Consider the following 57,671-nt stretch of genomic DNA (forward strand, 5'->3'; position numbering starts at 1 on the left):
GCGCCTGCACCGACACGTCGAGCGCCGACACCGGCTCGTCGCAGACGATCAGCTTGGGCTGCAGTGCCAGTGCGCGCGCGATGCCCAGCCGCTGGCGCTGCCCGCCCGAGAACTCGTGCGGATATTTCTTCGCCGCCTCGGGCCGCAGGCCCACGCGCGAGAACAGCCAGCGCACGCGCTCCTCGCGCGCGGCCGCGTCGGCCCCGCCGAAGTTGCGCAGCGGCTCGGCCACGATTTCACCCGCGGTCAGGCGCGGATTGAGCGAGGCGTAGGGGTCCTGGAAGATGATCTGCAGGTCGCGCCGCCGCTGGCGCATCTGCGAGGGCGACAGTCCCACCAGCTCCTCGCCGTCGAGCTGCACCGAGCCGGCGCTCGGCTCCACCAGCCGCAGCACCGACTTCGCGGTGGTCGTCTTGCCGCAGCCCGATTCGCCGACCAGCGCGAGCGTCTCGCCGCGGACCACCGAGAACGACACGCCATCGACCGCCTGGATCGGCGGCCGCGCCGGCCGCAGCCAGCGCTTGGGCGAAACATAGTGCTTGCGCAGCTCGTGCACGCGCAGCAGCGGCGTGGCATTGGTTGTCGTCGTCGTTGTCGTGCTCATGCCGCCACCTCCTGTTCGACCGAAGCCGTGGCCCAGCCTTCCTGCACCGCGAAGCAGGCCACCACGTGGCCGCCGTCGGCGTCGTTCGCATCGCCCTGGCGCGTGAGCCGCGGCGTCTCGTGCCGGCAGCGTTCGCGCGCCGAGGCGCAGCGCGCCGCGAAGGCGCAGCCGCGGCCCAGTTCGTGCGCGGCCGGCACCAGCCCCGGGATCTCGGTGAGCCGCGTGCTCGCGGTGTTCATCGCGGGCATCGAGGCCATCAGCGCGCGCGTGTAGGGATGCAGCGGCCGGTCGAACAGCTCGACCACCTCGGCCTCTTCCACTTTCTTGCCCGCGTACATCACGACCACGCGGTCGCAGCTCTCGGCCACCACGCCGAGGTCGTGCGTGATCATCACCACGCCCATGCCCAGCTCCTTCTGCAGCCGCTTGATGAGGTCGAGGATCTGCGCCTGGATCGTCACGTCGAGCGCGGTCGTGGGCTCGTCGGCGATCAGCACCTCGGGGTTGCAGGCCAGGGCCAGCGCGATCATCACGCGCTGGCGCATGCCGCCCGAGAGCTGGTGCGGGTACTCGTTCACGCGCCGCTCGGGCTCGGGGATCTGCACCAGCCGCAGCATCTCGACCGCGCGCTGCAGCGCCTCGGCGCGGCTGGCCTTCTGGTGCAGCTGCACCGTCTCGGCGATCTGCCGGCCCACGGTCAGCACCGGGTTCAGCGAGGTCATCGGCTCCTGGAAGATCATCGAGATGCGGTTGCCGCGGATCTGGCGCATCTCGCGCTCGCTCAGCTGCATCAGGTCGGTGCCGCGCAGCCGCACCGCGCCCGCGTGATGGGCCGGCGGCGTGGGCACCAGCCGCAGGATCGACAGCGCGGTCACGCTCTTGCCGCAGCCCGATTCGCCGACCACGCCGAGCGTGCGGCCGGCGCGCACGGTGTACGACACGCCGTCGACCGAGCGCACCACGCCGGCCAGCGTGTGGAAGTGGGTGCGCAGCGCGTCGACCTCGAGCAGCGGCTCGCCGGTCGCGAGCGCGACGCGGGACAGGGGAGTGGTCATGGGGCGTCGTCCCTCAGAGTTGGCGCGCCAGGCGCGGATCGAGCGCGTCGCGCAGCCCGTCGCCCACGAGGTTGATCGCGAGCACCGTGGCCGCGAGCAGCAGGCCCGGGTACAGGATGATGTGGAAGGCCACGGCGACGAAGTTGCGCCCCTCGGCCATCATGTTGCCCCAGCTCGGCGTCTGCGCGGGCACGCCCACGCCGAGGAAGGACAGCGCCGCCTCGGTCAGCACCGCGGCCGCCGCGACGAAGGTCGACTGCACGATCAGCGGCGCCACCATGTTGGGCAGCACGTGGCGCCACAGGATGGTCGGCAGCCGCGTGCCCACCGCATGCGCGGCCTCCACGAACAGCTGTTCGCGCAAGGTGAGCGCCAGCGAGCGCACCAGCCGCACCACGCGCGGTATCTCGGGAATGGTGATGGCCACGATCACGGTCGTGAGGCTGGCGCGCGTGACCGCCATCAGCGCGATCGCCAGCAGGATGCCGGGGATCGCCATCAGCCCGTCCATCACGCGCATCACGAAGCCGTCGATGCGGCGCACGAAGCCCGCCAGCAGCCCCAGCACGATGCCGAAGACGGTGGCCAGCACGGCGACCGAGGCGCCGACGATCATCGACACCTGGCCGCCCCACACCGCGCGGCTGAACACGTCGCGGCCCAGCGCGTCGGTGCCGAACCAGTGCTCGGCCGAGGGCGGCTGCATGCGCGCCAGCGGGTCGATGTCCTGCGGGTCGTGGGTGGCGATCCAGGGCGCGGCGATCGACAGCGCCGCCACCGCCAGCAGCAGCAGCAGGCCGACGATCAGCGTGGGGTGCTTGCGCAGCCAGCGGAAGCGCGGCGGGACGAAGGGCACGATGTCGGCCTCTGGCGGAGATGCTCCCCCGCCCGTTCGGGCTGAGCCCCCACCCGTTCGGGCTGAGCTTGTCGAAGCCTCGCGCCGCGCTTCGACAAGCTCAGCGTGAACGGTTGAGGGGGCCGCATGACCAATTGGGGGTACGTCGTGAACGGATGAAGGTTCATTCCGAGCCGGTTCTTCTCCGGAAGCGCTGGTCGATGCCAGATGCAATGCAGTGGACATGTTCAGTACTGGATGCGCGGATCGAAGAAGCGGTAGCTCAGGTCGATCAGCAGGTTGATCAGCACGTACACGCCGGCCGACAGCAGCAGCACGCTCTGGATCACGGGATAGTCGTGGCGCTGCACCGAATCGATGACCAGCCGGCCCACGCCGGGGATCGCGAACACCGTCTCGGTGACCACCACGCCGCCGATCAGCAGCGCGATGCCCACGCCCACCGTGGTGGCGATCGGAATGGCAGCGTTGCGCAGCGCATGGCCCAGCACCGGCAGCACGCCCAGGCCCTTGGCGCGCGCGGTGCGGATGTAGTCCTCGTGCAGCACCTCGAGCACGGTGGCGCGCGTCATGCGCGTCACCAGCGCGATGTAGACCAGCGCCAGGTTCACGCACGGCAGCACCAGGCCGAGTAGCCAGTCGGCCGGGCTCTGGCCGAAGCGCACGTAGCCCTGCACCGGAAACCACGGCAGCTGGATCGCGAAGGCGTAGATCAGCAGGTAGCCGACCAGGAACACCGGCACCGAGAAGGCCAGCACCGCGAACAGCATCACCAGCCGGTCGATCCAGGTGCCGGCGCGGTAGGCCGCGAGCGTGCCCAGCGGCACCGCCACCACCAGCGTGATCGCCATGGTGAGCACCGCGATCGACAACGTGGGCTCGAGCCGCTGCCCGAGCAGCTGCGACACCGGCACCTGCGTGAAGATCGAGGTGCCGAGGTCGCCGGTGGCGAGCCGGCCGAGCCACAGCGCGAACTGCTGCCACAGCGGCAGGTTGAGGCCGAGCGCGGCGCGCAGCTTCTCGATGTCCTCGCCGGTGGCGAGGTCGCCCGCGATCAGCGCGGCCGGATCGCCGGGCGAGAGGTGGATCAGCAGGAACACCACCACGGCGACCACCGCCATGACCGGGAGCGTCGAGAGGAACCGACGGAGGATGTAGCCCATGGCTTCGAGGTTCTCGTGGCTGGGGAGGAGGGCTTACTTGTCGAGCATCCAGACCGTCGGCATGCCGGCCCAGAGCTTGTCCACGCCCTTGAGGCTGGAGCGCGCGGCGAACGCGGCCGAGTACTGGCCCGCGTTGATGTAGGGCACGGCCTCGTAGGCGCGCGACTGGAAGGCGTCGAGCAGTTCCTTGCGCTTGGCCGGCACCGTCTCCTTGAGCCAGGCCGTGCGCAGCTCGTCGAGCTTCTTGTCGCAGGGCCAGCCCGGCAGGCTGTTGCCGCAGGCCGCGCTCAGGTAGGCGTTGGCGATCGGCGAGTTGGCGTCGAACTCGCCGGCCACCGTCACGTACATGTTCCAGCCGCCGGCCTCGGGCGCATCGCGCTTGGCGCGGCGCGCGCCGATCGAGGCCCAGTCCATGGTCTGCGCGTCGACGTTCAGGCCGATGCTGCGCATGGTCTGCGCGGCCATCAGCGCCTCGGCGTTGAGGTAGGGCACGTCGCTGGGCACCAGCAGCACCACCTTCTCGCCCTTGTAGCCGGCGTCGGCCAGCATCTTCTTGGCCTTGGCCACGTCGGCCTTGCGGAAGGGCTCGGCGCCGGCCGCGGTCTCGTTCGGGCTGCCGCAGATGAAGTAGGTGGCGCAGTAGCTCATGCGCATGTCGAGCGGATAGCCCATGGCCGCGACGAAGCGCTCCTGGCTCACCGCCTGCAGCAGCGCCTGGCGCACCTTCGGGTCGTTGAAGGGCGCGTGCAGCTGGTTCATCACCAGGAAGGCCTGGTAGGCACCGCCCGAGCCGATCTTGACGTTGCTGTCGGTGCGCAGCGGCGCGATGTAGTCGGGCGGCAGCTGCTCGACCAGGTCGACCTCGCCGCGCTTGAGCGCCGCGACCGCGCTGTTGGCGTCGGGCAGGTAGAGCCACTCCACGCGGTCGAAGCTGGTCTTCTTGCTGCCCGAGAGGCCGCTCGGCGGCTCGCTGCGCGCCACGTAGTTGGTGTTGCGCACGAACACCGCCTTGTTGCCCGGCACCCATTCGTCGCGCTTGAAGACGAACGGGCCCGAGCCCACGACCTCGGTCAGCGGCGCCGTGGCCGGCATCTTCGCAATGCGCTCCGGCAGGATCACCGGCGGAAAGCCCGAGGGCTTGGCCAGCCCGTCGAGCACCATGCCGAAGGGCTCGGTCAGCGTGAGCGTGAAGCTGTGGGCGTCGACCGCCTTCCATTCGGCGCCGCTGGTCACCATCGCGCGGCCCAGGCTGTCGCGCGCGGCCCAGCGCTGCAGCGAGGCGATGGCGTCGGCCGAGGTCACGGCGCTGCCGTCCGAGAACTTCAGGCCCGGGCGCAGCGTGAAGCTCCACTGCTTGCCGTCCTTCGAGGTGCTGTACTTCTCGACCATCTGCGGCTGCGGCTTGCCGTTCGCGTCCTGCGCGAACAGCGTGTCGTAGACCATGTAGCCGAAGTTGCGCGAGATGTAGGCCGTGGTGAAGGTCGGGTCGAGGATCTTCAGGTCGGCATGCGCGACCACGCGCAGCGTCTTGGGCTGCTGCTGGGCCGGCGCGTGCAGGCTCGCCGTGGCGAGGGCGAGTCCGCCGAGACAGGCGGCGAGAAGGCGGCGTGGTGAAGTCATCGCGGAACTCCGTGGGCTGAGGAAAAGGGAAGGGAACGAGGGAGAAAGAAAAAACGAAGCGTCAGGCCGTGGCGCCGATCGGCCACTTGGGCAGCCGCGCCTTGCGGTAGGGCAGGGTGCTGAGGTCGAGCGTGACCGCGCCCGGCGCACCCGCATAGATCACGTGCTTGGCGACCTTCGAGTAGGAGGCATAGAAGTGCTGCGAGGACTTCACCACCACGATCTTCTTGGCCGCCAGGTCGCAGCCCAGTTGCGTGAAGAGGTCGGTGCCCATCGCCTGGTTGCGCAGCGTGATCAGCACGATCTCGATGCCGTTGGCTTCCACCAGCGCGCTGTCGCCCATCAGCACCGGCGTGCCCGCCAGGCCGGTCATCACCAGGTCGCGCTGCAGCGCCTTCACCGTGCACTCGAGGTCGATCGGGTCGCCCGAGAGCGGGCTGATCTTGCCGCCGATGCGCATCGTGAGCTTCGCGCCCACGCCCGCGTCGAAGGCGATGCGCACCGCGATCGGGTCCCACATCGGGCCCAGCGCCGCATTGGTGATGCCGCGCTCGACCATGCGGCGCAGGATGAAGGTCGAATCGCTGGCCGCGCCGCCGCCGGGATTGTCGGCGCCATCGGCCAGCACCACCGGGCCGCCGTCGAAGGCCAGCGCCGCGTCGAGCGAGGCGTCGATGCCGGGGTAGGGGACCGTGAGCGCGTCGCGCATCGCGATCACCTCGTCGGCCAGCTGGCGCGCCAGGGCCTGCGCCTTGGCCGCGTCGCCGTCGGTGTAGACCAGCAGCTTGGTGCCCATCTCGGGCACGTCGCCCCACGAGAAGCCGTGCGTGAGCGAGACCGAGAGCACGCCGTCCTTGCCCTCGAGCGACTGCATGCGCTCGACGAAGCCGCGCGCCGGCTGGCGCGAGGTGTGGACCGTCACGATCATGTCGCAGTCGACCATCGCGGCGACCGGCTTCACCTTGCCCTCGACCTGCGCCGCGCAGATGTCGACCAGCTCCATGCCGCGCTCGAGCACGTCGGTGTGCGGGTACTCCTTGAACGAGATCATCAGGTCGGCGTTGGCCACCATCTCGGGCGTGAGGTGGTTGTGCGGATCGAGTTCGGCGCCGATCACCACCTTCGGGCCCACGATCTCGCGCACCCGCTTCAGCAGGTCGCCTTCGCAGTCGTCGTAGCCGTCGGCCACCATCGCGCCGTGCAGGCCCAGCAGCACCATGTCGACCGGCAGCACCGCGCGCAGGTCGGCCAGCAGCTCGTCGCGCAGCGTCTCGTAGGCGTGGCGCGTGGTCGTGCCGCTGGGCTGCGCGCCGGCCACCATGCCTTCGAACAGCGTCCAGCCGCGCTCCTTGCCGCGGATGCGCGCGGCCCACAGCGGGCCCGAGAACAGCGTCATCGCTTCGGGATGCTTGCCGGCGGGGAAGTAGCCGCGGTCCTTGAACGAGGCCAGGCCCGTGGGCATGGGCGCGAAGGTGTTGGTTTCGGTGGCGAGGGAGGCACTGAAGACACGCATGGGGTTTCTCTTGTTCTCGGGGTGGAGGGAAGAAGGAAGGAAAGAGGGCGTTGCCGCGTCAGGCCGCGACCTTGCTGCGCAGCCGCTGCGGCCCGAGCATCTCGGCCGTGAGCCCGAAGCCCGCGATGCGCTCGGGCAGCGGCAGCCCGCGTGCCAGCGCCGCGCAGGCTTCGCCCATCGCGGCCGAGGTCTGGATGCCGTAGCCGCCCTGCGCCGCGACCCAGAAGAAGCCCGGCGCCTCGGGATCGAAGCCGCCGACCAGGTCGCCGTCGGCCACGAAGGAACGCAGGCCGGCCCAGGTGCGCGTGGGGCGGCGGATCGAGAGCGTGGTCACCTGCTCGATGCGGTCGATCGCGATCGCGATGTCGAGCTCCTCGGGCTGGATGTCCTGCGGCTCCACCGGGTCGGCATTGGCCGGCGAACCGAGCAGCATGCCGGCATCGGGCTTGATGTACCAGTCCTCCTCGGCGCCGAACACCATGGGCCAGCGCGCGGCCGTCGCGGCCTCGCCCTCGGGCGGCGCGAAGATGAAGGCCGAGCGCCGGCGCGGCTCGATGCCGATGGGCGGCACGCCCGCGAGCCGAGCCACCGTGTCGACCCAGGCGCCCGCCGCATTGAGCAGCACCGGTGCCTCGTAGCTGCGCCCGCCGGCCTGCACGCGCCAGACCTCGCCCACGCGCTCGATGGCCGTCACGCCCGCATCGCACACCAGTTGCCCGCCCGCGCGCCGCATGCCGCGCAGGTAGCCCTGGTGGATCGCATGCACGTCCATGTCGGCCGCATCGGGTTCGTAGACCGCGCCGATCACCTGCTCGGGCCGCAGCGCCGACACCATCGCGCATGCTTCGTCGGCACCGAGCCGGCGCGGATCGCCGGGCATGCCCTGCAGCACCTGCCAGTGTTCTTCGAGCTGCGCCTCCTGGCCCGGGCCCGCGATCATCATCGCGCCGCGCGGCGTGAGCAGCGGATGCTCGGCGAAGCCAGGCGGCGGGTTCTCGAGAAAGGCGCGGCTCGCCATCGTGAGCGCGCGCACCTGCGGCGTGCCGTAGCTCTCCATGAAGAGCGCCGCCGAGCGGCCCGTGGAGTGGTAGCCGGGCTGGTTCTCGCGTTCGAGCAGGATCACGCGGGCATGCGGCGCGAGCCAGTGCGCCACCGAGGCGCCGGCGATGCCGCCGCCGATCACGAGGAAGTCGGCGGTGGCGGTGGTGTGTTCGGTCGTTGTCATCGCGGCGGAGTGTAGGAACAAATTTGCGTATCCGCAAATTATCGAAAGCCCTGAGTTCCTTTCGCATCGTCTCGTGCAGAGTGAGGACGCGGCGAGGGGCCCAGGACGTTCGTTGCACCATGGCGGTGAAATTTGCGTACTTGCAATTTGCGCATACGCAAATTCCGGGCCCGGCCGCGGCGGCCCGGCGGTGGAGCGGCAACGGACGGACTGGCAGAATCCTGCGCATCACAAGAGAGAGCCAAGCGTGAATCCACATACAGGGACCAAGCAGGCGGCGAAGCCGAAGGAGGCCGCGCCCACGCTGGACCGCACCACTTTCGGTTATCGCCTGCGCACCGCGCGCAAGCGGTTCGGCTGGACGCTGGCGCAACTGGCCGAGCGTTCGGGCGTGTCGATCACCACCATCTCGCGCGCCGAGCGCGGCCAGCTCGCGCTGGGCTACGAGAACTTCACTGCCCTGGGCCGCGCGCTCGACATGGACATGAACGCCATGTTCGCGGGCGCCGGCGTCAAGCCCGCGCAGTTCGACGGCCCCGTGGTCACGCGCGCCGGCAAGGGCGTGGTGTACCGCGGCCTATCGATCGCCTACGAGTTCCTCGGCACCACCGCCGCCGGCAAGCAGATGAGCCCCATCGTCGGCGTGGTGCACGCGCGGCGCATCCATGGCCCCGAGGACTTCGTGCGCCACTCGGGCGAGGAATTCGCCTATGTGCTCTCGGGCGAGATCGAGGTGCACTTCGACAACGGCGAGGTGGTGCGGCTGGGGCGGGGGGATTCGCTCTATTTCGACAGCCGGCTCGGGCATGCGTACATCAGCGTGAGCCGGCAGCTGGCGAAGATCGTGGGGATGACGATCGGGGAGAGCGGGCACATGAAGTCGGCGCGGGAGGCGCCGGAGGTGGAAGCCGTGGAGGCGGTGGCGAAGAAGAAGGGACGCGCCAGCAAAGCTTGACGGCGGCGCAATGCCGACCGGCGGCCCGGGTCTATCCGGGCCCGAACTCCCATCTAATTCTCGCCGCGTAGCATCCGCGCCGCCCACGATGAAGCGATGCGCCGTACGCAAACCCGGCCGGGCAGGATGGACGAATGAACACGAGAAACAAGATCGCGACGCTGCTGGTCGTCGCGGCTGCTGCCGTTGGCGCGGCCTTTGCCTATGCGTGGGAGCCGGCCATCGCGGCCTTGCCCGCGCCACCGCCGCCCGGCGGCGACCAGGCGCTGCTGGTGCGAGGCTCGCACGTGGCCAGCACGGGCGACTGCATGGTGTGCCATACGGCCGCCAACGGCAAACCCTTCGCGGGTGGCCTGCCGCTCAACACGCCCTTCGGCACGATCTACAGCACCAACATCACGCCCGACGCCGAGACCGGCATCGGCACCTGGTCGCTCGAGGCCTTCACCCGCGCCATGCGCGCAGGCGTGTCGCGCGACGGGCACCTGCTGTACCCGGCCTTTCCCTATCCGCACTTCACGCGGATGTCGGATGACGACATCGGCGCGCTCTATGCGTACGTGATGGCGCGCACGCCGGTGCATGCGCCGGCCAAGGCCAACCAGCTCACGTTCCCGCTCGGCTTTCGGCCGCTGGTCGCGGGCTGGAACCTGCTGTTCCTGCAGAAGGGCCCGCTGCCCGCGCCCGGCACGGCGCAGTCCGACGAATGGTTGCGCGGCCGCTATCTGGTGGAGGGCGCGGCGCACTGCGCGGCCTGCCACACGCCGATGAACCTGCTCGGCGCCGAGAAGGGCAACCAGCCCTTCGCGGGCAACCTCATCGACGGCTGGGAAGCGCCGCCGCTGAATGCGCTGGCCAGCGCGCCCAGGCCGTGGACGAAGGAGCAGCTCGTGTCCTACCTGCGCACCGGCCTCGCGAGCGAACACGGCGCGGCCGCGGGGCCGATGCTGCCGGTGACGCAGCACCTGGCCGACGTGCCTGAGTCGGACGTGCGCGCGATCGCGACCTACATCATGGGCCTGCAGCCCGCGGCACAGGCCGAGCCGGCCAAGGCGGCTGCGTCCGCCTCGGTCGCCGCCGCGGCCGTGCCCGCGGGCCAGCGCGTCGATGCCGGAGCCGCGCTGTTCAACGGCTCATGCGCCGGCTGCCATGGCGGCGCGGCGCCCATGCGCACCATCGGCGACCGGCCCGCGCTCGGCCTGAGCACCGCAGTCAATGCCGACAGCGCGCGCAACGCCATCAACCTGGTGCTGGGCGGCAACCCGTGGGGCGGTTCGGCATCGGCGCACTACATGCCGCCATTTGCCGATGTGCTGAGCGACGAGCAGATCGCCGAGGTGCTGCGCTACGTGCGCGCCAGCGCCACGCAGCGCCCGGCCTGGCCCGATCTGCAGAACGAGGTTGCGAAGGTCCGCAAGGAGAAGGAGGCACTGCCGAAATGATCACGCTCACCGTCAACGGCGTCGACCACGCGCTCGACATCGATCCCTCCATGCCGCTGCTGTACGCACTGCGCAACCACCTCAAGCTCAATGGCGCCAAGTACGGCTGCGGCCTCGGCCAGTGCGGCGCGTGCACCGTGATCGTCGACAAGCGCCCCGTGTTCTCGTGCCTGATGCCGGTGTCGGCGGTGGGCAAGCGCGCGGTGCGCACCATCGAGGGCCTGGGCAGCGCCGACAAGCCGGCGCCGATCCAGCAGGCCTTCATCGAGCAGCAGTCGGCCCAGTGCGGTTACTGCATCGCCGGCATGGTGATGCGCGCGCAGGCGCTGCTCGACGAGCGCCCGGGCGCCGACGAGGAAGAGATCCGCCAGCACATGCAGCCCAACCTCTGCCGCTGCGGCACCCACATGCGCATCGTGGCCGCGATCGTCGATGCGTCGAAGACGCTGGCCGGCACCGCGCGACAAGGAGCATCGCGATGAGCCGCCCCGCACGGCGGCATGACGCCGCGCTGCGCAACCCGAGCCGGCGCCACTTCTTGGCCGCGGGTTCGCTCACCGTGAGCTTCTCGCTCTGGCCCGGCGCCGCCGCGCTGGCCCAGCAGGGCAAGCAGGCTACCGAGGCGGGCGCGCCCAGCGCGCTCGATGCCGGCACCGCCAAGCTGCCGGGCGACCTCACCGGCACGCCCATGCTCGACGCCTGGATCCGCATCGACGAGCAGGGCCGCATCACCGTGTGGACCGGCAAGGCCGAGCTCGGCACCGGCATCCGCACCGCCTTCACGCAGATCGCCGCCGAGGAACTGGGCGTGGCCTTCGAGGCGGTGCACCTGGTGACGGCCGACACTGCCGTCACGCCCAACGAGGGCTACACGGCCGGCAGCCATTCCACCGCCGACAGCGGCACCGCCATCCTCAACGCGGCGGCGCAGGTGCGCGTGCTGCTCGTGGGCTCGGCCGCCGGCAAGCTCGGCGTGGCGGCCGACACCCTCAGGTTGCGCGATGGCGTCATCTCCGCCCCCGACGGCCGCACCCTGAGCTACGGCCAGGCCGTGAGCGGCCTCGACCTGCACCGGCGCGCCGAGCCGCGCTCCGAGCTGGTCGATCCGAAGCAGCACCGCGTCATCGGCCAGTCGCGCCGGCGGCTCGACATCCCGGGCAAGGTCACCGGTGGCGCGAGCTACGTGCAGGACATGCGCCTGCCGGGCATGGTGCATGCGCGCATGGTGCGGCCGCCGTCGTATGGCGCCGTGCTGACCGGCGTCGACAGCGCGGCCGTCGAGAAGATGCCGGGCGTCGTCAAGGTGGTGCGCGACGGCAGCTTCCTGGCCGTGGTGGCGCAGGACGAGTGGCAGGCCATCCAGGCCATGCGCGCGCTCACCGAGGCCGCGCGCTGGCAGGAGAGCGCCTCGCTGCCCACGCCGGCCACCATTTACGACACGTTGATGAAGCTGCCCCGGCAGGAGATCCACGTCGGTGACCGCCATGGCGAGACCGTGCCCGCGGCCAAGACCCTGCATGCGCGCTTCACCAAGCCCTACCTCGCGCATGCGTCGATCGGCCCCTCGTGCGCCGTCGCGCAGTTCGATGCGCAGGGCAAGCTCACCGTGTGGACCCATTCGCAGGGCGTGTTCCCGATGCGCGGCGCGCTGTCGGAGCTGCTCTCGATGAAGCCCGAGGACATCCGCTGCGTGCACGTCGAAGGCTCGGGCTGCTACGGCCACAACGCCGCCGACGATGCCGGCGCCGAGGCCGCGCTCATCGCGCGCGCCGTGCCGGGACGGCCGGTGCGGCTGCAATGGATGCGCGAGCACGAGTTCACCTGGGAGCCTTTCGGCCCCGCGATGGTCACCGACGTGAAGGCCTCGCTCGACGCCAGCGGCCGCGTGGTCGACTGGCAGTACGAGATCTGGAGCAACTCGCACAACCAGCGCCTGGACAACGCCGGGCGCTTCATCTCCGCGCAGTACCTCGCCAGGCCCTTCACGCCGGCCCCGCCCAAGCCCATTCCCATGCCCGAGGGCGGCGGCGACCGCAACAGCCTGCCGCTGTACAACTTCGCCAACTACAACGTCGAGCACCACTTCCTGCCCGACATGCCGGTGCGTGTGTCGGCCATGCGCGGGCTCGGCGCGTACATGAACGTCTTCACCATCGAGAGCTTCATGGACGAGCTGGCCGCCGCCGCGGGCGCCGATCCGGTGGAGTTCCGGCTGCGCCACCTCGACGACCCGCGCGGGCGCGACGTCGTGCAGCTCGCGGCGAAGAAGTTCGGCTGGGACCCCCAGCGCAAGCGCGTGCCGAACCGCGGCGTGGGCTTCTCATTCGCCCAGTACAAGAACCTGATGAGCTACCTCGCGCTGGCGGTCGAGGTGTCGATCGTGCCGGAGACCGGCGAGATCCGCATCGAGCGCGCCATCGCGGCCATCGACTGCGGCCAGGTCGTCAACCCCGACGGCGTGCGCAACCAGGTCGAGGGCGGCATCCTGCAGTCGGCCAGCTGGACCCTGTACGAGCAGGTGCAGTACGACGCCCAGCGCATCCGCAGCTACGACTGGAGCCGCTATCCGATCATGCGGTTCTCGGACGTGCCGCGGAAGGTGGAGGTGCACATCATCGATCGGCCTGGTGCGCCGTTTCTGGGGACCGGCGAAGCTTCGCAGGGGCCGGCGCCTGCGGCGTTGGGGAATGCGATTGCGGATGCTACGGGGCGGAGGTTGCGGGGGTTGCCGTTGGCGGCGGGGCGGAGGTTGAAGGAATACAGGCAGGGTTGAGGCTGGGGGAGGTTGGCGGCGGGCGCCACGTTTGTGAGGCTTTGCCCAAATAGATTGCTACTCGGGCCAGCGTGCGCAAACGATCTCTAGCCTGAAGTTTCTTTGAAAGGGCGCAGCTCCATTTGTTTGCTGTGCATCGTCAGCAGGGGGAAGGCTGCTTCGCAGCGGCAGCGGTAGTTCGCACCTACCAAGCGAGCTCACGCTTTCCGCTCCGAACCCGCCGCTCGTGCAGCGGAGGTCGGCGACAGCCTTCGAGTTATGTCTCTCTTCCTTTATGAGGCACTGGTTAAAAAAACGTGAGGGCCAACTATTCGCGGAGTGTCTTGAACATCTCGCGAACTTCATCGTCAGTAACCACCTCTGCTTGACTCGCCGCCGTTGACTTGGAATACCCGCCGCCTTCATATTCCGGCTCTCGCTCCTCGCGTTCGCTTATCGTTTCGTCGATCAAAGCGATGGTGCGCGCAAAGTCAAGGCCGTATTGCTGGGCCAACTCGGTCAAAGAAGTTCGCAAGTCGTTCAGTTCACTGGTATCGGTGCAGTCATCAATGTCATACCGAACGCCTTCACTCCGGTAGTGCGTCAGGGCTTCGCTCAGTTGCTGCTCATCCCGATGTGACCATTCCAGCGCAGAGTCCGGGAACTGAAGCAAGGCCAACCAGTCAGACGCGCTCGCCATTTCGAGGTGGCCGAGCAGCCCGTCCAGCACTGTGCGATGGATGGATTGGCCCCCCTGGCTCAGATACCAGGTGCGCTCTTTCATTGATTCCAGGGCGTTGAGCGTGTCTCGAAAGTCGATGCTCCGCTTTCCCCAACGATCGACGAGGTGCGTTCCATACTCTTCGCACAGGCGGAGAAGCCCTCGGTCCTGCAGCGCTTCGCAAATCTCGACGAGCTTCGTCAAGCGGGCTTCTTCAGCCGTGTCGATCGAAGATCCGAAGATCCCCTTCGCCGTTTTCTCCCATCGTGTCGACTCGCCATACAAGACCTGCTTCAACGCCGACTTAAAGCGCGTGGCATCGGCAGCTATCGCGGCGCGCAGCGGCTGGTCAGGTCGCTCGATCGCCAAGTCCCAGACGTTCGCAAGCTGTCTGAACCGGATCGTGTCAGCCGCAAGATTGAAGGCAATTGCCGGTGTGCGACAGATGACGCTGGCGGCGAAGTCCCGGATGGACGGGTTGATGAATTCGGCATACCCCGAGCGGTATGACAGGAAGGCGCCGTCGAGTTCTTGAAGCGCCGTGCGAAAGTCGCCGGGGCTATGCGGCCGGTTGTAGCGTTCCGAATTTCCTCGATGAATTGCCTCGAAAGCGGGTTCGAGGTCCACCACATCAACCCGCTGACCAAGGCTATAGAGCGCCAACAAAAGGTCGCGTCCAGCGTCGGAAATTTGCGTCGCGAATGCATGAGACCACAGGCCCTCAGGCGACTGAAGTAGCGCCGTGATGCGTGGCTTGTACTGCTCCGACGGCGGTGATTGCAGACGGGTCAGCGATGCCAGCCATTCGACCAAGCGCGGATTGAATTGGTCGTGCTTGATGATCTCAAGGAAAAAGTCATCCTGCAGGATCACGTCCTTGTACGCGAGGGGAAGATCGCTGAAATACAAGTGGTTGTAGAGAATTCTGGCGCGTTGCCCGAAGGAATAGTCGCCCAGTCCCAGCACGCAGCGGTGAGCCATCATCGTGCTGTGCAGAAAGCGCTCCGAAATCTGGAACGCGCGGCGCAGGATGTGCTCTCGCGTGGTTAAGACGAACCTGCTGTACGGCGTGTTACGCACCATGTCCATGAAGTTCACCAAGGCTGCATCGTGGTTGCTGCCGAGATAGGTGCGTTGGTCACCGAGGAACGTTTGGCCAAGAAAGTCGTCGTAGTAAAAAATCTGCTTGCTTTGCTGACGAAAGAGCCGCTTGCCCTCGCCCACGTCGGTTTGCATCACGATGGGCTGGTAGCCGTCTTCCAGATGGGCGTATAGCAGCATCTCGGCCAGAGTCGTCTTGCCAATGCCGGGAACCCCTGAAATGACGACGACCCGATGTTCGTCCAGTAGCTGCTGAGCGCGCGGGAACGCCTTGTTCTGAACGAACACAGGCAACTTACGCCGGATACGCTCGACTTCAAATTCGGTCTGCGAGATTTCGGCGTTGTGCAACACGCGATCCAATACCGTCGCGCTCGTGAGCCAGAGCTTGAAGTTGGCGCGTTCGATATCGGGGTGGCGGCTCAACAGGCCGTTCAGATCGCCGGCACCGATGACATCGGCTGGCCCCAGGATGAAAGGCCGGAGAAGCACGATCAGCTTGTCCTTGTCGGCCGGTGAAAGCGGCAGCGAAGTTACAAGGACATAGCGCTGTGGGCGAAGCCGCTCCACCTTGGGAAGCTCAGTGCTACGCAGATGCGACAGCAAATTGCTGATGGACGACGACGCGTAGTGCTTGCACTGCACGATTGTCGTGCCGCCCGTCAGCGGGGCGTAGCGGAGATCAATGCCTTGATCGCGCCCGCTCTTGAAAGCCTCCAGCGCGACCTTCCACTCGGCCTGCAGCAAATCCCTGGTCAGCTCTTCGAAATCCAGGGGAGACAGCGATTTGTAGTCATAGCGGCTCATTCATCACCAGCCTTTACTCGCCGACTTCGACTTCCATTTCCGCCTCCGCCTCGATCTCTTCCGTCTGGGCTTGCAGTTCGGCAATGGCGGCGCGCAGGGGTTCGTATATTGTGATCTCGCCGCCCTGAATTTCAAACGTCACCGCAAGGGCATAGCGGGCGACTGAACCTGGATCGTGGCTCCAACCTTGATGACCCACCACGGCGATGCAGAAGTGATCAGGCAACGCGTTCGAGCGAACGACGGCCCAGTCCTTTTGCACCGTGCCGCTGTTTCGCTTGTGATCGCGAATCACGCCCCACTGCGGCTTTTCATGCAAGGTCCATGGCAAGGTCGATCCGGGCAACGGCTCGTCGTCATTGGCGACGTTCTTCAGGGCGCGTACCCGGAAGTCGTTGAGACCCTCGCCGAGGTTGCTGGTCTTCCAGTCAACCCAGGTCGAGAGATAACGCCGCAAGTTTCGGCGCGTGCGGCGAGGCTGGGCCACGTAGGAAAGCGTGACATCAATCCGCACATCGAATTCATCCGCCTGTTTGCGAAGCTCCGGCGGGATCGGCACTTGATAGACGTGGCATTCGGCCGCGTGAATCTGGGTTTCGCCGCTGGTGATGAATGTCGTGCGGTGATCGGTGTTGGCCGTGGCGCGTTGTTCATCGGGGATGCCGTACCCCAAGCAGCGCAGCGCATGTGATGCCGCATCCAGCAAGGCCTGCTTCTCTGCCTGCGGTTGGTTAACGGGAGGATTGCGCAGGCGCGTCAGCACGTCTTCCGCCCAGGTCGGCCATTGCGCCGATTGCACGACAAGCGCGCGGTAAAGCAGCGCCGGTTCGTCGGGCAGCACACGCTGCACCTGGGCCGCGATGCGCGCGACTTTGGGGGCAGCATAGGAAGTGCCTGCATCGTCGCGGTCGGACGCCGGACCCCCTGCATGCAGCGTTGACCGGACCAGCTCGGGGCAAGCAGCCGGGATGCGGCCGCCACCTTGGATATCGGGCGGGTTGTTGGACGTGCGGACGGCATCGCCGCCGTAAGCAACGACTTCCGGCTTGATGACGCTCCAGATGCCTGGCCCCGTTCGAGAAAAGGCAGACGGGCCATCGGGCTGGATCGCGAAGGTGCGCCATGCGTCTGATTCCGCAACGTCGTAGGCCACGGAACCGACGGTCAGTGCTTGCAGGCTCTGACCGGGATTGGCGACCCGGACGGAATCCTCGGTGAGATAGCCGGGGTAGTCCCGGCCACCGGCAAGGTGCTCGCGGATGCCAAGCAATGGCCCGGCCCCTTCGATCGGTAGGTTCCCCGCGCTCTGCACCACCAGCACGTCACGCTCACTGCAAAGCTGGTCGATCTCCGCCGCCCATGCGGACATGTAGCGCGTACGGCAATAGCCGCGCGCGTTGATGGAGTGATTGAAGATGCGCGTCTGTCGCGCCCCCTCGTTGAAGCGCTCGACGGCTTGCCGTATGGCCTCCGGCGGGAAAAGCGTGACAGGCATCAGGTTTTGCGCATCGAGCACGCGCGCGTTCTGAATCCAGAACGGCAGTGCCGGCGTACCGGCCTTGGGGATTTCCTCGCCGTAAAGCACGGCTCCGGCCACCCTGGTGCCGTGGCCTCCGGGCGCGACTTCATCCGCTACCGCTGTGGCGGCCGTTCCAGGCAGAAAGCAGTGCGATGCGACCTGATCGACAGCCGGCTGAAGCAAGGGGTGCCCCTCCTGAATGCCGCTGTCGATCACACAGACCGCTGGCGCATCCGCATTGGGCGGAGTCGGAGCAACCTGTTGGCCTGCCTGACCGGCCTGGGCTGGGACCGCTTGCGGCAGAACGATGTCTTCGGGCTCCAAAACTTCGAAGATGTAGGGATAGTTCAGGATGAAGTCCTTGAGCCCCTTCCCCAAAATCTTGAGCCGAACCGTGAAGCTGTCGGGCAGCACGCCGGCACTGAACGGTGCGCCATCGATATTGTGGAGGATCTCGCCCTGGTAAACCGCGCGGAAACTTTCAATCTGGTTCTCGCGCTCGATCTTCAGCGCTTCCCAGGTGTCATAGGCGGCATTGCGCTTTTGCGACCAGTCGAGTTCTTTCGAAGCCCAGGAGGCGTCAGTATCGCGTTTGCCGCGCTTTGGCACCGCTGGGATTTCCTGGGTGCCGGCACAGGCGATGCCGACATCGACAATAAAGTCTTGAGCGTCGGCGATGTTGCCCCATTCGGCAAAGAGCCGTTCCGACAGGATACGGCCGAGCCGGTCGGTCTGATTGGGGTCGTCAAACAACTGATAGATGCTGGCAATCGTGGCCGAGCCATGAATGTTCACGGCAAAGCCATTGACCATGGCGAGGAACGACGCCACGTCGATGTCTGCCGACGCGACGATGACATAGCCCTCTTCCTGCTCCGCCACGATCTCGAAATCGAAGTACTCCCGCAGCACATCGAGGTCTAGCCTCGGGTCCACCTTAAGCAGGATGGGAATGCCGTTCGGTATGACCGGCAGTGCTTGGCCCAGGCGTTGTGCTTGGCGCTGCTTCCAATTGCCCGACAGTGCTTGTGCGGCACCTTGCAGCGTGGCGCTATGCGCTTGCCGGGCGTTCTTGTTGGCAAGCGTTTGGGGATTGGTCTTGCCTCCACTGGGCAGGCGCGCACGACCTTGATAGCGGAGTAGGAGTGGCAGGTGTTCGAAGTTGTGCTCGCCGAGCATGCCTTATCCCCTGTGCGCCGCGTCGTGCCGCTGCAGTTCTTCGATAGTTTGCGCCAGCATGCCATGCACCAGGGTCTGGCCGCCTGCGAGAACAGCGGCCTTTGCCGCATCCTGCGCTGCTTTGACCACCATCGCCGCAGAAGAGCCGTTCAGCTTCGAAGCCAATTGGTCCCAATGCATCGGCTTTTCAAAGCGCACGGTGGAGAGCGTCATGCGCAGCAGCTTTTCGATCTCCTCTGGGCCTGGCAGCGGGATCGAGAACACATCATCAAAGCGGCGGAACAACGCGGGGTCGAGAGCCGATTCCAGATTGGTTGTTGCGACCAGCAGGCCCGGTGCGTCGTACTCCTCCATGAGTTGGAGCAGCGAATTGACGATGCGGGATACCTCGCCGATGTCTTTTGACGCGGTGCGCGACCTCGCGATGAAGTCGCATTCGTCGAGCAGCAGCACGCAGGGCTTTTCCCGCGCAGCGCTGAAGATCGAGCGTAGGTTCTGCGCCGACTCGCCGAAGAAAGATGAAATTAGCACGTCGAACCGTACCTTCATCAGCGGCAGGCCTGTGTTCCAGGCAAGACGCTTGGCCCCCAGGGATTTGCCGCAGCCGGGCGGGCCGTAGAGCAGCACCGTCTTCCGCGGCTTGAACCCGAAGACGCGCAGGCGATCACGGGCGGCATATTCCGCCTCAATGCGCGCGAAGCGCTGCTCGACCACGTCCGGCAGCACCATGTGATGCTCAAGCTGATCGTGCGGGATGAGCGTGGCCAAGTTTTCGCCATGGCGGCGGCTGAGGGGCAGTTCTTTGAGCGTCCGATCGGCATTCGCCGCCGCTGAGGGCGTGTCGGGCCGTTTGGCTTTGGGCTGCTTCAGGATCGCTTCGAGCTGAGCGGCGAGCCGGACATGTCCGGTCTTCCGTTCAGCTTCGACGATCTTGCTCGCCAGCCGATCCAAGTCACTCTGTGAGCCATCTGCAATGGCTCGTACTACTCTTTTGAGAATATCGGCATTCATGCGACATCACCTTTACTTGCGAGCTGTCGGACGAGCGATAGCACGCCGACGGAATGGATTCCATTGCCAAAGGCTGGTTCGTGCGCTTGCAGCCTGATCGAGTGTTGCCGGAGCATCGCAGTCATGCGACAGCCTCCAGGCCCCGCTTCTGAACCAGACGCAGCAGCTTGAGTGCAGTGCCTGCGGGCTTCTTCTGCCCGATCTCCCACTTTTGAACAGTCGAGAGACTCGTGTTCAGTAGGCGCGCAAACACCGCTTGGCTGACATGCGCGCTTTCGCGGATGCGCTTGATCTCGGCAGGCTCCAACGGCTCGACCGGCGGCAACCAGAGCGGGTCGAATTCGCGCAGCGTGATTTGATCCATCACGCCGGCCTTGTACAGCCCTTTGGCCGTGTCGCGCACGGCTTCAATGATGGGTGACTTCATCTTGTGCATCGCATCCACCTCCGCCGGCACGCTATAAAAAAACTTGTAAGTTTATAGCACCTGGTGCTACAGGCTCACAAGCTAAGTTCCTTGGTATGGCGTTGCCGTCATAGGCGGCCGAGTGCCACGCTCTGCGCGTCCCGAGCACCCAGGTCTCGGTCTCCCGTAACGCGCTGCTCAGGTGGCCGGTGCCGATCGGCAGCAGTCAGTCTTGAGCTGGTATTCGCGAAGGTCTGTTCTGCGCGGCGGCCGACGCTCAGGAGGTCGCGATCGACCGTCAGCACCCAGTCTCGAGCAGCCACTCGATCCCCTCGATTCACGAGCTTGATCGTGGGCGCGTCCGCCAACCGAATTCACCCTGGCGCCTTGTTGCGCCAGCGTCGACTAGTGGACTCTTCGCTACTCCCTCATCGCCTCGCACTGCGCCTCGATCCGCGCATGAAGCAACCCCAGCGACACCGCAACAAACCGCTGAAGCGAATTACGCTGGCAGGCGTCGAAAAAAGGGGCGGGGTCGGTCTCGGATGACACGGCCTCACACCGTTCTTCATCCCACTGCAGCAGTTGAACCAGCAACAGCGCTCCTTGCACCACATCGCGCGCATCGTTCAAGAAGGCGGCTTGGTGCTGTCGGCTGGGATCGAGTCCCTGTTGCGGAACCCACTTGAAGGGTTTGAATTGAGAGACGGGGCGTGCCCCCGAATCACCGGCGTCGGCGCCTGCATTGAAGTCTTTGGCCATGTGGGCCTCCAAAGTGAATCGCAGGATGTCTTCAGGCCGCCAAACCCGGCCTCGTTCACACGAGGCGAGGGCACTGTAGGTGGTCGCGGCGAGGGCCGTCAAGTTTCGTGTCCGGCGGCGCAACATTGCTTGAGCCGACCGGCGAACCTGTCGCCCATTTGCTCCGCATTCCGCCCCGCCTCGCTATCCTTCCGCTCGCCATTCACTTCAAGAAAAGGGGACCCTCATGACTCAACCTTCCTCACCCATCTTCTCGCTTCGCTCCATCGCGCTGGCCTGCACCTTCGCCCTCGGCGCCGCGACCGCAGCCCATGCCGCCCCCGACGCCAAGCTGCTCGCCGCGGCCGAGAAGGCGCAGCCTGCCGTGATCGAGAACCTCAAGGAGATGGTGCTGATCGAGTCGGGCAGCCTCAATGTCGACGGGCTGATGAAGATGGCCGACGTGGTGGAAGGCCGGCTGAAGGCGGCCGGCTTCAAGGTCGAGCGGCGCAAGGCGACGGCCGGGGCAGGGGCCGACATCGTGATCGGCACGATGAAGGGCAACGGCAAGCGCAAGATCATGCTGCAGGGCCACATGGACACGGTCTACCAGCCCGGCATCCTGAACTCGCAGCCCTACAAGGTCGACGGCAACCGCATCTACGGGCCCGGCATCGCGGACGACAAGGGCGGGCTCGCGGTGATGATGGCCTCGCTCAAGATCCTGGCCGACGCGGGCTGGCGCGACTACGACACGCTCACGGTGCTGATGAATCCCGACGAGGAAGTGGGCTCGGTGGGTTCGGGCGAGCTGATCGCGACGACGGCCGACCTGCACGACACGGTGCTGTCGTTCGAGCCGACGGCGGCGAAGTCGGTGGTGAAGGGCGAATCGCTGCTGCTCGGCGCGGCGGGCATCGCGCAGGCCACGCTCGAGGTGAAGGGCCGCGCCTCGCACGCGGGCGCGGCGCCCGAGCTGGGCCGCAACGCGCTGTACGAACTCTCGTACCAGATGCTGCAGACCAAGGACCTCGCGAAGGACATCCCGGGCGTGACGCTCAACTGGACGGTGGCGCGCGCGGTAGGCCCGATCAACCAGATCACCGAGAAGGCGCAGGCGCTCGGCGACGTGCGCATCACCGAGCCGGGCGCGGAGAAGAAGCTCGATGCGGCGCTGCAGGCCAAGATCGCGAGCGGCAAGCTGATTGCCGACACCGAGACGACGGTGAAGGTGGAAGTGGGCCGCCCGGCCTTCGTGGCGGGCGAGAAGGGCCGCGCGCTGGCCGAGAAGGCGCAGGCGATCTACAAGGAGATCGACCGCGAACTCGCGCTCACGCCGATGACCGGCGGCGGCACCGACGCGGGCTACGCGGGGCGCTCGGGCAAGGCGACGGTGGTCGAGAGCTTCGGCCTCGCGGGCTTCGGCTACCACGCGCGCGACGAGTACATCGAGGTCGACTCGATCGTGCCGCGGCTGTACCTGGTGACGCGGCTGCTGACGGAGATCGGCAAGGGCCGCTGAAGCACGCCGCACTCGACGTGAAAAAGGCGCATGCGAAGGACTCGCATGCGCCTTTTTGTTTGGGGGCTGAAGGCTTCGATCGGGCGGCGCGCCGGGGCGCCTGCCGTCACTGCGGACGCTGGTCGCCGGGCGGGCGGTTGCGGTGCGCGGCGGCCTGGGCTTGTGCCTGGGCCTGCGCTTGAGCCTGTGCCTGCCGTTGCTGCATCTGCTGGGCCTGTTGCTGCTGGCGCTGCGCGGCCTGCTGCTGAGCCTGTTGGGCCTGCTGCTGTTGGCGCTGCATCGCCTGCTGCTGGGCTTGCTGCGCCTGTTGCTGCTGGCGTTGCATGGCTTGCTGCTGCGCCTGTTGAGCCTGCTGCTGTTGCCGCTGCATGGCCTGCTGCTGGGCTTGTTGCTGGGCCTGTTGCGCTTGCTGCTGCTGGCGACGGATCTGCTCCTGTTGCTGCTGGGCCTGCTGTTGTTGGCGTTGCGCGGCCTGTTGTTGCTGCTGCTGTTGTTGCTGCATCTGCTGGCGCCGCGCCTGGTCTTGCTGCTGGGCTTGCTGCGCCTGCTGGGCGGCCTGTTGCTGTTGCTGCTGCCGTGCCTGGTTCTGCGCGGCCTGCTGCTGTTGCATCTGCTGGCGCCGCGTCTGCTCCTGCTGGGCTTGCTGCTGTTGGCGGGCCTGGTTCTGCTGGGCTTGCTGTTGTTGCTCCTGCTGGCGACGGACCTGTTCCTGCTGCGCCTGCTGTTGTTGCTGCTGCCTGCGGCCCAGGTCTTGCTGAGCCTGCTGTTGCTGGCGTCGCGCCTGCTCCTGCGCCTGTTGTTGTTGCTGCTGTTGTTGGCGGCGCGCCTGTTCCTGTTGCGCCTGCTGCTGGCCGGCCTGGTTCTGGGCCAGTTGCTGCTGGCGACGCGCCTGCTCCTGCTGCGCTTGCTGCTGCTGCGCCTGCTGGCGCGCGGCCTGGGCCTGCTGGGCTTGCTGCTCGCGCGTCTGCTGTTGCGTCATCAACTGCTGGCGCCGCGCCTGGTCCTGCTGTGCCTGCTGTTGCGCCTGTTGTTGATGCGCCTGTTGCTGCATCTGCTGTTGGCGCGCCAGAGCCTGCTGCTGGGCTTGTTGCTGCGCCTGCTGCTGGCGCGCCAGAGCCTGCTGCTGGGCTTGTTGCTGCGCCTGCTGCTGGCTCTGCAGCTGCTGCGCGTGTTGCTGCTGCTGTTGCTGCATCTGCAGCTGACGCGCCTGTTGCTGCTGGGCGAGCAACGCGGCGGCCTGCTGTTGCTGGGCCTGCTGCTGCTGCATCGCGAAGTTGGGAGACTGTCCCGGATGCGCGGCCTGCCAGGCGGCCATGCCCGCATCGCCGCGCGGGCGGTCACGGTCGCGGCCACCGCCGTTGTTGTTGTAGACGTTGTTGACGACGGTGGTCGAGCGCGAGACGTAGGTGTTGTTGTTGTAGACCACGGCCGGGCGATAGGCCGGCGGCGGCGGCGCGGCGCGCTGATAGTCGCGGTCGCGCGGACGGCCCCAGTTCACGTTCCAGGAGTTCCAGCCCCAGCCATGACGCTCGAGCGCCGAGGCCACGACCACGCCCGCACCGAAGGCCAGCACGCCGGCCGTGGCGACCTGGGCACCGCTGTAGCCGCGGTCGACGTACACGGGCTGCGGCGGGGGCGTGTAGGCATAGCCGGGGTAGGCGGCCACGGGCTCGCCGTAGATCTGCTGCGGGTTGTAGCTGGGCACGTAGACCACGTCGGGCTGCGCCTGCTGGATGGTGATGAGCTGCTGCGGCGGCTCGACGATGAGCGGGCCCGCATAGGCACCCTGCGGATCGGGCGCGGGCGTGTAGTTGGCCGGCGCCGCGGCGGTGGCGACCTTGAGCTTGTCGTTGTTCTTGAGCCGGCCGGCCTTGGAGGCGCGCTGGCGCATGACCTGGATGGCGTTCATCACGTCGGCCGGGTCGTTGTAGTAGGCCTTGCCCAGTGCCTCGGTCCAGGGCAGGTTGCCGGCCATCTGGTCCATCACGTTGCGGAAGGCGGTCAGCGACTTGACGCTCGGGTCCCAGGGCTGTTGGTTGACGGCATCGGCCAGTGCGCCGGCCTTGAGCGTGGGGTTCTGCTTGAGCCATTCCTGCGCGGAGGTGATCTGCTCGGGATAGGTGGCGCCGGCCAGCACTTGCGCCACGAGCTTGTCGGGGTACAGCGCGATGGGTGCGACCATCTGATAGAGCTCCTCGGCCGCGGGTGGCACGTAGGCCACGGGCATGGGCGCCGCGGGTGCCGGTGCCGCGGCGGCTGGCACGGAGGCCGCGGCCTGGGGTGCGGGTGCGGCGGCGTTCTGCGCGGCGGGGGTCTCGGACTTGTCGCAGCCCGCGAGCACCAATGCTGCGGTGCACAGCGACAGCGTGAGTGCACGCGCGATGGGAGTGTGATGGGAGGGGATCATGCTGGCCTTCCTGGGGCGCTTTGGCGGCACCCGCCCGTACTGAACGGGGGCCGCTTATCAAGCGATGACGCAGGATGGCCCGAGGATGCAACCGGCTGTGTCGTCTGCCGGGCGCAGCCCGGGTAGGAACAGGCCTGTCAAGAAAAGTGAAGGGCCGGTGAATGCCGGCCCCTTGCTCCAAGTCAGCTCGCGGTCAGTGCCGCGGCGTGTGGCCGGCGGCTACTTCGCGCCGCCGGTGTACTTGGTGACGCTGCTCGCGCTCACGTGGTAGCCGCTCACGCCCATCATCGAGTCGTTGCGCAGGGTCTGCAGCTTGCCCGTGACCCACACGGTGTCCATGGCGCGAAACTTCGCGCCCTTCTGCGGCACCACGTGCAGGATCTGGTTGGCCGGCGGCGGCGGGGTGTGGATGCAGGCGCCGAAGTAGGGCACGAGCAGGAACTCGGTGACCTCGCCCTTGGCTTCCTCGAGCGGCACGATGAAGCCGGGGATCTTCACCTCCACGCCGTTCATCGCGGGGTTGGTCGGCGCGTTGTTCGACACCTCCTGCATCTTCATCAGCAGTTCGTTGGCGCGCGGGTCGCCGTCGTCCAGGGCGCTGAGGTCCATGCCCTTGAACTCCTTCGACGGGTCCCAGTCCTTGGGCACCAGTTCTTCCCAGGTGATCTGGCGCGGCTGGCCGGCCGGGGCCTTGGCGGTGGCCGCGGTCGCGGCCTTGCCGCCGAGCGGGTTGGTGGCGGTGGTGTCCTTGGGCGCGGGCTCGGCGGCCCAGGCGGCGGCCGCGAGGCTGGCGCCGGCCATCAGCAGGGCGAAGCGCTTCGAGGCCTGGACGGCGGGGTGGGGGGTCTTTGCGTGGCGCATGGGATCAGATCCTCGGTGAAAGCCCGTCGGCGAGCGAGAGCCGGTAGGCGCGAATGCCGGGCAGCAGGCTCGCCAGCCAGCCGGCGGCCAGCAGGCTCGCGAGCAGCAGCCATTCGTTCAGTGTAGGTTCGGAAAGCCGCAATGTCAGCCCGAACTGCGACTGCAGCCAGGGCGCGAGGCCGGCGATGCCCAGCACCGCCATCAGCACGCCCACGAGCACGCCGAGCACGGTGACCAGCGCGCCCTCGAGCGCGAGCAGCGCCAGCACGTGGCGCAGGCCCGCGCCCACGGCGCGCAGCACGGCGAGTTCGCGCCGCCTTTCGTTGAGGCCGGCCATCACCACCGACACCAGGCCCGCGAGGCTCACGAGCGCGACCAGGCCCGACATCAGCAGCAGCGCGTTCTCGCCCACGCCGATCACGCTCCAGAGCTCGTCGAGCGCCACGCCGGGCAGGATCGCCATCAGCGGCTCGCCGGTGTAGGTGGAGATCCAGCGCTGCACCGAGAACACGGCGGCGCGGTTCTTCAGGCCCACGAGCGCGGCCGTCACGTTCTTGGGCGTGAGGTCGAACTTGCGCACCTGGTCGGCCGGAATCTTCACGCCGGGCATGGGCGCGCCGCCCACCCATTCGAGGTGGATCGCCTCCATGGCCGCGAGGCCGATGTGCACGGTGCGGTCGACCGGCGTGCCGGTGCGCGCGAGCACGCCCACCACGGTGAAGGGCTTGTCGGCATGCTCGGCCACGTTGAGCTCGCCGCTGCCGTGCGCCAGCGTGATCTTCTGGCCCACGTGGTAGCCGAGCTTGTCGGCCACCTCGGCGCCCACCACGGCGTCGAACAGCTCGCTGAAGGGCTTGCCCTCGCGCAGCGCGAGCGACTGGCGGTCGCCGTAGCGAAAGCGCGTGAAGTACTCGGGCGAGGTCGCGAGCACGGCGAAGCCGCGGTGCGAATCGCCGAGCGACAGCGGCACCACCCAGTCGACGCCGGGGTGCGCCTGCAGCGCCAGCACGCTCTTCCACGCGATGTTGTTGGTGGCCGCGCCGATGCGGAACACGGAGTACAGCAGCAGTTGCGTGGAGCCGGTGCGCGCGCCCACGATCAGGTCGGTGCCCGAGACCGAGGAGGCGAAGTTCTCGCGCAGCTCGGTGCGGATGCGCTCGACGCCCAGCAGGAGGAAGGTCGACAGCGCGATCGAGAACACGGTGAGCGCGAGCGTGAAGCGGCGGTTCCAGGCGCTGCGCCAGGCGATGGAGAACAGGGCCTTCATTCTTCGGTCGCCATCGTCGCGCTCGAGGCGCGGTTGATCTCGGGCAGCAGCACATGGCGCGCGAAGCGCTGCGCGATGCGCTGGTCATGGCTCACGAACACCAGCGCGCTGTCGTTCTCGGCGCAGGCGGTCAGCAGCACGTCGAGGAAGGCCTCGCGCCGGTCCTCGTCGAGCGCGGAGGTGGGCTCGTCGGCGATCACCACCTCGGGCTGGCCGATGAGCGCGCGCGCCGCGGCCACGCGCTGCTGCTGGCCCACCGAGAGCTGCAGCGCCTGGCGCTGCCAGAGCTTGCGGTCCAGGCCCATCTGGTCGAGCAGGTGCTCGGCCTCTTCGCGCGCGCCGCGCTGGCGCGAGGCCTGCTCGCGGCGGCGCGCCGAGAAGCGGCAGGGCAGCAGCACGTTGTCGACCACGCTCAGATAGGGCAGCAGGTTGAACTGCTGGAAGATGTAGCCCACGTGCGCCACGCGGCAGCGGTCGCGCGCGGCGCCCGAGAGCTTGGACCAGTCGTGGCCCAGCAGGCACACGCGGCCCTCGTCGGCCACCAGCACGCCGGCCAGCAGCGACAGCAGGGTGCTCTTGCCGCAGCCGCTCGGGCCATGCAAAAACACCGATTCGCCGGCCGTGATGCGGAAGGCCTCGATGTCGATGCACGGCGTGGCGCTGCCGGGCCAGGAGAAGCGCAGCGATTCGGCCGAGAGCACCACGCGCAGCGGCGTGGATTCGGCCTGCGAAGGAAGGCTCACGGCCTCACTTGCCCCAGGTCAGGCGGGCCGGCTGCGCGGCCTGCGCACCCGCGGGGCGCTTGAGCTGGCGCTTGAACTGGCCTTGCGCCGAGGCGATCTGCGCATCGATCTGGCGCGTGCCCTTGAAGGCGGCGAACAGGCCGATGTCGATGTACTTGGCGGCGGCCGCGTTGGCGCAGTTGAACGAGAAGGTGGCGTCGAGGTCGGCATGGCCCTCGGGCTCGCTGGCATCGGGCTTGCCGAGGCCCAGCGCGCCGGAGCGCAGGTCGACCGGGCCGAGCTTGCAGCTCGCGGCGGGATCGATGGCGAACAGCTTGTCGGCCGCGCGCAGCTGGGCCACGGCGTCCTCGACGGTCTTCTTCTCGGCATCGGTCTTGGGCGCGCGCTCGAAGCCGACGATGTTGTCGAGCGGCGACTCCATGTCGATCACGACGGTGGGGCCGTCGATGGCGACGTCGAGCTTGATCTGGCCGTGCACGTGGGCGTGCTGCTGCTGGGCCTGCGCGGCGGCGAACGGTGCCGAGGCAAGCAGCGCGAGGGCGGCGGAAGCGAGGATGCGTCGGAGAGCGCGTCGGTCGGTGCTGGATCGGGTCAGGGTCATGGTTGGGCGCCTTGCCGGGTCGGCAGCCCCGGGGTGTTGCTCCATTCGCTCCAGCTGCCGGCATAGAGCGCGGCCGTTCCGAGCCCCGCGATGCGCATCGCGAGCAGATTGGGAACGGCGCTCACGCCGCTGCCGCACTGGTGGACGACCGTCGCCGGATCGCGGCCTTCGAGCAGCGTTTCGAACTCGGCGCGCAGTTGCGCGGCGGGCTTGAACTTGCCGTCGGGACCGAGGTTCTCGGCGAAGGGGCGGTTGAGTGCCCCGGGGATGTGACCGGCGATCGGGTCCAGAGGTTCCACCTCGCCGCGATAGCGTGCACCGGCCCGCGCGTCGATCAGGTTCTGGTCAGGCTGGCCCAACCGGCCCACCACGGTGTCGGTGGTGACGAGGCGCACCAGCGGTTCGCCCATGACGAAGTTCGACTGGAAGCGCGCGGGCTCCTCGCGGTCGGTGACCTCGCCGCCCTCGGCCTGCCAGCCCTGCAGGCCGCCGTCGAGCACGGCCACGGCGTCGTGGCCCATCCACTTGAGCATCCACCACAGGCGCCCGCAGTAGTTGGCGCCGTTGCGGTCGTAGACCACGGCCTGCATGTCGTTCGAGAAACCGATGCCGCTGAGCCAGGCCGCGAAGCGCTCGCGGCTGGGCAGCGGATGGCGCCCGCCCGAGGCCGGCACGCCGTCTTCCTGCGCCACCACCACCTCGCCGTGCGCGCCGGGCACGCCGTGCTTGGCGCTGAGGTCGGTGTCGAGGTCGGCATGCAGCGCGCCCGGGATGTGCGAGGCCGCGTACTGCTGGGCGCCCGACTCGGGCTTCATGAGGTCGAAGCTGCAGTCGAACACCATGAGCGGCGTGCCGGCGGCCTGCAGGGCGCGCAACTCGGTGGCGGAAACGAGGGTGGTGAAGGTCATGGCGAAGAACTCCTTGGCGCATGGGCCGCGCAACAGGCGCGGCGGACGGTGAAGGGACTGCGAACCGGCCTCAATGTTCCTCGGCCGGCGCTTGCGGAACTGTACGCTGACGCAACACGGTTGCGGCAATGCCGCTCGCGATGATGAGCGCCATGCCGGTCCAGCCGGCGGCGTCGATGCGGTCGTCGAACAGCACCACGCTGTAGAAGGCCGCGAAGATGATGCCCGAGTACTGCAGGTTGGCCACCACCAGGGTGCCGCTCTCGGTCTTGGCGGTGGCGTAGGCGCGCGTCATGCAAAGCTGTCCGAGGGCGGCCAGCAGGCCGATCGGCAGCAGCCACAGGCCGTGGCGCCAGTTCCATTCCGAGAAACCCGTGAACGCGGTGGCCAGCGCCCCGGCCACGGCCGAGCCGAGCGCGAAATAGAACACCGTGCGCATCTCGGGCTCGCCGATGCGCGAGAGCGCCACCACCTGCATGTAGGCGAAGGCGGCGGTCAGGCCCGACAGCAGGCCCAGCAGGCCGGCGAAGCCCTGGCTCGAATCCACGCTGGGCTTGAGCATCAGCACCACGCCGGCGAAACCCGTGAGCACGGTCAGCACCAGCGGCGCCTGCAGCGGCGGGCGCGAGACGCGGCCGTCGCGGCCCGGCACCGGCATCCAGGCCAGCAGCGCGCCGCCGACCAGGAAGGCGGCGATCCACACGCTGCTCATGTAGTTGAGGGTGACGGCCGTGGCCAGCGGCATGTGGGCGATGGCATAGAACCACGCGCCCAGCGAGACCACGCCGATCAGGCTGCGCCAGGCATGCATGCCGGGGTATTGGGTGGCGAGCGAGACGCCGCGGCTGCGCGCGAGCAGCCACAGGAAGACGATGCCGATGACGCCGCGCCAGAGCACCATCTCGCCGCTGGTGAACCAGGCCGAGGCGATCTTCACGGCCACGCCCATGGAGGCGAACAAAAAGGCGCCGAGCACCATCCAGAGCGCTTGCATCGTCTTGACTTCTTACAAAAGAAAAATAGCTGAAACGCCCGCCAACCGGGCGCATTCAGCTATCAAGAGAATAGCAGGAAACAGGGCCGAAGCAGCGCTTCGGCGCCTCAGCCGGCGGTCTGCAGCTCGCGCCGGTACCACTCGTGGAACTGCTGCATGCCGTCTTCCATCGGGCTCTGGTAGGGGCCGGTCTCGTTGTCGCCGCGCAGCATCAGCGCGCGGCGGCCGGCGTCCATGCGCTCGGCGATCTCGTCGTCTTCCACGCAGGTCTCCATGTAGGCGGCGCGCTGGGCTTCGACGAACTCGCGCTCGAAGGCGACGATTTCCTCGGGGTAGAAGAACTCCACCATGTTGAGCGTCTTGGTCGGGCTGACCGGATGCAGGGTCGAGACGGTCAGCACGTGCGGATACCACTCGATCATCACGTGCGGGTAGTAGGTGAGCCAGATCGCGCCGTACTTGGGCGGCTTGCCCTCGCGGTACTGCAGCAGCTGTTCCTGCCATTTCTGGTAGACCGGGCTGCCCGCGCGGCCCAGGCGGTTGGCCACGCCCACCGTCTGCACCGAGTAGTTGCGGTTGAACTCCCAGCGCAGGTCGTCGCAGGTGACGAAGCTGCCCAGGCCCGGATGGAACGGGCCGACGTGGTAGTCCTCGAGGTAGACCTCGATGAAGGTCTTCCAGTTGTAGTTGCACTCGTGCAGTTCGACGTGGTCGAGCGCGAAGCCCTCGAACGAGAGGTCGGCGCGCGGTCCCAGGCCGGCCATGTCGGCCGCGATGTCGCGGCCGTTGGCCTCGAACAGCAGGCCGTTCCACTCGGTGAGCGGGTAGTTGTGCAGGTTCAGGCAGGGGTCCTGCGCGAAATGCGGGGCGCCGATCAGCGTGCCGGTGGTGCGCGCGTCGGCCGCGGCATAGGTCCAGCGGTGCAGCGGGCAGACGATGTTGCCGCCGGTGCGCGCGTCGAGTTCGCCGCGGCCCTGCAGGATCACGGCCTGGCGGTGGCGGCAGACGTTGGAGATCAGTTCCACGCCCTTGGGCGTGTGGACCAGCGCGCGGCCCTGGTGCTCGTGGGGCAGGGTGTGGAAGTTGCCGGCCTCCGGCACGGCAAGGCGGTGGCCGACATAGCGGGGGCCACGGGCAAAGAGCGTTTCCATCTCGCGGGCGAAGAGCGCCTCGTCGAAGTACGCGGAAACCGGAAGTTGGCTCGTGGCCTGCTGCAGTTGAAGACTTAAATCAGACATGGAGGACCTGACCAAGCTCCCCACAGGGAGAAAAACAAAATTGAAACGGAAGGTACCGACGACAGGAGAGGCGTGTCGGCCCGAGAGTTGCGCCGGCGTGACCGGCAGGGGGAGGGTGATTGTACCCGGGGGGCCTTCCTTGTGGCCCCTGGGGCTTTCACCCTGATGGGGCCGGCGTCCTGTTCGGCCGTGCATGACGCCGCGGCCCGGTGTCGCGCAGGCCGCCGATGCGTCACTGGCCGAGACCTAAAATGCGCGGTTTCATCCTCGTTGCCCCCGCATGCCCAAGGTGCCTTCCACTCCCGCGTCCAGTCCGGCGCCCACGCCCGACACGGGCCCGATGCCCGTCAGCTACGAAGCGGGACTCCAGGAACTCGAGCAACTGGTCGCGGAACTCGAGTCGGGCCAGCTGCCGCTCGACCGGCTGCTGGGCAGCTACCAGCGCGGTGCCGCGCTGCTGGCCTTCTGCCGCGACCGGCTGCAGGCGGTGGAAGACCAGATCAAGGTGCTCGACGCGGGCAGCCTCAAGCCCTGGGCCGCCGAATGACCGCGGCCACCAATTCCCCAGCCTGGGACCAGGCCCGCCTCGCGCTCTGGAGCCGTCCGCACCTCGAGCGCGTCGAACAGGCGCTGTCGGGCTGGGTCGGCGTCGATTCGCCGGTGCTGCTCGGCGAGGCCATGCGCTATGCGGTGCTCGACGGCGGCAAGCGGCTGCGGCCGCTGCTGGTGCTCGCGGCCAGCGAGGCGGTCGGCGGCAATGCGGCCGCGGCGCTGCGCGCGGCCTGCGCCACCGAACTGATCCACGCCTATTCGCTGGTGCACGACGACCTGCCGTGCATGGACAACGACGTGCTGCGCCGCGGCAAGCCCACGGTGCACGTGAAGTTCGGCGAGGCCGACGCGCTGCTCGCGGGCGACGCGCTGCAGGCGCTGGCCTTCGAGCTGCTCACGCCCGATGGCGACGAGGTGCCGCCCGCGATGCAGGCCACGCTGTGCCGCATGCTGGCGCGCGCCGCCGGCAGCCAGGGCATGGCCGGCGGCCAGGCGATCGACCTCGCGAGCGTGGGCGTGGCACTCAACGAAGCACAATTGCGCGAGATGCACCGGCTGAAGACCGGCGCGCTGCTGCAGGGCAGCGTCGAGATGGGCGCGGCCTGCGGCACCGGTGTGTCGCCCGCGGCGCTGACCGCGCTGCGCGGCTATGGCGCGGCGATCGGCCTGGCCTTCCAGGTGGTCGACGACATCCTCGACGTCACGGCCGATTCGCAGACCCTCGGCAAGACCGCCGGCAAGGATGCCGCGGCCGACAAGCCCACCTATGTGTCGCTGCTGGGGCTCGAGGGCGCCCGGGCCCAGGCATCGCAACTGCTCGACGATGCGCTCGCCGCGCTCGATGCGAGCGGCCTGCAGGACACCGCAGCGCTGCGCGCGCTGGCCCACATGGTCGTAGACCGCGACCGCTAGACAAGAACGAACACCACGATCCATGGCCGCTCCGCTGCTCCCCACGCTCAACGATCCGTCCCCCATCCGCCAGTACGACCGGGCCCAGCTCAAGCAGCTGTCCGACGAGGTGCGCGCCTGCGTGCTCGACAACGTCTCGCGCACCGGCGGCCACCTGAGCTCGAACCTCGGCACGGTGGAGCTCACGGTCGCGCTGCACCACGTGTTCAACACGCCGCACGACCGGCTGGTGTGGGACGTGGGCCACCAGACCTATCCGCACAAGATCCTCACGGGCCGGCGCGAGCGCATGCCCACCCTGCGCCAGCTCGGCGGCATCTCGGGCTTCCCGCAGCGCAGCGAGAGCGAGTACGACACCTTCGGCACCGCGCACTCGTCGACCAGCATCTCGGCCGCGCTCGGCATGGCCATGGCCGCCAAGCAGAAGGGCGAGGACCGCTTCACCGTGGCCATCATCGGCGACGGCGCGCTCACGGCCGGCATGGCCTTCGAGGCGCTCAACAACGCGGGCGTGTGCGACTGCCGGCTGATCGTGATCCTCAACGACAACGACATGTCGATCAGCCCGCCGGTGGGCGCGCTCAACCGCTACCTCGCGCAGCTGATGAGCGGCAACTTCTACGCCGCCGCCAAGAACGTGGGCAAGAGCGTGCTGCGCGCCGCGCCGCCGCTGTTCGAACTGGCCAAGCGCTTCGAGCAGCATGCCAAGGGCATGGTGGTGCCGGCCACGCTGTTCGAGCAGTTCGGCTTCAACTACGTGGGCCCGATCGACGGCCACGACATCGACTCGCTGGTGCCCACGCTCGAGAACCTCAAGCATCTCGAGGGCCCGCAGTTCCTGCACGTGGTGACCAAGAAGGGCCAGGGCTACAAGCTGGCCGAGGCCGACCCCGTGGCCTACCACGGCCCCGGCAAGTTCGATCCGCAGGTCGGGCTGGTCAAGCCCGCGTCGGCGCCCAAGAAGACCTTCACCCAGGTCTTCGGCCAGTGGCTGTGCGACACGGCGGCCAAGGACGGCCGGCTGGTCGGCATCACGCCGGCCATGCGCGAAGGCTCGGGGCTGGTCGAGTTCGAGCAGCGCTTCCCCGACCGCTACTACGACGTCGGCATCGCCGAGCAGCATGCCGTGACCTTCGCCGCGGGCCTGGCCTGCGAGGGCCTGAAGCCGGTGGTGGCGATCTACTCGACCTTCCTGCAGCGCGGCTACGACCAGCTGGTGCACGACGTCGCGATCCAGAACCTGCCGGTGGTGTTCGCGCTCGACCGCGCGGGCCTGGTGGGTGCCGACGGCGCCACGCACGCGGGTGCCTACGACATCCCGTTCCTGCGCTGCATCCCGAACATGAGCATCGCCTGTCCCGCCGACGAGCGCGAGACGCGGCAGCTTTTGACCACCGCCTACGAGCAGGACCACCCGGTGGCCGTGCGCTATCCGCGCGGCGCGGGTGCCGGCGTCGAGCCGCACCTCGCGCTCGACGGCCTGCCTTTCGGCAAGGGCGAGCTGCGCCGCCAGGGCCAACGCATCGCCATCCTGGCCTTCGGCACGCTGCTGTATCCGGCGCTCACGGCCGCCGAGGCGCTCGACGCCACGGTCGCCAACATGCGCTGGGCCAAGCCGCTCGACGTGGAACTGCTGCTCGAGGTGGCGCGCTCGCACGAGGCGCTGGTCACGCTCGAGGAAGGCGCGTTGATGGGCGGCGCGGGCAGCGCGGTGCTCGAGGCGCTGCAGGCCGCGGGCGTGCAGGTGCCGGTGCTGCAGCTGGGCCTGCCCGACCGCTTCATCGAGCACGGCGACCCGGCCAAGCTGCTGGCCTCGATCGGGCTCGACGCCGCGGGCATCGAGCAGTCGATCGCGCAGCGCTTCGGCCGCGAAGGCTGAGTCCGTTGTCTTGCTCCTTCCCCCTCTGGGGGAAGGCTGGGATGGGGGCATGCGGCCTCGAAAAGCGCCGCGGTCCTGCGCAAGGCCGCGTGCCCCCACCCCGGCCCTCCCCCAGCGGGGGAGGGAGAAACAGCCGAAACGATCAGCTGCCCAAGTAGGCTTCCTGCACCTTCGGATCGCCGAGCAAGTCGCGCCCGCTGCCCGACAGCACGATGCTGCCGGTCTCGATCACGTAGGCCCGGTCCGCGATCTTCAGCGCCTGGCGCACGTTCTGCTCCACCAGGAAGATCGTCAGCCCCTGGCGGTTGATCTCGCGCAGCGTGCGAAAGATGTCCTGCACGATGATCGGCGCCAGGCCCATCGAGGGCTCGTCCAGCAGCAGCACGCGCGGCTTCGCCATCAGGGCGCGGCCGATCGCCAGCATCTGCTGCTCGCCGCCCGAGAGGTTGCCGGCCAAGCCGTCGGCGCGGTCCTTGAGCACCGGGAACAGGGCGTAGATGCGCTCCAGGTCGGCCGTGCGCGCGGCCGCGCCGTCGCGCCGCGTGTAGGCGCCGAGCTCGAGGTTCTCGCGCACCGTCAGCGTGGTCAGCGTGGCGCGGCCCTCGGCCACCTGCACCACGCCGCCGGCCACGATCCTGTGCGGCGCGAGCGCGGAGATGTCCTGGCCCGCGAACACGACGCGCCCGGCGGTCTTCTTCACCAGGCCCGACAGCGCCAGCAGCGTGGTCGACTTGCCGGCGCCGTTGGCGCCGACCAGCGTGGTGATCTGTCCTTCGTGCAGTTCGAAGTCGATGCCCTTGACGGCCTGCACATGGCCGAAGGAGACCTTCAGGCCCTGGACCTGCAGCAGGGGTTGCTTGCTGAGTGCGCTCATGCCGCGGCCTCCGGTTCGTTGGTGGCTTCGTCGTCCTCGCGGCCGAGGTAGGCCTCGATCACCTGCGGGTCGTTGCGGATCTGCTCGGGGCCTCCGCGCGCGATGATGCGGCCGAAGTTCAGCACCGCGATCTGCTGGCACAGGCCCATCACGAAGCGCATGTCGTGCTCGATCATGAAGACCGTGAAGCCGCGCGCCGCGATGTTCTCGATCTCGACCATCAGCTCGCTCTTCTCGGTGCTGTTCATGCCGGCGACCGGCTCGTCGAGCAGCAGCAGCTTGGGCTCGGTGGCCAGCGCGCGCGCCAGCTCCAGCTTGCGCTGCTCGCCGTACGAGAGGTTGTCGGCGATGTCGTGCGCCTTGTGGTCCAGGCGCACCCAGCCCAGCAGCTCGTGCGCGCGTTCGCGGGCGCGCTTCTCCTCGCCGCGGAACAGGCCCGAGCCCGCGAGCAGGCCCAGCGGGCCGTAGCGCAGCTTCGAATCCATGCCCACGATCACGTTCTCCAGCAGCGACATCTCCTTGAAGACGCGGATGTTCTGGAAGGTGCGCGCGATGCCGCCGCGCGTGATCTGGAAGGGCTTGCGGCCCGCCAGGTCGCGGCCTTCGAAATGGATGCTGCCGCTGGTGGTCGGCAACAGGCCGGTGATCAGGTTGAACACCGTGGTCTTGCCGGCGCCGTTCGGTCCGATGAGCCCGAAGATGCCGCCTTGCGGGATCTCGAGGTTCACGTCCTGCAGCACCTTGAGCCCGCCGAAATGGCGCGACACGTTCTTCAATGTCAGCAGGGTCTGGCTCATGCGGCGCTCCCCTTGCGGCCGAACCACTGGCGGATGCGCGCCGGGTCCCAGATGCCCTTGGGCAGGAACAGCACGATCAGCACCAGGATGAAGCCGTTGACCACGAGGCGGAAGGCGCCCAGGCCGCGCAGCATCTCGGGCAGCAGCGTAAGGATGGTGCCGCCGAGCACTGGGCCGGTGAGGCCGCCGATGCCGCCGAGGATCGCCATCGTGAGGATGTCGACCGCGCGGTTGAAGCCGTATTCGGACGGGCCGATGAAGAAGGTCAGGTGCGCGTTCAGCGTGCCGGCCAGGCCGGCGATCGCGCCGCCGAGCACGAAGGCCAGCATCTTGTGGCCCGCCACGTCGATGCCCATCAGGCCGGCGGCGGTCTCGTCCTCCTTGATGGCCTCGAAGGCGCGGCCCACCTTCGAGCGGCGGATGCGCCACAGCACCAGCAGCACCAGCACCAGCGCGAGCGCCACGTGCCACCACTGGGTCGACTGCGGAATGCCGTTGAGGCCCAGCGCCCCCCCCGTGAGCGACTCGGCGTTGAGCACGGCGATGCGCACCACCTCGCCGAAGGCCAGCGTGGCCATCGCCAGGTACACGCCCGACAGGCGCAGCGTGGGCTTGCCGATGGCGAAGGCCACCAGCGCCGGCGCGGCCATGCCGGCCGCGATGGCGACCGGGAACGGCACGCCGTAGTTGAGCGTGAGGATCGAGGCCGCGTAGGCGCCGATGCCCATGAAGGCCGCGTTGGCCAGGGCCAGCATGCCGCAGGCCAGGGTGAGCCAGATCGAGAGCGCCAGCAGGCCGTTGATGCCCAGCGAGAGCACCAGGTTGCTGTAGACCGACCAGAAGTTGTCGAGCGCTTCCATGGTCAGACCTTGCGCTCCTTGAGCGAGCCGAACAGCCCCTTGGGACGCACCAGCAGCACCAGGAACAGAAGGCCGAAGGCCACCGCGTCGCGCATGGTGGAGCCCACGTAGGCCACCGACAGCACCTCGGCGAAGCCGAGGAACAGGCCGCCGAGCAGCGCGCCGCGGATATCGCCCATGCCGCCGAGGATGATCACGGCGATGCCCTTCTCGAGCATCGGCTGGCCCATCAGCGGGAACAGCGCGTTCGAGTACAGGCCGATCAGCACGCCGGCCACGCCGCCCAGGCCTGCGGCCACGAACGAGGTCAGGTAGAACAGGCCCTCGACGTTGACGCCCACGAGGTAGGCGGCCTTGGGCGATTCGGCGATGGCGCGCAGCGCGCGGCCGAGCTGCGTGCGCTGCAGCGACAGCAGCAGCACCGCCATCAGCGCGAAGGACGCGATGATGATGCCGAGCTCGAGCGCCGTGACGTGGATGCCCGCGAGCACCAGCGCGTCGTCGGGGATGGTGCCGGACGGGAAGCGCAGGTTCTCCGCGCCGAAGATGCCCTGCACGCCGTTGTTCAGGATGATGGCCACGCCGATGGTGGCGATCATCGGGATCAGGTGGGGCGCGTCGCGCTTGCGCAGCGGCTTGAGCACCAGCAGGTCGATCAAGAGGCCCAGCACGCCGCACAGCACGAACGCGAAGGGCAGGCCGGCCCACAGGGGCAGGTGGGTCAGGCGCATGAATTCGGCGGCCGCGTAGGCGCCCACCATGAACACCGCGCCGTGCGAGAGGTTGATGACGCCGAGCACGCCGAAGATGAGTGTGAAGCCCAGTGCGAAGAGTGCGTAGACGCACCCCAGCGACAGGGCGTTGACAAGCTGCTGATCGAGCACGATGGGCTTTCGTCGGGCCGCGGCCGAAGGGCGCCGCGGCGAATCAAAACAGGAAGAACGAAGGGCGCAGTGGGTCGTCCTGCGCCGGGTGCAAAAGGCAAGGCGGGGGCAAGGCGGGCCGCGCGGCCCGCCTCGAGCGGCGAAGGTGCCGCCCCTTGCTTACTTCTCGATCACGAACTGCGTGCCGCGCGTCACGCTCACGATGGCCGTCTGTTGCGCGTCGTAGCCGGCGGGCTTGCCGGCCTTGTCCTTGGCGCGCGCGAAGGTGAAGGCGCCGGTGGCACCGGTCCACTTCACGTTGGGCAGTGCGTCGCGCAGGGCGGTGCGGTCGGCCGGCAGGTTGCCCGACAGCTTCACGCCCTTGAGCGCCTGCGCCACCACGTACAGGCCGTCGTAGGCCTGGGCCGCGAACTGGTCGGGCGCGACCTTGAACTTGTCGTTGTAGGCCTTCTGGAACTTGGTGTTCTCGGGCGTGGCGTTGCTGGCCGACCAGGGGCTGCCGACGTAGAGGTTGTCCGAGCTGCCCTTGGCCAGGTCGAAGATCTTGGTCGAGTTCATGCCGTTGCCGCCGATGACCGGCACGTTCAGGCCGAGCTGGCGAGCCTGCACCATGATCGGCGCGCCCTCGGCCAGCAGGGCCGACAGCACGATGGCGTCGGGGTTGCTGGCCTTGATCTTGGTCAGCTGGGCCTTGAAGTCCACGTCGCCCTTGGCGAAGGTCTCGGTGGTGGTCACGGGCAGCTTCAGGTCCTCGAGGGCCTTCTTGAAGTTGTCGTAGCCGCTCTTGGTGAACACGTCGTCGTTGCCGTAGAGCACGGCGACCTTCTTGACGTTGGCGTGCTTGATCGCCACGCGCAGGGTCTCGGGCAGCACGTCGGCCTCGGTCACCGAGTTGCGGAACACGTAGTCGCCGATCGAGGTGATGCCGTCGGCGGTGTTCGAGGTGCCGAAGGCCACCGTCTTGGCGGCCTGGGCGATCGGGTCGGCGGCCTGGGCCGAATTCGACAGCGTGGGGCCGAAGGTCATCAGGACCTTGTCCTGGAAGATCAGCTTCTTGAAGACGTTGATGGCGTCTTCCTTCTTGCCCTGCTCGTCCTCGATGGCGAGGACGATCTTGTCGCCGTTGATGCCGCCGGCGGCATTGATCTCGTCGGCCGCGAGCTGGAAACCGTTGCGGATCGCGGCGCCGTACTGGGCGGCACCGCCGGACAGCGCGGCGGCGACGCCGATCTTGATGTCGGCGGCTTGCGCGCCGAAGGCGGTGGCTGCGGCGAAGGCGAGCAGCGCGGGCTTGAAGGAATGGGAGAGTCTCATGTCGGATGCCGTATCGGAGGAGTGTGTAAGGCGGATTAACATTTTATGCCTCGTCGGAATCCGGGCTTCGGCGGCGTCCGCAACAGCCTTTTCGGCGCTTCGGGCGACTTCTTCGCCGGCGTGGTCGGCATCGCCCACATTGCTGCAGCGCAGGGTAAACCCCGGCCGGTCGCTGTAAGCGCGTTTTTACAATCGCCCGGGCTTCTACAAGAGTCCCCAGCGGTCACAAGCCGTGCGTTGTTTTTTCCAAGTATTCGGAGAGCTATCCATGGATCGTCGTTCCCTCATCAAAAACGCCGGCATCGCTGGCGTCCTGGCTGCCGGCATCGCGCCTGCCGTTCATGCGCAGGCCACCGTCCGCTGGCGCCTGGCGTCGAGCTTTCCCAAGTCGCTGGACACCATCTTCGGCACCGCCGAGGTGTTCGCGAAGAGCGTCAGCGACATGACGGGCGGGAAGTTCCAGATCTCGGTGCATGCCGGCGGCGAGCTGATGCCCGCGTTCGGCGTGGTCGACGGCGTGCAGAACGCCTCGGTCGAAATGGCCCACACGGCGCCGTACTACTTCTACGGCAAGGACCCGACCTTCTGCCTCGGCTGCTCGGTGCCCTTCGGCATGAACACCCGCCAGCAGAACGCCTGGATGTACGAAGGCAACGGCCTGAAGCTGATGCGCGCCTTCTATGCCAAGTACAACATCATCAATCTGCCCGGCGGCAACACCGGCGCGCAGATGGGCGGCTGGTTCCGCAAGGAAATCAAGTCGGTCGCCGACCTCAAGGGCCTGAAGTTCCGCACCAACCCGTTCGCTGGCAAGGTGCTCGAGCCCTTCGGCGTGATCCCGCAATCGATCCCCGGCGCCGACCTGTACCCCGCGCTCGAAAAGGGCACGCTGGACGGCCTGGAGTGGGTCGGCCCGTACGACGACCAGAAGCTGGGCTTCAACAAGATCGCCCCGTTCTACTACTACCCCGGCTGGTGGGAAGGCGGCCCCGAGCTCGACTTCTACATCAACAACAAGGCGTGGGAAGGCCTGTCGGCCGACTACAAGGCGATCGTCGAGGCGGCCGCCGCGCACGCCAACATCACGATGACGGCCAAGTACGACGCCAAGAACCCGATCGCGCTCAAGCAGCTCGTGGGCTCGGGCACCAAGCTGCGCCCGTTCTCGCAGGACGTGATGAACGCCGCCTTCAAGTCGGCCCAGCAGGTCTACTCGGACCTCAACAACTCCAACCCCGAGTGGAAGAAGATCTACGGCGACTGGTCCAAATTCCTGGCCGACCAGAACGCCTGGTTCCGCTACACCGAAGGCACCTTCGACCGCTTCATGCAGCAGCAGAAGTTGTAAGCGGCGACTCCTTCGCGCCCATGCAGAAGCCCCGCCGGCAACGGCGGGGCTTTTTTCATTTGGAGGGCGTGCCGAGCAGCGCGGCGCGCGCGGCCTCGGACGGGAACACGCAGGCCACGTCGTGCGCGCAGCCCGGCACCACCGTGACCTCACGGCGCCTGGCCGGTGCGAGCAGCGTGCGGTCGTACTGCGCGTAGGCCAGGCCGCGCTGCAGCCGGTAGGGGCCTTGCGCCGCGGCCGCGCAGGACTTGTCGAGCACCCGGTAGGCCGTGCCCTTGCCCTCGCCGGTGTCGAGCTCGCCCTGCAGGTAGTGGATGTCGGCGGCGGCATAGCGCGCACGGGCCTGGGCGGCGTCGCGGCCCAGGTGCGCGGGCAGGCCCTCGGTGCCGTACTTCCAGCGGTCGAGCGCGGGGCAGGCGGCGGCGTCGCTCGGCGGAAACGGACGGAACGCATCGAAGTAGAGCCAGGTGCCGGGGTCGGCCACCACGTAGCGCAACGCGAGCGAGGCCGCGGGTGGGTCGGCCGCGAAGCCGATGTAGTGCTGCACCATCTGCGCGCCGGCCGAGAAGCCCGCGATGGTGACCGTGCGCAGGCTCGGCCAGCGCCGGTGCAGCTCGGCCACGAGCGCGTCCATGGCCGCGAACGACGACAGGCCATTGCCGTTCTCCGCGCGGCCGCCTTCGAGCCAGGAGGCGCAGGTCCACAGCAGGTCGCCGTCCTGCGCCGCCGGCACGCCCGCGCTGCTGCACTTGCCGGCCTTGTCGGCCGCGACCTGGAACAGCGGCGCGATCACCAGCGTGCGCTCGAGCGCGCCGGCCTGGCGCACGGTGCGCAGCGCCGCGTCGAAGGTCTTGCCGGCATCGCGCGGATGGCCGTGCATGGCGACGAGCGCCTGCGTGGGGCCCGCGCCGGGGGCGAGCGAGGCGTAGTAGTGCAGGGCGCCACCGGCTTGCGGCGGCTCGAAGGCGCGGTAGCAGTCGGGCGCGGCCGATGCCGTGCAGTCGGCGGTGGCACCAGTTGCGAATGCAGCGAGGCACAGGGCCGCGGCCAGGGCACGCGCACCGTTCGATGGGAGAAGGGATCCGGGATGCATGCGGCTATCTTCGCCGCATCGGGTGCCGCGAGGCTGACTCAGGCGCCGTTGTCGTCGGTAGCCGCTGGCCGCGCCGGCACCGCGCGCAGCGCCACCTGCTCGCCGAAGGCGACCAGCACCTTCGGGTCGTAGGCATGGAACCAGGTGATGCCGCCATTGCGACGGCGCACCAGCAGGCGCGGCGCGACGACGCGCTCGAGCATGCGGATGTGGACCAGCTTGAGCTGCGAGGCGTCCTGTGCGCGAACGCGCTTGGTCCACAGCCAGGTCTGGACCAGCTCGTCGCCCTCGAGCCGGGTACGGCTGTAGACGATCCAGTAGCCGACCCACACCACGCACAGGCCCGCGAGGCCGAAGACCACGAGGCTCGAGGTCGACCAGCTGGTCTCGCGCAGCGAGGGCAGGCTCCAGAGCGCGATGGCGAAAAGGTCGACGACGATGACGACCGCGAGCGTGCGCAGGAGCGGCGGGAAGGCGGCGCTCTCGAGCGCAGCGCCTGCGTCGGCGCCGGCCTGCGTCACTGCTTGGCGCCGTCGGCGGGCGCCGGCGCGGGCTCGGCCGCCGGGGCCGGCTCGTCCTTCTTCTCGTTGCCGAACGGGTCTTCCATGTTCACGCCGTTGGCGTCGGGTGCGTTCGACTGCTCGTCCACCGGCATCTCGAGGATCACCTTGTCGATGTCGACCACCTTCTCCTTGTCGAGGAACACGGTCACCGTCTGCGGGAAGAAGATCACGATGGCCACCAGCAGCAGCTGCATGATGACCCAGGGCACGGCGCCCAGGTAGATGTCGCGCGACTCCACCTTCTTGGGCAGCGCCCCGTTCTTGAACAGGGTGTCGGCGATCCCTCGCAAATAGAACAGCGCGAAGCCGAACGGCGGATGCATGAACGAGGTCTGCATGTTCACGCACAGCAGCACGCCGAACCACACCATGTCGATGCCGAGCTTGTGGGCCACGGGGCCCAGAAGCGGCAGGATGATGAACGCGATCTCGAAGAAGTCGAGGAAGAACGCGAGGAAGAAGACGAAGATGTTGACCGCGATCAGGAAGCCGACCTGGCCGCCCGGCAGGCCCGAGAGCATGTGCTCGATCCACTTGGCACCGTCCACGCCCTGGAACACCAGCGAGAACACGCGCGAGCCGATCAGGATGAACACCACCATGGCCGTCAGGCGCATCGTGCCTTCCATCGCGCCCTTGAGCAGCTCCCAGTTCAGGCGGCGGTGGATCAGCGCGAGGATCAGCGCGCCGACCGCGCCCATGGCGCCGGCTTCGGTCGGCGTGGCGATGGCCTTGTCCATGAACGGCAGGCCGCCCATCGAGCCGAGCACCGCGAAGATCAGGATCGCCGACGGAATGATGCCGCGCAGGCACTTGCCCCACAGCGCCCAGCCGTTGAGCGTGCGCGCGCTGGCCGGCAGGCCCGGCACGTAGCTCGGGTAGATGCGCCCGATCAGGAAGGTGTAGATCGCGAAGATGATCACCTGCAGGATCGACGGACCCCAGGCGCCCTTGTACATCTGGCCGACGTCGGTGCCGAGCTGGTCGGCCATGACGATCAGCACCAGCGAGGGCGGCACCAGCTGCGTGATGGTGCCCGAGGCGGCGAGCACGCCGGTCGAGTAGCGCATGTTGTAGCCGTAGCGCATCATCACCGGCAGCGAGATCATCGCCATCGCGATCACCTGGCCCGCCACCGTGCCGGTGATGGCGCCGAGGATGAAGCCCACGATGATCACCGAGTAGCCGAGGCCGCCGCGCACCGGGCCGAACAGCTGGCCCATGGAGTCGAGCATGTCCTCGGCCAGCCCGCATTTCTCCAGTACCGCTCCCATGAGGGTGAAGAAGGGGATCGCGAGCAGCGTCTCGTTCGACAGGATGCCGAAGACGTTGAGCGGCAGGTTGGCCATGAAGCCGGCCGGGAACCAGCCCATCTCGATCGCGAAGAAGCCGCAGATCAGGCCGAGCGCCGAGAGCGAGAACGCGACCGGGAACCCGATCAGCATGATCACGACGAGCCCCGCGAACATGATCGGGGCGAAGTTTTCCATGTGCATTTCTACTTATCCTGCCGTTGGGACACAGAGAAGGGAGACGGTGACGGGGCGAGGGCGCTGCGCGCTCACTGCACCGGCTTCTCGTAGTGCGTGTTCATCTCGATGAGCCCACGCAGGTAGGCAATGCGCTTGACGATTTCCGCCACGCCCTGCAGGAACATGGCGGCGAAACCCACCGGCATCAGCAGCGCGGCGGGCCAGCGGACCAGCCCGCCGATGTTGCCCGACATCTCGCCCGTGACCCAGGTGTTCCAGAAGTAGGGCCAGGTGAGGTAGGTGAACATGCCCATCACCGGCAGCAGGAAGAAGATCAGGCCGAACAGGTCGACGTAGACCGGGCCGTTGCCCTTGAGCTTGCCGTAGATGATGTCCACGCGCACATGCTCGTTGAAGCGCAGCACCACGGGCGCGCCGAGCATCACGGTGGCCGCGAACAGGTACCACTGGATCTCGAGGAAGGCGTTGTTGCTGAAGTCGAAGCCGTAGCGCACGAGTGCGTTGGCGGCGGAGATGAGCGAGGCGGCCAGCACGGTGTAGCCGGCGAACTTGCCGAACTTTTCGCTGACCCAGTCCATGCCGGCCGCGAATTTGAGGAATGCAGACAAGGGGTGTCTCCCACAAAGCCCAGGGTGAAGGCGACAGGCCCTGGTGGGGCCTGCGCAAAGCCCGCAATGGTAACGCGGTGTACCTTTGTATTGCCCCGTCCGCCGGGGCCGCAACGCCCGGGTTTACCCGGGAGTCGGCACCCGCGATGCCCGGGGATGGGTGCTGATAATGGACCGATGTCTTCCAGCCCGCTGCCCTCGACTCCCTCAGGCGCCCTGGGCCTGCCGCATTCGATCGATTCGCCCGACATGCACCGCGCCGGCCGCGAGCTGCTGTCGCTGGCCCTGATCGACGCACGCAACCACACGCTGCACCTGCTGTCGCTCTACGAGCAGGCGCTGGGCTCGGCCGCGCTGCCGGTGCCGCCCGAGCTGCAGCGCGAGGAGGGCATGCAGCCGCCGGTCTGGCTGGCCGGCCACATCGGCTGGTTCGCCGAATGGTGGATCGGGCGCAACACGCAGCGTGCCTTCGGCGCCGACTGCCCGGTGCGGCCGACGCGGCTCGCGGCCATCGACCCCGGCGCCGACGAGTGGTGGAACCCGGCCCAGATCGGCCCCGAGCGCCGTTGGTCGCCCGAGCTGCCGGACCTGGGCCAGACCAAGGCCTACCTGCTCGAGACGCTCGAGAGCACGCTCGAGCTGCTCGAGCATGCGGCCGAGACCGATGCCGGCCTGTACTTCTACCGCCTCGCGCTGTTCCACGAGGACCTGCGCGGCGAGCAGTTCGTGGTGATGGCGCAGACCCTCGGGCTGCCGCTGGGCATCGAGCAGGCGCCCGTGAGCGTGGTGCGCGAGCCGCTGGCGCTGCCGGCCACGCGCTGGACGCTGGGCCGCGACGAGGCCGGCTTCGCCTTCGCGCAGGAGCGCGGCGCGCACCGCGTCGACGTGCCCGAGTTCGAGATCGATGCCCAGCCGGTCACCTGGAACCAGTTCACCGAATTCGTCGACGACGGCGGCTACGACCGCGAGGAGCTCTGGCACGGCGAGGGCTGGCGCTGGCTGGCCGCGCAGGCCGAGGGCCGGCGCGGGCCGCGCCATGTGGAGCAGATCGGCGCGGCGCGCAGCGCCACCGGCGGCTCGGTGCTGCAGCAGCGCTTCGGCGCCACCGTGCGCGCCGCCGGCCACCACAGCGCGGTGCACCTGAGCTGGTGGGAGGCCGATGCCTGGGCGCGCTGGGCGGGCCGCCGCATCGCGACCGAGGTCGAGTGGGAGATCGCGGCCCACACCGCGGCGCGGCGCGGCTTCCGCTGGGGCGACGTGCACGAATGGACCGCGGGCACGCTGCAGCCCTGGCCCGGCTACCGCGCCGATCCGTGGAGCGGCGGCGGCGAGTTCGATCCCGCCGCGGGCTTCGGCCGCGCGCGCGTGCTGCGCGGGGCCTCGTTCGCGACGCGCGCCCGGCTGCGCTCGATGCGGCGGCGCGGCTTCGCGCTGCCGCAGCGCGACGACGGCTTCCTGGGGTTCAGGACCTGCGCGCTGTAGCCGGCGCGGCGTTCAGTTCATCCGCTGCAGCTGCACGTCGGTGACGGCCACGCTGCCCGCGGCCTTCGGGAAGCGCAGCGTCACCTGCTTGATGTGCGCGAGGTCCACGCCATGCAGCGCGAAGGCCTTGAGCGGAACCGCCACCATGTTCAGCAGCGGCCGCGTGGTGCCGGTGTCGGCATAGATCGCGTCGTCGGGCGCGTCGACCAGCGGGATCGCACCGTCGGGCTTGCGCGCGATGCCATAGAGCGCATCGCTGAAGTCGCTGCCTTTGAGCGCCGCCTTGCGGCCCTGCGTATCGGTCAGCGCGATCTCGACCTCCTGGCCGATCGGCGCCAGCACGGCGACGCGCACGCTCAGCGTGTCGAAGCCCTGGGCGGAGAGGTCGCCGGTGTCGATGGCCACCACGGGGCCGGCCGTTTCCCACTGCAGCTGGGCCTGGTCGGCGATCGACCAGATCAGCAGGTTCTTCCTGTCGTACGAGGAGGGGCTGTAGCGCTCGCCCTCATTGAACAGGGCTTCGACCGGAAGCTGGCTCACGGGATCGGTGCAGGACGCCTCGCGAGCGTTCGGCGCGGCGACGATGGCCAGGAAGCGGCATTGAACGGTCGTCTTGAAGCGCTCGTACGCGGTCGACAGCCCGCTCGCGTTCTTCGCGCTGGCATCCACGTTGCGGAAGTCCTGCAGCAGCTTGCGCTGGGCGGCGGGCTGGTGGACCGTCAGCACGACGCGTTCGTCGCAACGGCTTTCGCCAGCCGGGCAGCCGGCCGGTGGAATCGGGGCCTGGCCTTTCCAGTAGGGCGCGAACTGGAACTCGTCGCCGACGAAGTAGCGCAGGAACGAGGCCATCAGGAAAGCGCCGTTGCGGCGCTGGTCGTCGGGGCTCAGGCGCAGCGTGTCGATCTTCCCCGACTGGCAATAGAGCGGGGCGTATTTCTCGGCATCGTCGTCCTCGGACCAATGGTCGTTGTAGAAGTTGTGGTTGGCGCCCCTGACGACCACCTGGTACTTGGGCGCGCTCTCGTCGTTCGCCGTGTTGCGGCTGTCGTCGAAGATCTGCGCGCCGTTGAGCGTGTAGACATCGCCGTCGCAGGTGGGCAGCAGGGTGGCGAACGGCACATGGGTCACGCGCGACAGCTGCCTGGCATTGATCGGCGCCAGCGAGAACACGGCGCGGACGCGGTGCGGCGGCTCGGTGGACGAAGGCAGGACGACGCCCGACTGCAGCAGGGCCTCGGGCGAGGTCATCTGCGCGAGCCACTTCTCGCTGTCCGCGTTGATCGCGTAGGAGAACGTGTTCACGTCACGGAACTTCGCGTTGACTTCCTCGAGCGCGGCCTGCTCGGCGGCGAGTCGGGCCTGCGCCTGCGCCGCCTGCTGCTGCAACTGCTGCAGGGCCTGCGTCAGGGCGTCGATGTGCTCGGGCGATGCGGGCGGCGACTGGATTCGCGCGGCCAGCAGCGCCGCCTGGGCCATGAACAGCTTCACGGTGACGTCGGTGGCGACGGCGGTGGCTTCATCGACCCGCTTCTCGGCTTTGTCCTTCTCGGACTTGGCCAGCGCGACGAGCTCGCGGCTGCGGCGTGCCGTCTCGACGTCCTGGTAGCTGATGCCGATGCGCTGCTTGTTCAGTTCCACCGCGTAGGCGACCGCTTCCGCGCCGCGCGAGTGGCCGACGATGCCCACGCGCTCGAGGTCCAGCTTGCCCTTGAGCTCGGGCATCGCGACACCGTTGAAGAGGCCGGTCGCATTGCCGGCGCGCAGCAGGTCGAGCGTGGTCATGAGCAACTGGCCGCGCGCGAACGCGCCGGCGTCCGAGGCGTTCCAGCTGCTGAGCCCGTTGATCTTTCCGGCGTCGATGGAGAAGGCGACATAGCCGTGCTCGGCCAGGTCCTTCTGCAGGTAGTCGTAGCCCTTGGCGTTGTTGAGATCGGAGGAGTCGTGCATGCCATGCAGGAAAACCACCACCGGATGGCCGCCGCTGGCCGAGGGCTGGACCTTGGAACTGCCCGGCGTGCCGGCGGGCCCGGCCGGATAGCGCACCGTGCCCTGCAGCGGCACCGTGTAGATCACGTCCTTGTATTGCGCATCGGCCACCGCCGTGGTGCCGAAGCCGTAGACCACCTGCGCCGAGGACTGGTAGTCGCCCTTCTCGCCGAACGGCACCGTCGCCGTGAAGCGCGTGATCGCCGTCGGGTCCTGCGGATCGGGTGGGGTGGTCACGGGAATCGTCGGCACGGGGTCGGCGGTCGCGGTGGGAGCCGTGGGTGGGGCCGTGAGCGACAGCGTGCTGCCGCCATCGTCGCCGCCACCGCATCCGCTCGCGAGCGCGAGCGCAAGAACGATCGCGCAGGCTGCCGCCATGCGCATGGAACGCCTTCTTTTCATTTGCTTTCTCCCAAGATTTCTTAAGGATCGAGGCGATGGGCGGCGGGGCCGCAACTCGCCTCTGGCGATGTCGGCATCGCGATAGCCAATGAATCGAAGACGGGTGTCGACGTTTGTGAGAGTCCTGCGTCTCGCGCTGCGGACCGTGGAGTGAAAGCAATTCACGTGCCCCCGCGCGGCACCTTCCTAGTGCAACCGTGTGGCGATGTTGTTTGTGCGCCTCAGCGTTCGCCGCCGTGCCCGGAGGCCAGCGGCGGCGCCACCTCCTCGAGCGGCTTGCGTTCAGCGTCGGCCGCGTAGCGCAAGGCCAGCAGCCCGGCCACCACCACCAGCACCGCGGCGAAGCAGTAGCCCACCATCACCGCGCCGCGGCTGCCGGTCTCGATCAAGAGGCCGAACAGCACCGGCGCCGCGAAGCCGCCCGCGCCCATGCCGATGGCATAGAAGATCGCGATGGCCATGGCGCGCATCTCGAGCGGGAACACCTCGCTGACCGTGAGATAGGCCGAGCTCGCGGCGGCCGAGGCCAGGAAGAACACGGCGGACCAGCACAGCGCCTGGCTGCGCGCGTCGAGCCAGCCCTGCATGAAGGCCCAGCCGGTGAAGGCCAGGCCCACGCCCGCCAGCACATAGGTCAGCGCGATCATGCGGCGCCGGCCCACGCTGTCGAACAGCGGGCCCAGCAGCAGCGGCCCCAGCACGTTGCCGAGCGCGAACGGGAAGATATAGAGCGCCACGCTGGCCTCGGGCACGGCGTAGAAGCGCGTCAGCACCAGCGCATAGGTGAAGAAGATCGCGTTGTAGAAGAAGGCCTGCGCGATCATCAAGGCGAGCGCGACCACGCTGCGCTGCCGGTAGTGCTGCAGCAGCACGCGCGCCACCTGCCGCATCGGCGGGCTCTCGCGGCGCGCGGCCGTGTAGTCGACGTAACTGCGCGGCGCGGGCAGCGGGCCGTGCTGCGCCGAGACCTCGGCCTCGATTTCGTCGACGATGCGTTTGGCTTCGTCGGCGCGGCCGTGCGCGATCAGCCAGCGCGGGCTCTCGGGCACGTGGCGGCGCACCAGCAGGATCGCCACCGCGAGCACCGCGCCCAGGCCGAAGCCGGCGCGCCAGCCCCACACCGGGCCGATCACGCGCGTGTCGAGCAGCACCAGGCTCAGCCCGGCACCGAGCGCGGCGCCGATCCAGAAGCTGCCGTTGATCGCGAGGTTGACGCGACCGCGCACGCGCGCGGGGATCAGCTCGTCGATGGCCGAGTTGATGGCCGCGTACTCGCCGCCGATGCCCAGCCCGGTGACGAAGCGGCACAGCGCGAAGAAGGCGAAGTCGGGAGAGAAGGCCGTGGCCAGCGTGCCGAGCGTGTAGACCACCAGCGTGACCAGGAACAGCTTCTTGCGTCCGAGCCGGTCGGTGAGCCGGCCGAACAGCAGCGCGCCGAGCACGGCGCCGGCCACGTAGATCGAACCCGAGAGGCCGATCTCGCCGGCCGTGAGCCCCAGCGTGTCGGGCCGCTCGAGCACGGCGCCGATCGAGCCCACCAGGGTGACCTCGAGGCCGTCGAGCACCCAGGCCACGCCGAGGGCGATCACCACGCGCCAGTGCCAGCGGGACCAGGGCAGGCGGTCGAGGCGGGCGGGGATGTCGCTGCGCAGCACCGTCATGCGCCCGATTATGGGAAGCGTGCCGTGCCCCGCGTTGTAGGACCGACGCTGCAATGCGCCGGTCCGATGAACTCCCCGCTCAGGCCGCGACGGCCGCCGATGGCTGGCGGATGCCCATGGCCTCGAGCGTCTCGGCGATGGCGGCGACCGCGCCCGGAATGCCCGCGTCGCCGAAGTGCCCCATGCAGCCCACGCGGAAGGTCTCCACCTGCGTGAGCTTGCCGGGGTAGAGGATGTAGCCGCGCTTCTTGACCTCGTTGTAGAAGGTCTTGAAGTCGTAGCGCGGATCGTCGGGCGCATGGAAGGTGACGATGATCGGTGCCTGGATGGCGGGGTCGAGGAAGGCGCGCAGGCCCAGCGCGGCCAGCCCGCTCACCAGCGCCTTGCAGTTGCGCGCATAGCGGCCGCCGCGCGCGGCCAGGCCGCCTTCCTCCACGTACTGCGCGATCGCGGTGTCGAGCGCGGCCACCACGTGGGTGGGCGGCGTGAAGCGCCACTGCGTGGTCTTCTCCATGTAGACCCACTGGTCGTACAGGTCCAGGCTCAGCGAGGGGCTGTGGCCCTCGCATTGCTCGAGCGTGCTGCGCCTGACGATCACGAAGCCCATGCCCGGCACGCCCTCGAGGCACTTGCCCGAGGCCGCGACCACGGCATCGAACGGGGTCTTGCGCGCGTCGATCTCGAGCGCGCCGAAGGAGCTCATGGCATCGACGATCAGGCCGCGCCCGTGCCTGGCCACCACCAGCGCGATCTCGTGCAGCGGGTTGAGCACGCCGGCGCCGGTCTCGCAGTGCACCACCGCGACGTGGGTGATGCCGGGATCGGCCGCGAGCGCGCGGTCCACGTCGGCGGGCGAAATCTGTTTTTCTTCCGTGTAGTCGATGGTGGTCAGCTTGCGGCCCAGCACCTTGCAGATCTTCGCGAGGCGCTGGCAGTAGGCGCCGTTGCTCGGCACCAGCACGTGGCCGTCGCGCGGCACCACGGTGCCGATGGCGGCCTCGACCGAGAAAGTGCCGCTGCCCTGCAGCGGCACGCATTCGTGCGTGCCCGTGCCGTGCACGATCTCCAGCACCTGGCGGCGGATGCGCGCGGTGATCTGGTTGAAGTCGCCGTCCCATGAACCCCAGTCGCGCAGCATCGCCTGGCGCGTGCGCTCGGACGTGGTCAGGGGGCCGGGGGTGAGCAGGATCGGATGCGGGGCTTGACTCATGGTGTCTCCAGGCAGGGAAGGGGAATGACGTGGGGCCGTTCAGCCGCGGCCCAGGTTGCGCCAGGCCTGCGTGCGCGCGAGCAGCACGCGCGTGAGCAGCGCATAGGCGATGCACACCAGCGTCGAGGTCACCACGATCAGGCTGGCCAGCGCGGCGGCCGGGCCGATGTCGCCGGCGTCGTCCATGTGCATGATCGCGACCGACGCGAGGATGGTCTCGGGCGTGTAGAGGAAGATGGCGCACGACAGGCTGGCCATCGACACCACGAAGAAGTAGCGCCCGATGTCGAGGATCGCCGGCAGGCATACCGGCACCGTGACGCGCAGGAAAGTCTTGAAGAACGGCACCTTGAGCGAGGCCGAGACGGCCTCGAACTCGTTGTCGATCTGCTTGAGCGCGGTGACGGCCGTGAGGTGGCTCGAGGTGTAGTAGTGCACCACCATCGACACGATCAGGATCGCCATCGTCTGGTAGAGGAAGTTCAGCGGGTTGGCCGGATGGTTGAAGAACATCACGTAGCCCAGGCCCAGCACCAGGCCCGGCACTGCCATCGACAGCACCGCCATCAGGTGCATGCCCTTGCGCATCAGGCCGAGGCCGCGCGTCTTCTCGATCAGGTAGGCGCCCGTGAACACGATCAGCGAGCCGGCCACCGCGGTGGCCATGGCCACCAGCAGGCTGTTGCCGTAGGCCGCGGCCATGTCGCTCTCGACCAGCACGAAGTGGTAGTGCTTGAGCGTGAACGACTGGTCGTAGGGCCACAGCGCGATCAGCGAGGTGTAGACCGCCATGCCGATGGTGGCCAGCAGGAAGGCGCAGACCACGGTGCAGAACAGCGTGAGCAGCGTGTCGGCCACGCGCCGGCGCTTCGGGCTGTAGGGCACCGAGCGCGCCGTGAGCTGCGCCTTGAGCTTGCGCCGCACCACGTAGTCGATCACGAAGGAGACGATCGACGGCAACAGCAGCAGCATGCCGACCACCGCGCCGATCGAGAAGTTGTGCTGCCCCACCACCTGCTTGAAGACGTCGACCGACAGCACGTTGAAGTTGCCGCCGATCACCTTGGGCGCGCCGAAGTCGCTGACCACGTAGGTGAAGACCACGGTGGCCGCGCTGATCAGGCCGTACTTGCACGAAGGCAGGGTGATGGTCATGAACTGCCGCAGCGGCCGCGTGCGCAGCGCGGTGGCGGCCTCGTAGAGCCGACCGTCGGCCAGCGACAGCGCGGTGACCAGGATCATCAGCGCATGCGGGAAGGTGTTGTAGACCTCGGCCAGGATGATCCCGGGCGCGCCGTAGATCGAGGTGCCGCCGAGCAGGAACTTGAGCGCGCCCTGGTTGCCGAACCATTGCACGAACGAGATCGCCGACAGCAGCGAGGGCGCGAGCAGCGGGATCAGCGCGATGAGTCGGAACACGGCCTTGAGCGGCGCCGGCATGCGGCTGCGCGTGAGCGCATAGGCGAACACGAAGGCCGTGGGCACCGAGATCGCGACCACCGCGGCCGCGACCCAGACCGAGTTCCAGGCGGCGCGCAGCAGGCTCGGCGTCTGGAAGTAGGTGATGAAGTGGGCCAGGCCGACGAAGCGGCCGTCCTTGTCCTGCACCGCGTGCGCGAGGATGGTGAGCAGCGGCGCGACCAGGAACACGAACAGCATCGCCATCACGACGCACAGCACGGCGCGCGCGATGGTCTCGTCGCGGCTCCAGCGCAGGGCGGGCCGCGTGCTGATGGCCGGCTTGGCGGCGAGGGGATGGGCGAGCGTGTTCATGGTTGCGGCGCGCGCGCTGCGGAGAAGGCGCGGATGCGGTTGGCGCGCAGCGCGATGTCGACCGTGTGGCCCTCGCGGATGCCGAGGTCGTGCAGCTGGTTGAGCGAGAAGTGCAGCCCGAGCGTCTGGCCGTGCAGCGCATCGGCCGTCACCTCGGCGATGCACAGGCCGCCGAGGAACTCGACCTTGGTGACCATGGCCTGCAGCCGGTTGGCCGTGTCCTCGCGCAGGTGCTCGACCGCGCGGTCCTCGGGCCGCAGGTAGAGGTTGACCGCCTCGCCGGGCTCGAAGGCGCCGTCGCAGGCATCGCACTGCAGCTCCATGTCGCCGACCTGGAAACGGTGGTTGCCCAGCGCCACCGAGCGCAGCACGTTGACCTTGCCGACGAAGTCCGCCACGAAGGGCGTGGCCGGCTGCTCGTAGACCTCCATCGGCGTGCCGACCTGCTCGATCACGCCGTGGTTCATCACCACGATGCGGTCGGCCATCGACAGCGCTTCTTCCTGGTCGTGCGTGACCATGATGGTGGTGATACCGACCTGCTTCTGCAGCCGGCGGATCTCGCCGCGCAGGCGGATGCGCTCGAGCGCGTCGAGCGCCGACAGCGGCTCGTCGAGCAGCAGCAGGCCGGGCCGGGTGGCGAGCGCGCGCGCCAGCGCCACGCGCTGCTGCTGGCCGCCCGAGAGCTGGCTCGGGTACTTGGCGCCCGAGGTCGGCAGGCCGACCAGCTTGAGCAGCTCGTCGACGCGCGCCTTCACCTCGGCGCGCCGGGCGCGGCCGTTGACCAGGCCGTAGCCGATGTTCTCGGCGATCGTGAGGTTGGGGAACAGGGCATAGGACTGGAACACGATGCCGTAGTCGCGCCGGTCGGGCGGCAGCCACGAGACGTCCTTGCCGTTCTGCAGGATCTGGCCCGCGGTCTGGGTTTCCAGCCCCGCGATGATGCGCAAGAGCGTGGTCTTGCCGCAGCCCGAGGGGCCGAGGAAGCACAGCATCTCGCCGGGGTTGACGCGCAGGTGCACGTCGCGCAGCGCGCTGAAGGTCTCGAAGTCCTTGCGGACCCCGATGACCTCGAGCGCCGCGGCGCCGCTCGCGGGCCGCCGGCCGGCCATGAACGGGGTGTCGGTCATATCCATTGTTCGCACTCGTCGTTGGCGGACGCGCGAGACGCGCGTCCGCGGGTTGAAGAAGGACAGAAAGACAGCGGCCGATCGGACTTTTTCGCGGGACACCGCGGAACCGGCTTCGCCGGGCCGCCGGTGTCGCCCCCGGTAGGGGGTTGGCGAAGCGACACGAAGTGCGCGCAGCCTGGGGGCGAGCCTATTTAGCTTCGGCCTTGCCTTCGTAGCGCTTGCTCCACTCGGCCAGGATGCGTTCGCGGTTCTTGGCGGCCCAGTTCAGGTCGTTCTTCGCGAGCAGCTTCTCGTAGTTGTCGGGAATGCCCTCGAGCTTCGAGACCACGCCGGGGTAGGCCACCACGGCCCACCAGCGCGCGCTGATCTGGTTGGCCTCCTTGCTCGCCATCCAGTCGGCGAAGCGCTTGGCCTGCTCGAGCTTGGTGCTGGTCTTCATGAGGCTGGTGGCCTCGATGTCCCAGCCCAGGCCTTCCTTCGGGAAGATCAGGTCGACCGGCGCGCCCGACTTCTTGACCTGGTGGGCGCGGAACTCGAACGAGATGCCGATCGGGAACTCGCCCGCGCCGGCCTGCTTGCAGGGCTTGGAGCCCGAGTGCACGTACTGCGCGATGTTCTGGTGCAGCGCGTCCATGTACTTCCAGCCCTCGGCATCGCCCCACAGTTGCAGCCACGAGGACACGTCGAGGTAGCCGGTGCCGCTGGAGGCCGGGTGCGGCATCGAGATGGCGCCCTTGTAGACCGGCTTGGCCAGGTCCTTCCAGCTCTCGGGCTTGGGCAGGCCCAGCTTCTGCGCCTCGACCCGGTTGAAGCAGATGGTGGCGGCCCAGACGTCCATGCCGACCCAGGCCGGCGGGCGCGCGGCATCCGAATAGGCGGGGTTCAGTTCCTTGAAGCCCTTGGGCTCGTAGGGCAGCAGCATGCCTTCCTGCTGCAGCAGCGCGAGACTGCTGGCGGCCAGGCCGGCCACCACGTCGGCCTGCGGATTGGCTTTCTCTGCCAGCAGCTTGGCGGTGACGATGCCGGTGGAGTCGCGCACCCACTTCACCTCGATGTCGGGATTGGCCTTCTCGAAGGCGTCCTTGTAGAGCTTCATGGCATCGGTCTCGAGCGCGGTGTAGACCAGGAGCGAGGTCTTCTGCGCCCAGGCGGCGCCGCTGGCCACGAGGCCGAGCGCCGCGGCGCACAGGACGGCCGCGAGACGGCGCGAGCTTGGTTTCATCGTCATCTGTTTCTCCTGAGAGGGCTTGCTGTCACGGAAGGGTGAGTGGCGGGCGTCCGGGGCCTGGTCGGCCGGATCCGGTAAAGGCAATGTAGATTGCAGACTGAAGACTGTCAATAAAAAATTGTTGACAGTTTTCAATCCGAGGCTGGAGAATGCGTTCCATGGTCACCAGCAATCCCTCCTCCGCCCTCGCATTCCTCCAGTCCAGCTCGCTGCCGATGCTGATGCAGGAGGAGATCGAGCGATTGATCATGACGGGCGAGCTCCCGGTGGGCAGCCGCATCAACGAGAGCGAGCTCTCGCAGCGCTTCAACACCAGCCGCGGCCCGATCCGCGAGGCGCTGCGCGCGCTGGAGGAGGCGGGCCTGGTGCGCAACGAGAAGAACCGCGGCGTCTTCGTGCGCGAGATCGCGTTCGAGGAGGCCGACGAGATCTACGAATTGCGCGAGGCGCTGGAGGAAATCATCGGCCGCCGCGTGGCGCTGGCGATCAAGCCCGATGCCGTCGAGCGGCTGCGCGCCATGCTCGATGCCATGCGCTCGGCGGCCCAGGCGCAGGACGTGGAGCAGTACGCGCAGCTCAACCTGCAGTTCCACGAGATCCTGCTCGACACCGCGGGCAGCAAGAAGCTGACCGAGACCTACAAGCGCCTCGTGAAGGAACTGCACCTGTTCCGCATGCGCGCGCTCGACAGCGGCGGCGGCCTGCGGGTCTCGGCCGACGAGCACCGCGACATCGTCGAGGCCATCGCCAGCGGCGACCCCGACGTCGCGGGCCGCGCGCTGCGCCAGCACGTCGCGGGCAGCCGTGCCCGCATGCACAAGGCCTTCGGCCGCGCCGATGCAGAGGCGGCGGCCACCACGAACAACCCACCAAAGGAAGTCTGAAATGACACCGGAGACCCTCGAAGTCAATGCCAGGAGCTATCGCTGGATGGCGCGCCCGATCGTGGTCGTGTGCGTGGACGGCTGCGAGCCGGCCTACCTCGACGCGGCCATCGCCGCCGGCGTGGCGCCGTACCTCGGCCGCATGCGCGAGCAGGGCGCAGACCTGCTGGCCGACTGCGTCGTGCCGTCCTTCACCAACCCGAACAACCTGTCGATCGTGACCGGCGCGCCGCCCGCGGTGCACGGCATCTGCGGCAACTACTTCTTCGACCGCGAGCTGGGCCAGGAAGTGATGATGAACGACCCCAGGTACCTGCGCGCCGGCACCGTGCTGGCCGCGTTCGCCGACGCGGGCGCCAAGGTGGCCGTGGTCACGGCCAAGGACAAGCTGCGCAAGCTGCTGGGCCACCGCATGAAGGGCATCTGCTTCTCGTCCGAGAAGTCGGACCAGGTGACGATGGAGGAGAACGGCATCGATGACGTGCTCGGCATGGTCGGCATGCCGGTGCCCTCGGTCTACAGCGCCGAGCTCTCCGAGTTCGTGTTCGCGGCCGGCGTGAAGCTCATGGAGTCGCACCGGCCCGACCTGATGTACCTGTCGACCACCGACTACGTGCAGCACAAGGCCGCGCCCGGCAGCGAACAGGCCAATGCCTTCTACGCGATGATGGACCGCTACCTCGCGCAGCTCGATGCGCTCGGCGCCACCATCGTGCTGACCGCCGACCACGGCATGAACGACAAGCACGGCGCCGACGGCTCGCCCAACGTCATCTACCTGCAGGACGTGCTCGACGGCTGGTACGGCGCCGGCACCGCGCGCGTGATCCTGCCGATCACCGATCCCTACGTGGTGCACCACGGCGCGCTCGGTTCCTTCGCCACCGTCTACGCGCCCGACGAGGCCAGCGTGCCGGGCTGGATCGAGCGCATCCGCCAGGTGCCGGGCATGGAGTCGGTGCTGTCGCGCAAGGAGGCGGCGCAGCGATTCGAGCTGCCCGCCGACCGCATCGGCGACATCGTGGTCGTGAGCGAGAAGAACACCGTGATCGGCACCGCGGCCAGTCGCCACGACCTGTCGGCGCTCGAGGTGCCGCTGCGCTCGCACGGCGGCGTGTCGGAGCAGCGCGTGCCGCTGATCTGCAACCGCCCGGTGGCGGGCATCGCCGCCGGCCGCCGCCTGCGCAACTTCGATGCGCTCGACATCGCGCTGAACCACGCCCAGTAACCGACCGCCGGAGCACCCATGAGCCAAGCCACGCTGAAGCCAGGCACCATCCACCGCGAAGCCCTGCGCATCGCCGGCGAGCGCGTCTACCGCGACCGCACGATCGAGGTCACCTACCCCTACACCGGCGAGGTGATCGCCACCGTGCCCAAGGCCACGCTCGACGACGTGCGCAACGCGCTGCGCATCGCGCGCGACTACAAGCCCACGCTCACGCGCTACGAGCGCTACAAGATCCTGATGCGCGCGGGCGAGATCATCGCCTCGCGCCTCGACGAGATCTCGCGCACCATCAC

General features: G+C 68.2%; 48 protein-coding genes (2 of these 48 only partly in view). 13 read left to right on the forward strand and 35 right to left on the reverse strand.

Translation table 11 applies throughout. From position 1 onward, the window contains the following. The 7 genes from INQ48_09310 to INQ48_09340 form a co-directional block, all read right to left on the reverse strand. Nucleotides 1–604, reverse strand: partial view of a dipeptide ABC transporter ATP-binding protein gene (locus INQ48_09310; protein ID QRF59396.1) — the 5' portion only. It extends 392 nt beyond the left edge of the window; 604 of the gene's 996 nt are visible here — the first part of the coding sequence; the start codon lies at nt 602–604; the stop codon falls past the left edge of the window. After that, nucleotides 601–1,659, reverse strand: coding sequence for an ABC transporter ATP-binding protein (locus INQ48_09315; protein QRF59397.1), 1,059 nt, complete (start codon nt 1,657–1,659; stop codon nt 601–603). The genes INQ48_09310 and INQ48_09315 overlap by 4 nt, the downstream gene beginning before the upstream one ends. A 13-nt stretch (nt 1,660–1,672) precedes the next feature. Next, nucleotides 1,673–2,518 (reverse strand): ABC transporter permease, encoded by an 846-nt coding sequence (locus INQ48_09320; GenBank protein QRF60671.1) that lies wholly within the window; start codon nt 2,516–2,518, stop codon nt 1,673–1,675. 224 nt (nt 2,519–2,742) lie between these two features. After that, a complete protein-coding gene (locus tag INQ48_09325) occupies nt 2,743–3,678 on the reverse strand; it encodes an ABC transporter permease (protein QRF59398.1) in 936 nt (311 codons plus the stop codon). A gap of 33 nt (nt 3,679–3,711) precedes the next feature. Further along, entirely contained in the window at nt 3,712–5,298 is a 1,587-nt protein-coding gene (locus INQ48_09330; protein ID QRF59399.1) for an ABC transporter substrate-binding protein, read from the reverse strand. Nucleotides 5,299–5,359: 61 nt separating this feature from the next. Further along, entirely contained in the window at nt 5,360–6,811 is a 1,452-nt protein-coding gene (locus INQ48_09335) for a M81 family metallopeptidase (protein QRF59400.1), read from the reverse strand. Nucleotides 6,812–6,869: 58 nt separating this feature from the next. Then, nucleotides 6,870–8,036, reverse strand: coding sequence for an FAD-binding oxidoreductase (locus INQ48_09340; protein ID QRF59401.1), 1,167 nt, complete (start codon nt 8,034–8,036; stop codon nt 6,870–6,872). Between the two features lie 247 nt (nt 8,037–8,283). Between INQ48_09340 and INQ48_09345 the strand changes: the two genes are divergently transcribed. From INQ48_09345 to INQ48_09360, 4 genes are all read left to right on the forward strand, one after another. After that, a complete protein-coding gene (locus tag INQ48_09345) occupies nt 8,284–8,991 on the forward strand; it encodes a cupin domain-containing protein (GenBank protein ID QRF59402.1) in 708 nt (235 codons plus the stop codon). A gap of 134 nt (nt 8,992–9,125) precedes the next feature. Then, the gene (locus INQ48_09350) at nt 9,126–10,433 is read left to right on the forward strand and encodes a cytochrome c (GenBank protein QRF59403.1); all 1,308 of its coding nucleotides are present in this window, start codon (nt 9,126–9,128) and stop codon (nt 10,431–10,433) included. After that, nucleotides 10,430–10,915, forward strand: coding sequence for a (2Fe-2S)-binding protein (locus INQ48_09355; GenBank protein ID QRF59404.1), 486 nt, complete (start codon nt 10,430–10,432; stop codon nt 10,913–10,915). Before INQ48_09350 ends, INQ48_09355 begins: the two co-directional genes overlap by 4 nt. Beyond that, a complete protein-coding gene (locus tag INQ48_09360; protein QRF59405.1) occupies nt 10,912–13,206 on the forward strand; it encodes a xanthine dehydrogenase family protein molybdopterin-binding subunit in 2,295 nt (764 codons plus the stop codon). Before INQ48_09355 ends, INQ48_09360 begins: the two co-directional genes overlap by 4 nt. A gap of 307 nt (nt 13,207–13,513) precedes the next feature. On the opposite strand, the gene INQ48_09365 is transcribed toward INQ48_09360, so the two are convergent. From INQ48_09365 to INQ48_09385, 5 genes are all read right to left on the reverse strand, one after another. Continuing rightward, nucleotides 13,514–15,814: a restriction endonuclease gene (locus INQ48_09365; protein QRF59406.1), complete on the reverse strand. Its 2,301-nt coding sequence runs from the start codon at nt 15,812–15,814 to the stop codon at nt 13,514–13,516. A gap of 13 nt (nt 15,815–15,827) precedes the next feature. Further along, nucleotides 15,828–18,377 (reverse strand): S8 family peptidase, encoded by a 2,550-nt coding sequence (locus INQ48_09370; protein QRF60672.1) that lies wholly within the window; start codon nt 18,375–18,377, stop codon nt 15,828–15,830. A 138-nt stretch (nt 18,378–18,515) separates the two neighbouring features. Next, complete coding sequence (locus INQ48_09375) at nt 18,516–19,523, reverse strand: ATP-binding protein (protein QRF59407.1); 1,008 nt, start codon at nt 19,521–19,523, stop codon at nt 18,516–18,518. A gap of 121 nt (nt 19,524–19,644) precedes the next feature. Further along, on the reverse strand, nt 19,645–19,959 hold the full coding sequence (locus tag INQ48_09380) for a DNA-binding transcriptional regulator (protein QRF59408.1): 315 nt from the start codon (nt 19,957–19,959) through the stop codon (nt 19,645–19,647). Nucleotides 19,960–20,349: 390 nt separating this feature from the next. After that, nucleotides 20,350–20,691: a hypothetical protein gene (locus INQ48_09385; protein QRF59409.1), complete on the reverse strand. Its 342-nt coding sequence runs from the start codon at nt 20,689–20,691 to the stop codon at nt 20,350–20,352. 226 nt (nt 20,692–20,917) lie between these two features. Between INQ48_09385 and INQ48_09390 the strand changes: the two genes are divergently transcribed. Then, the gene (locus tag INQ48_09390) at nt 20,918–22,192 is read left to right on the forward strand and encodes a M20/M25/M40 family metallo-hydrolase (protein QRF59410.1); all 1,275 of its coding nucleotides are present in this window, start codon (nt 20,918–20,920) and stop codon (nt 22,190–22,192) included. A gap of 106 nt (nt 22,193–22,298) precedes the next feature. On the opposite strand, the gene INQ48_09395 is transcribed toward INQ48_09390, so the two are convergent. The 8 genes from INQ48_09395 to INQ48_09430 form a co-directional block, all read right to left on the reverse strand. After that, a complete protein-coding gene (locus INQ48_09395; GenBank protein ID QRF59411.1) occupies nt 22,299–24,599 on the reverse strand; it encodes a DUF3300 domain-containing protein in 2,301 nt (766 codons plus the stop codon). Nucleotides 24,600–24,818: 219 nt separating this feature from the next. Continuing rightward, nucleotides 24,819–25,460: a DUF3299 domain-containing protein gene (locus INQ48_09400; GenBank protein ID QRF59412.1), complete on the reverse strand. Its 642-nt coding sequence runs from the start codon at nt 25,458–25,460 to the stop codon at nt 24,819–24,821. Between the two features lie 4 nt (nt 25,461–25,464). Next, entirely contained in the window at nt 25,465–26,727 is a 1,263-nt protein-coding gene (locus tag INQ48_09405; protein ID QRF59413.1) for an ABC transporter permease, read from the reverse strand. Beyond that, a complete protein-coding gene (locus INQ48_09410) occupies nt 26,724–27,470 on the reverse strand; it encodes an ABC transporter ATP-binding protein (GenBank protein ID QRF59414.1) in 747 nt (248 codons plus the stop codon). Before INQ48_09410 ends, INQ48_09405 begins: the two co-directional genes overlap by 4 nt. 4 nt (nt 27,471–27,474) lie before the next feature. Next, the gene (locus tag INQ48_09415) at nt 27,475–28,071 is read right to left on the reverse strand and encodes a DUF2796 domain-containing protein (protein QRF59415.1); all 597 of its coding nucleotides are present in this window, start codon (nt 28,069–28,071) and stop codon (nt 27,475–27,477) included. Further along, a complete protein-coding gene (locus tag INQ48_09420; protein QRF59416.1) occupies nt 28,068–28,979 on the reverse strand; it encodes a sulfurtransferase in 912 nt (303 codons plus the stop codon). The genes INQ48_09415 and INQ48_09420 overlap by 4 nt, the downstream gene beginning before the upstream one ends. Before the next feature lie 70 nt (nt 28,980–29,049). Then, entirely contained in the window at nt 29,050–29,973 is a 924-nt protein-coding gene (locus INQ48_09425; protein QRF59417.1) for a DMT family transporter, read from the reverse strand. Between the two features lie 107 nt (nt 29,974–30,080). Beyond that, nucleotides 30,081–31,211 carry an aromatic ring-hydroxylating dioxygenase subunit alpha gene (locus INQ48_09430; protein ID QRF59418.1) on the reverse strand — a complete coding sequence of 377 codons (1,131 nt, stop codon included), beginning with the start codon at nt 31,209–31,211 and terminating at the stop codon, nt 30,081–30,083. 280 nt (nt 31,212–31,491) lie between these two features. On the opposite strand from INQ48_09430, the gene xseB reads away from it, so the two are divergent. The 3 genes from xseB to dxs are packed head-to-tail and all read left to right on the forward strand — an operon-like array spanning nt 31,492 to nt 34,554. After that, nucleotides 31,492–31,758, forward strand: coding sequence for an exodeoxyribonuclease VII small subunit (gene xseB / locus INQ48_09435; GenBank protein ID QRF59419.1), 267 nt, complete (start codon nt 31,492–31,494; stop codon nt 31,756–31,758). Beyond that, the gene (locus tag INQ48_09440; GenBank protein ID QRF59420.1) at nt 31,755–32,675 is read left to right on the forward strand and encodes a polyprenyl synthetase family protein; all 921 of its coding nucleotides are present in this window, start codon (nt 31,755–31,757) and stop codon (nt 32,673–32,675) included. The genes xseB and INQ48_09440 overlap by 4 nt, the downstream gene beginning before the upstream one ends. A 22-nt stretch (nt 32,676–32,697) precedes the next feature. Continuing rightward, nucleotides 32,698–34,554 (forward strand): 1-deoxy-D-xylulose-5-phosphate synthase, encoded by a 1,857-nt coding sequence (gene dxs / locus INQ48_09445; protein QRF59421.1) that lies wholly within the window; start codon nt 32,698–32,700, stop codon nt 34,552–34,554. Between the two features lie 142 nt (nt 34,555–34,696). On the opposite strand, the gene INQ48_09450 is transcribed toward dxs, so the two are convergent. The 5 genes from INQ48_09450 to INQ48_09470 form a co-directional block, all read right to left on the reverse strand. Next, nucleotides 34,697–35,428, reverse strand: a complete 732-nt coding sequence (locus tag INQ48_09450; GenBank protein QRF59422.1) for an ABC transporter ATP-binding protein — start codon at nt 35,426–35,428, stop codon at nt 34,697–34,699. After that, nucleotides 35,425–36,213 (reverse strand): ABC transporter ATP-binding protein, encoded by a 789-nt coding sequence (locus INQ48_09455; protein ID QRF60673.1) that lies wholly within the window; start codon nt 36,211–36,213, stop codon nt 35,425–35,427. The genes INQ48_09450 and INQ48_09455 overlap by 4 nt, the downstream gene beginning before the upstream one ends. Nucleotides 36,214–36,221: 8 nt before the next feature. Next, nucleotides 36,222–37,085: a branched-chain amino acid ABC transporter permease gene (locus INQ48_09460; GenBank protein ID QRF59423.1), complete on the reverse strand. Its 864-nt coding sequence runs from the start codon at nt 37,083–37,085 to the stop codon at nt 36,222–36,224. A gap of 2 nt (nt 37,086–37,087) precedes the next feature. Continuing rightward, a complete protein-coding gene (locus tag INQ48_09465) occupies nt 37,088–37,969 on the reverse strand; it encodes a branched-chain amino acid ABC transporter permease (GenBank protein ID QRF59424.1) in 882 nt (293 codons plus the stop codon). 159 nt (nt 37,970–38,128) lie between these two features. Continuing rightward, nucleotides 38,129–39,283: an ABC transporter substrate-binding protein gene (locus INQ48_09470; protein QRF59425.1), complete on the reverse strand. Its 1,155-nt coding sequence runs from the start codon at nt 39,281–39,283 to the stop codon at nt 38,129–38,131. 268 nt (nt 39,284–39,551) lie between these two features. Between INQ48_09470 and dctP the strand changes: the two genes are divergently transcribed. Then, nucleotides 39,552–40,631 carry a TRAP transporter substrate-binding protein DctP gene (dctP, locus tag INQ48_09475; GenBank protein ID QRF59426.1) on the forward strand — a complete coding sequence of 360 codons (1,080 nt, stop codon included), beginning with the start codon at nt 39,552–39,554 and terminating at the stop codon, nt 40,629–40,631. Nucleotides 40,632–40,686: 55 nt separating this feature from the next. Here dctP and INQ48_09480 read toward each other — a convergent pair whose 3' ends face one another. From INQ48_09480 to INQ48_09495, 4 genes are all read right to left on the reverse strand, one after another. Next, complete coding sequence (locus tag INQ48_09480) at nt 40,687–41,724, reverse strand: hypothetical protein (protein QRF59427.1); 1,038 nt, start codon at nt 41,722–41,724, stop codon at nt 40,687–40,689. A gap of 38 nt (nt 41,725–41,762) precedes the next feature. Continuing rightward, nucleotides 41,763–42,245 (reverse strand): hypothetical protein, encoded by a 483-nt coding sequence (locus INQ48_09485; GenBank protein ID QRF59428.1) that lies wholly within the window; start codon nt 42,243–42,245, stop codon nt 41,763–41,765. Beyond that, nucleotides 42,242–43,783 carry a TRAP transporter large permease subunit gene (locus INQ48_09490; protein QRF59429.1) on the reverse strand — a complete coding sequence of 514 codons (1,542 nt, stop codon included), beginning with the start codon at nt 43,781–43,783 and terminating at the stop codon, nt 42,242–42,244. Before INQ48_09490 ends, INQ48_09485 begins: the two co-directional genes overlap by 4 nt. A gap of 65 nt (nt 43,784–43,848) precedes the next feature. After that, nucleotides 43,849–44,388 (reverse strand): TRAP transporter small permease subunit, encoded by a 540-nt coding sequence (locus INQ48_09495; GenBank protein ID QRF59430.1) that lies wholly within the window; start codon nt 44,386–44,388, stop codon nt 43,849–43,851. Nucleotides 44,389–44,565: 177 nt separating this feature from the next. Between INQ48_09495 and INQ48_09500 the strand changes: the two genes are divergently transcribed. Next, nucleotides 44,566–45,870, forward strand: coding sequence for an SUMF1/EgtB/PvdO family nonheme iron enzyme (locus INQ48_09500; GenBank protein QRF59431.1), 1,305 nt, complete (start codon nt 44,566–44,568; stop codon nt 45,868–45,870). 12 nt (nt 45,871–45,882) lie between these two features. Here the strand turns inward: INQ48_09500 and INQ48_09505 are convergent, their stop codons facing one another. From INQ48_09505 to INQ48_09530, 6 genes are all read right to left on the reverse strand, one after another. Further along, nucleotides 45,883–48,240: a hypothetical protein gene (locus INQ48_09505; protein ID QRF59432.1), complete on the reverse strand. Its 2,358-nt coding sequence runs from the start codon at nt 48,238–48,240 to the stop codon at nt 45,883–45,885. Between the two features lie 239 nt (nt 48,241–48,479). Then, nucleotides 48,480–49,919 carry an MFS transporter gene (locus tag INQ48_09510; protein ID QRF59433.1) on the reverse strand — a complete coding sequence of 480 codons (1,440 nt, stop codon included), beginning with the start codon at nt 49,917–49,919 and terminating at the stop codon, nt 48,480–48,482. 79 nt (nt 49,920–49,998) lie between these two features. Beyond that, complete coding sequence (locus INQ48_09515) at nt 49,999–51,129, reverse strand: 2-aminoethylphosphonate--pyruvate transaminase (GenBank protein QRF59434.1); 1,131 nt, start codon at nt 51,127–51,129, stop codon at nt 49,999–50,001. Nucleotides 51,130–51,168: 39 nt separating this feature from the next. Beyond that, a complete protein-coding gene (locus INQ48_09520) occupies nt 51,169–52,902 on the reverse strand; it encodes a putative 2-aminoethylphosphonate ABC transporter permease subunit (GenBank protein QRF59435.1) in 1,734 nt (577 codons plus the stop codon). Further along, complete coding sequence (locus tag INQ48_09525) at nt 52,899–54,038, reverse strand: putative 2-aminoethylphosphonate ABC transporter ATP-binding protein (GenBank protein ID QRF59436.1); 1,140 nt, start codon at nt 54,036–54,038, stop codon at nt 52,899–52,901. Before INQ48_09525 ends, INQ48_09520 begins: the two co-directional genes overlap by 4 nt. 184 nt (nt 54,039–54,222) lie before the next feature. Next, nucleotides 54,223–55,263 carry a putative 2-aminoethylphosphonate ABC transporter substrate-binding protein gene (locus tag INQ48_09530; protein ID QRF59437.1) on the reverse strand — a complete coding sequence of 347 codons (1,041 nt, stop codon included), beginning with the start codon at nt 55,261–55,263 and terminating at the stop codon, nt 54,223–54,225. 158 nt (nt 55,264–55,421) lie between these two features. On the opposite strand from INQ48_09530, the gene INQ48_09535 reads away from it, so the two are divergent. The 3 genes in view from INQ48_09535 to phnY are tightly spaced (at most 18 nt apart) and all read left to right on the forward strand, a layout consistent with a single transcriptional unit that may run on beyond the window. Continuing rightward, the gene (locus INQ48_09535; protein QRF59438.1) at nt 55,422–56,147 is read left to right on the forward strand and encodes a phosphonate utilization associated transcriptional regulator; all 726 of its coding nucleotides are present in this window, start codon (nt 55,422–55,424) and stop codon (nt 56,145–56,147) included. A gap of 1 nt (nt 56,148) precedes the next feature. Next, the gene (gene phnA, locus INQ48_09540; GenBank protein QRF59439.1) at nt 56,149–57,375 is read left to right on the forward strand and encodes a phosphonoacetate hydrolase; all 1,227 of its coding nucleotides are present in this window, start codon (nt 56,149–56,151) and stop codon (nt 57,373–57,375) included. A gap of 18 nt (nt 57,376–57,393) precedes the next feature. Then, a protein-coding gene (gene phnY, locus INQ48_09545) for a phosphonoacetaldehyde dehydrogenase (GenBank protein ID QRF59440.1) crosses the window boundary here: on the forward strand, nt 57,394–57,671 show its beginning. It continues 1,171 nt past the right edge of the window; 278 of the gene's 1,449 nt are visible here — the first part of the coding sequence; it begins with the start codon at nt 57,394–57,396; its stop codon lies beyond the right edge, outside the window.

It is taken from the genome of Variovorax paradoxus (assembly GCA_016806145.1).
GTDB lineage: Bacteria > Pseudomonadota > Gammaproteobacteria > Burkholderiales > Burkholderiaceae_C > Variovorax.

Bases quoted from the DNA above. Each gene is read 5' to 3' on its own strand.
- INQ48_09315 (QRF59397.1), bottom strand. From the start codon at position 1,659: ATGACCACTCCCCTGTCCCGCGTCGCGCTCGCGACCGGCGAGCCGCTG.
- INQ48_09325 (QRF59398.1), bottom strand. From the start codon at position 3,678: ATGGGCTACATCCTCCGTCGGTTCCTCTCGACGCTCCCGGTCATGGCG.
- INQ48_09330 (QRF59399.1), bottom strand. From the start codon at position 5,298: ATGACTTCACCACGCCGCCTTCTCGCCGCCTGTCTCGGCGGACTCGCC.
- INQ48_09335 (QRF59400.1), bottom strand. From the start codon at position 6,811: ATGCGTGTCTTCAGTGCCTCCCTCGCCACCGAAACCAACACCTTCGCG.
- INQ48_09340 (QRF59401.1), bottom strand. From the start codon at position 8,036: ATGACAACGACCGAACACACCACCGCCACCGCCGACTTCCTCGTGATC.
- INQ48_09350 (QRF59403.1), top strand. From the start codon at position 9,126: ATGAACACGAGAAACAAGATCGCGACGCTGCTGGTCGTCGCGGCTGCT.
- INQ48_09355 (QRF59404.1), top strand. From the start codon at position 10,430: ATGATCACGCTCACCGTCAACGGCGTCGACCACGCGCTCGACATCGAT.
- INQ48_09360 (QRF59405.1), top strand. From the start codon at position 10,912: ATGAGCCGCCCCGCACGGCGGCATGACGCCGCGCTGCGCAACCCGAGC.
- INQ48_09365 (QRF59406.1), bottom strand. From the start codon at position 15,814: ATGAGCCGCTATGACTACAAATCGCTGTCTCCCCTGGATTTCGAAGAG.
- INQ48_09375 (QRF59407.1), bottom strand. From the start codon at position 19,523: ATGAATGCCGATATTCTCAAAAGAGTAGTACGAGCCATTGCAGATGGC.
- INQ48_09380 (QRF59408.1), bottom strand. From the start codon at position 19,959: ATGCACAAGATGAAGTCACCCATCATTGAAGCCGTGCGCGACACGGCC.
- INQ48_09385 (QRF59409.1), bottom strand. From the start codon at position 20,691: ATGGCCAAAGACTTCAATGCAGGCGCCGACGCCGGTGATTCGGGGGCA.
- INQ48_09390 (QRF59410.1), top strand. From the start codon at position 20,918: ATGACTCAACCTTCCTCACCCATCTTCTCGCTTCGCTCCATCGCGCTG.
- INQ48_09395 (QRF59411.1), bottom strand. From the start codon at position 24,599: ATGATCCCCTCCCATCACACTCCCATCGCGCGTGCACTCACGCTGTCG.
- INQ48_09400 (QRF59412.1), bottom strand. From the start codon at position 25,460: ATGCGCCACGCAAAGACCCCCCACCCCGCCGTCCAGGCCTCGAAGCGC.
- INQ48_09405 (QRF59413.1), bottom strand. From the start codon at position 26,727: ATGAAGGCCCTGTTCTCCATCGCCTGGCGCAGCGCCTGGAACCGCCGC.
- INQ48_09415 (QRF59415.1), bottom strand. From the start codon at position 28,071: ATGACCCTGACCCGATCCAGCACCGACCGACGCGCTCTCCGACGCATC.
- INQ48_09420 (QRF59416.1), bottom strand. From the start codon at position 28,979: ATGACCTTCACCACCCTCGTTTCCGCCACCGAGTTGCGCGCCCTGCAG.
- INQ48_09425 (QRF59417.1), bottom strand. From the start codon at position 29,973: ATGCAAGCGCTCTGGATGGTGCTCGGCGCCTTTTTGTTCGCCTCCATG.
- INQ48_09430 (QRF59418.1), bottom strand. From the start codon at position 31,211: ATGTCTGATTTAAGTCTTCAACTGCAGCAGGCCACGAGCCAACTTCCG.
- xseB (QRF59419.1), top strand. From the start codon at position 31,492: ATGCCCAAGGTGCCTTCCACTCCCGCGTCCAGTCCGGCGCCCACGCCC.
- INQ48_09440 (QRF59420.1), top strand. From the start codon at position 31,755: ATGACCGCGGCCACCAATTCCCCAGCCTGGGACCAGGCCCGCCTCGCG.
- dxs (QRF59421.1), top strand. From the start codon at position 32,698: ATGGCCGCTCCGCTGCTCCCCACGCTCAACGATCCGTCCCCCATCCGC.
- INQ48_09450 (QRF59422.1), bottom strand. From the start codon at position 35,428: ATGAGCGCACTCAGCAAGCAACCCCTGCTGCAGGTCCAGGGCCTGAAG.
- INQ48_09460 (QRF59423.1), bottom strand. From the start codon at position 37,085: ATGGAAGCGCTCGACAACTTCTGGTCGGTCTACAGCAACCTGGTGCTC.
- INQ48_09470 (QRF59425.1), bottom strand. From the start codon at position 39,283: ATGAGACTCTCCCATTCCTTCAAGCCCGCGCTGCTCGCCTTCGCCGCA.
- dctP (QRF59426.1), top strand. From the start codon at position 39,552: ATGGATCGTCGTTCCCTCATCAAAAACGCCGGCATCGCTGGCGTCCTG.
- INQ48_09480 (QRF59427.1), bottom strand. From the start codon at position 41,724: ATGCATCCCGGATCCCTTCTCCCATCGAACGGTGCGCGTGCCCTGGCC.
- INQ48_09490 (QRF59429.1), bottom strand. From the start codon at position 43,783: ATGCACATGGAAAACTTCGCCCCGATCATGTTCGCGGGGCTCGTCGTG.
- INQ48_09500 (QRF59431.1), top strand. From the start codon at position 44,566: ATGTCTTCCAGCCCGCTGCCCTCGACTCCCTCAGGCGCCCTGGGCCTG.
- INQ48_09505 (QRF59432.1), bottom strand. From the start codon at position 48,240: ATGCGCATGGCGGCAGCCTGCGCGATCGTTCTTGCGCTCGCGCTCGCG.
- INQ48_09510 (QRF59433.1), bottom strand. From the start codon at position 49,919: ATGACGGTGCTGCGCAGCGACATCCCCGCCCGCCTCGACCGCCTGCCC.
- INQ48_09515 (QRF59434.1), bottom strand. From the start codon at position 51,129: ATGAGTCAAGCCCCGCATCCGATCCTGCTCACCCCCGGCCCCCTGACC.
- INQ48_09520 (QRF59435.1), bottom strand. From the start codon at position 52,902: ATGAACACGCTCGCCCATCCCCTCGCCGCCAAGCCGGCCATCAGCACG.
- INQ48_09525 (QRF59436.1), bottom strand. From the start codon at position 54,038: ATGGATATGACCGACACCCCGTTCATGGCCGGCCGGCGGCCCGCGAGC.
- INQ48_09530 (QRF59437.1), bottom strand. From the start codon at position 55,263: ATGACGATGAAACCAAGCTCGCGCCGTCTCGCGGCCGTCCTGTGCGCC.
- INQ48_09535 (QRF59438.1), top strand. From the start codon at position 55,422: ATGGTCACCAGCAATCCCTCCTCCGCCCTCGCATTCCTCCAGTCCAGC.
- phnA (QRF59439.1), top strand. From the start codon at position 56,149: ATGACACCGGAGACCCTCGAAGTCAATGCCAGGAGCTATCGCTGGATG.